Origin of the sequence: Bradyrhizobium forestalis (genome assembly GCF_002795245.1) — a bacterium.
In the GTDB taxonomy this organism is placed as follows: Bacteria; Pseudomonadota; Alphaproteobacteria; order Rhizobiales; family Xanthobacteraceae; genus Bradyrhizobium; species Bradyrhizobium forestalis.
Genome location: NZ_PGVG01000025.1, coordinates 56,035 through 104,775 on the forward strand (window position 1 = coordinate 56,035; position 48,741 = coordinate 104,775).

The window sequence follows — 48,741 nt, forward strand, 5'->3', positions numbered from 1 at the left end:
GAAAACAACAGCAGCACGATGGCTGCCTGGCAGATCACCTTGTCCGCACCTCTCATGGCATGCTCCTCGCGTGCGTGGCGCCGCCGGGAGAGCAGAGCCAACCGGACGCACGCGGGCATGGTTAGGGCCGGCGAGGATAGAGCTCTGTGAGAAAACTCACAGTGGGTGATCAGGCGGTCGCCGATGGAAACGCCTTGTGCATGGCGATCACGGCCTCCTTGGTTTGCCCCTGAACGTAAGGCGCGAGCTCGTTCGGCAGCATGTCGATGATCCAGACCAGCCGGCACCGTGAATCGCCCTCGGCGATCACCTGCACCGAGGCGCTGTAATGCTTCAGCCGCTCGTTGCTGATCGCATAGACGAGGCGCTGCCGCGTATCGTCGCAATCGACCAGCACCTCGCGCGCGACCGAACCATTGGCGAAGGTGACGATGCGCGCATCGCCGTCGAGCGCGCAGGCGGTGACGAAGCCCGGCACCAGCCGCTGATGCAGCGCGCCGAAATCGCGCACCGCGTCCCAGACGTCGCGCGCGGAGGCGGGGAGGGAGATGCCGTTGTGGATGGAGGCCATGGGATTCCTATTCAGTTGGAGTCATTCCGGGGCGCGCGAAGCGCGAACTATGGTGCGCAATTGCGCACCTGAGAATCTCGAGAGTCCGGTCTGGTGCTGCGCACCATCCCGGAATGACGGTGCATGTGGCGTGTTTTGTCGCGCCTCACACGCAAACCGCCTCGACATTGTTGCCGTCGGGGTCGATCAGGAACGCCGCATAATAGGTCGGGCTGTAATCCCTGCGCGGGCCGGCGCCGCCATTGTCGCGACCGCCGCTCTTAAGGCCCTCGCTGTGAAACGCCTTGACCGCATCATGATCCTTAGCGCGGAAGGCGATGTGGACGCCATCGGCCTTCCGGCCCTTGTTGAGATGCAGCCACAGTGCCGGCTCGCCCTTCGGCCCGAAGCCGGCATAACCGTCGCCGCTCGAGCACAGGACATAGCCGAGCGGCGCCAGCACTGCGGCGTAGAAGCGCGTCGCTGCGTCGAGGTCGGCAACACGCAATCCGATGTGGTCGTACATATTCGTCTCCATTGCCGAAGCGTGCCGCGAATGGCACGCGCCGGAGACGACCCTAATCAGTTGAGGGCAAGCTGCTCTTGGAGAATCTTGCGCTCCCCCTTCGACGCCTGGCGGAACTTGGTGGGCGACACGCCGGCGGCGCGATGGAAGGTGCGGACGAAATTGGAGAGGTCGCCGAAGCCGACGTCATAGGCGATGTCGGTGACGGCGATGTCGTCCTCGGTAAGCCTGCGCGCGGCGTGCCGCAGCCGCGAGCGCACCAGATATTGATGCGGGGTGACGCCGAGGACGCTCGAGAACAGCCGCAGGAAATGGAACGGGCTGAGACCGGCCTGCCGTGCGGCCTGCTCGAGGTCGAGCTCGGTATGCGAGTTGTCGTCGATCCACAGCGCGGCTTCGACGGCACGGCGGCGGTCACGCGCGGTTGGCATCGCCGGCTTGCGCGCCTTGCCCGAAACCGTATCAATGAAACGGCCCGCAAGAATTTGGCCGATCTCGTCGAGACCTATGTCGCTGTTGCCATCTGCTGCCGTCTGGGCCAGCTCGCCCAGCACCATCAGCTCGGGCAGCGGCGGTGTCGCGCCGACCTGCCAGATCTCGCGCCGCCCACCAAGGGCGTCGACCAGGTTCTCGCTGAAGAAGAAGCCGAGGCAGACGTCGCCGCTGACATGCTCATGCGTGCACGTGTATTCCTCGCCGGGCGCGCCGATCAGCATCGAGCCTGCCACCAGCTCGAAGAAGCCGGCGCGGCAATGACAGCCGAAGCTGCCGGAGCGGACATAGGCGATGGAATGGCCGGTGCGGCATTCCGCAAACGGCGTGTCGTCCGGTCCCGCATCGCAGCGAAATTCGGAGACCGTGATCGATGGTGTCGTCAGCAGCGTGGTGGCGTCCATGCCGCCTTATCTAGGTGGACGGTCTCGGCGGGGCAACCGGCAGCAGCACCTCGAACAGCGTCTTGCTGGTAATTGGATGGGCGCCTTCGAGCGCCAGCAGCCGCCGCTTGGAGATCACGCCGCCGTAAGGCGAGAGCCGATCGGTGTAATTGCCGGCCTCTAGCACCCGGTGGCAGGGCACGATCAGCATATAGGGATTCTTCGCGACCGCCTGCGCCACCGAATACGCCGCGCCCGAGGCACCCAGCGCCTTGGCGACCTCGCGATAGGTGCGCGTCTCTCCGCGCGGAATGGTGCAGGCGAACTCGTAGACGCGCCGGTTGAAGCCGGGCACCCCGCCGGCATCCAGGCTGACGTCGGAGAAATCGGGATCACTGCCTTGCAGTAGGCCTCTGATGCCCTCGATCGCAAGCGCGGCGTTCTCGGACGGGCGCTGCTCCCGCGCCTCGGGGTGGACCTGGAAAATCCGGCGGCGGGTATCGATCTCCCGCGCCTCCGGCAATTGCACCGCGACCACGCCGGTGCTGCTCCAAATGATGCCGCAGCGCCCCAGCGCCGTGTCGAATATCGCGTAGCCACGCCCCACCATGCACACGCCCCACTCAGTGCACGTTTCTCCCCGGAAATATGATCATAACACCGCCACAATCCGGCGCACGTGGAATCTTATCAGGACGTTAACAACCGTCCGGCCGGGCGCGCCAAACCGCTTGGCGGGAGGCGTCGTCTCGGCTAATCAGGAGGGGCGCGAAGCGCGCATCTCGCGGGCGTAGTTCAATGGTAGAACGGCAGCTTCCCAAGCTGCATACGAGGGTTCGATTCCCTTCGCCCGCTCCAGCTTTCCCCAGGCTGGCACTGTCAAAGGCCTCTAGAAGGCTGCCACTTAATGGATTTTCGGGCCTCCACGTACTATATTAGAGTGAAGGAGATTCCATGTCCGCCCAGCGTTCCGCGACCAGGTCCCACTATACTGCTGGTGTAATCCAACGGTTGGCGACCGCCAACAACGTAGCGGTGGTCGTGACATCGAACGATGTCTTTGCACATCACGTGACGCGGCTCTCCGGCGATGACGTGAATTTCGATCCGATCGAGAATACCATCGTCGCGCTTCAGCGCGCCGGGATTTTGGATCGTGTTCAGGCGGTGCGCCTTCAGGCGCGCTATCTTCGCGAAAGCCGTCCGTGACGTTTGATCCATTCGGGGATTTTGCGACGCGCGGCTATTTGCGCAACGTCGTAAAGGCAAAGATCCCGAAATCGTTCAGCGTCTCCTGCACAATTCTTTCCTGACCGGCATCGACGCAGCCTTGGATCATCTCAAGGCGCGGCCTTCCCTAAGCTACGCCGATGTCCTGCAAACGCACAAGACGCTCTTTGAAGCGGTGTTCCCGTGGGCTGGAGAGGATCGCCATACGAACGCATCGCATATCTTTGTGGGAAAGGGCTCCGTGATCTTCGCCCACCCCAATGACATCCGCAAAGCTATCGACTACGCGCTGGAGAAGGGACAAGACAAGGCGTTCATGGCGGAAAAGCCCGGCGAAGTGATGGGCTATCTCGCCTATGGCCACCCCTTCCTCGACGGCAATGGCCGCGCCATCATGCTGATCCATGCGGAACTTGCGCGCCGGGCACACATCGGCATCGACTGGGTCGCCACGGACAAGGACCAATATCTCGCCGCCCTGACGCAGGAACTCGAAGAGCCGGGCAAGGGCAAACTTGATGCTTACCTCAAGCCATTCATTCGCAAGGGCTCGGAGATGAAAGACATTGCGGACGCCATCAAGGCCGCGCCGGGGTTGGACGGCGGCAACGCGGATACGGTCGCAGGCGAGACGAGCAATCCAACGATCAAGGCGCAATACGAAGCGCAAGAAGTCAAACGCAAGGGCGGGCAAGGTGCTGCGCAGAAAGACGAGTAAGGTCAACCGCAGCTGCGGCTTTGATTTAACCATGTAGAGGGGCGGCACCCCCTCGGCCCTCAAGGCCCTTCGAAGTCTACGGAGAAGTCTGTCTACGGTGCTCCGACTGCTGGGGGCTTCGCCCGCTCCAAGCTTCTCAATTGAGCTTCCATTTTAGTTGACCTGGATGATGCCAGCGCGCATTCGCGTGGTGCGTAGGATTCCAATATATTAGTCCCTGTCTCTCGGCACTCACCGTTTCCTCGGCTAAGCTGCTCTCGCACCGGCGGCTTGCGATCTCTGGCCAGGCAGCGTTCGAATGAAAGCCATGGACCAACAGAAACTCGATCGCGCGATCGGTCGTCGCCTGAAGACGCTGCGGACGCAGGCGGGCATGACGTTGAACGAGCTTGCGGCACGCTCGGGCGTCAGCCGGGCCATGATCGGGCGGGTGGAACGGGCGCAGAGCAGTGCGACGGCTGCGCTGCTCGGAAAACTCTGCGCCGCGCTCGACGTGTCGCTGAGCGATGTCGTGGCGCTGGCCGAGAAGCCGCCCGAGCGGCTGGTGCGGCTTGCCGACCAGCCGCATTGGCGCGATCCCGACAGCGGCTATCGCCGGCGTCATGCCTCGCCGACCGATGCGGCGAGCGGCATCGAGATCATCGTCGTCGACCTGCCGGCTGGCGCGCGGGTGCCGTACAGCCCCTGGGGACGCAACGCCTTCACCCAGCAGCTGTTGATGCTGGAGGGCGCGATCGCCGTGCATATCGATGCCAAGGCGCTGCGGCTGCGCGAGGGCGATTGTCTGGATTTCGACGTGATGCGCGCAGTGATCTTCGAGAACGAAACCAAGCAGGACGCACGCTACGTCATCATCACGCGGCGCGGCGCCTCCTATGGGAAGGTGTGAGATCATGGAGTGGAGATCCTGACGATGCAGATCCGCACCGGCGACACCTTCGATCCCCGCGTCATCGCGCTGCTCGATCATCACGTCACGGCCGCGCGGGCGCAGACCGCGCCGGGCAGCGCCCATGCGCTTGATCTCGTCGGCCTGCGTGCACCCGACGTTGCGTTCTGGACCGGCTGGGACAGTGAGACGCTGGTCGCTACCGGTGCGTTGAAGACGATCTCGGCGCTGCACGGTGAGGTGAAGTCGATGCACACGCTGCAGACCACGCGCCGGCGCGGCTTCGGTGGAGAGATGCTTCGTCACATCATCACGCAAGCCCGCGCGCGCGGGGTGACGCGCCTCAGCCTCGAGACCGGCTCGTGGGATTACTTCAAGCCGGCGCACGCGCTCTACCGCGCGCATGGCTTTGTCGCCTGCGGCCCGTTTGAGGGCTATGTCGAGGATCCCAACAGCCTGTTCCTGACGCTCGACCTGACTTGCGGCTGAGGCCGGACGATGCAACGCGGGTTCGAAAACATCGTCGCATCCCTCAAAATGAGTTGCGTACCTCAAAAGACCTCTGCTAGCCTTCAGCCATGGCCGAGACGCTCACCCCGACTGCGCTGACGCTGAAGGACATCGCCCGCGAGGCTGGCGTCAGTCTCGCGACGGTCGACCGCGTCCTGCACAACAGGCCGGGGGTGCGGCCGGACACAGTCAGGCGCGTCAAGGAAGCCATCGCGCGCAATTCGTTCCAGCCCCATGTGGCCGCCGCCGAGCTCGCCCGCGGCCGCGCCCGCCGCTTCGCCTTCGTGATGCCGTCCGGGCCGAACCCGTTCATGCAGCAGATCGAGGACTATCTCGGCGAGATGTCGGGCTGGCTTTCGGCCCGCCGCCTCAGCGTCGAGACGGTCGCGACCGACGTGTTCGATCCGTTGGTGCTCGCGGCCTCGCTGGAGGGACTGTCGGGCGATTACGACGGCGTCGCCGTCGTGGCGCTGGATCATCCGGGGGTCCGTGCTGCCATCAATGATCTCGTCGACGCCGGCACCAAGGTCGTGACGCTGGTCTCGGACGTGCCGTCCTCGCGCAGGCACCACTATGTCGGCATCGACAACATCGCCGCAGGGCGGACCGCCGGCGCGCTGGTCGGGCGGCTGGTCGGCCAGAGGTCCGGCAAGGTCGCGATCGTCGCGGGCTCGCAGGGCCTGCGCGATCACGCCGAGCGCATCTTCGGCTTCAACCAGGTCATCGCAACGGAATTCCCCGATCTCAGCGTCCTGCCGGTGCTGGAAGGGCGCGACGAGGACGATCGTTCCGAGCAGCTGCTGGCACGGCTGCTCGGCAGGCATGCCGACATTGTCGGCCTTTATAACGTCGGCGCCGGCACGCAGGGCGTTGCCAAAGCGTTGAGCGAGGCCGGGCGCGACAAGCAGGTGGTGTTCGTCGGCCACGACGTCACCGCGCTGACGCGTCGATTGCTGCTGCAGGGCGTGATGGATGCCGCGATCTCGCAGAACCCCGGACATGAAGCGCGCGCAGCCGTGCGCGTGCTGCTGGCGCTGGCCCGCGGCGAGCCGATTTTGCGCGAACAGGAGAAGATCAGGATCGACATCGTGATGCGGGACAATCTGCCTTAGCGGCAGGTGGATTTTCGAATCGGCCCGTTGTGGGGGAAAGCGACGCAAGATCGCGCACCGCAGCAGGGCGAAAGGGAGGATGACGTGTATCTCGGGATCGACATCGGCACGTCCGGTGTGAAAGCGGTGCTCGTGAGCGAAGCCGGCGCGGTGGTCGCGACGGCGGCGCGCGAGCTTGCGCTGTCGCACCCCGCGCCGCTGTGGTCCGAGCAGGACCCCGATGGCTGGGTCGATGCGGCCATCGGCGCAGTCGACGATCTCGCCGCGCGTCATCCGCGGGAGGTTGCGCAGGTTCGTGGCATCGGGCTGTCAGGTCAGATGCATGGCGCGACGCTGCTCGGCGAGGACGGCCGGCCGCTGCGTCCGGCCATCCTCTGGAACGACGGCCGCTCGCAGGCCGAATGCGCAGCGTTGGAGCGGCGCTGTCCCTCGTTGCACGCGATCGCCGGCAACCTCGCGATGCCTGGCTTCACCGCGCCAAAACTGCTCTGGGTGGCACGGCACGAGCCAAAGATCTTCGACCGCGTGGCAAAGGTGCTGCTGCCGAAAGCCTATGTCCGCTATCGCCTCACCGGCGAAATGGTCGAAGACATGTCGGATGCGGCTGGCACGCTGTGGCTGGATGTCGGCCTGCGTCGGTGGTCGGCGCTGCTGCTGCATGCCACCGGGCTCGATCTGCACCACATGCCGCGCCTCGTCGAGGGCAGTGCGGTGAGCGCGGTGCTCACGCCTGATTACGCGCAGCGCTGGGGTATGGCGAAAGATGTCGTGGTCGCCGGCGGCGCCGGCGACAATGCGGCCAGCGCGATCGGGCTCGGCGCCATCGCGCCGGGCGATGCCTTCCTGTCGCTGGGAACGTCGGGTGTCCTGTTCCGCGTCACCGATCGCTTTGCCCCCGCGCCGGCTTCGGCCGTGCATGCGTTCTGCCACGCGCTGCCCGGCCTCTGGCATCAGATGGGTGTGATGCTGTCGGCGGCGGCCTCGCTCGCCTGGCTGTCTGGCGTGATGGAGACGCCGGCCGCAGCGCTCTTGGCGCCGCTCGGTGAGCGCGTCGATGGACCGAGCCCGATCAAATTCCTGCCCTATCTCGACGGCGAGCGCACGCCGCACAACGATGCCGCCGCCAGCGGCGCCTTCGTCGGCTTGCGCGGCGCGACCGGGCGCTCTCAGATCGTGCAGGCCGTGCTCGAAGGCGTCGCCTTTGCCGCGCGCGACAATCTGGCGGCGCTGAGTGCAGCGAGTGGGCCGATTGCCGAGCTCGATCTCGTCGGCGGCGGCTCGCGCTCATCGCTCTGGGCGCAGATCTGCGCCGACGTGCTCGGCATTCCGGTCCATCGTGTCGAGGAAGGCGAGGTGGGCGCTGCGCTCGGCGCCGCGCGGCTCGGTCGGCTCGCCGCGACCGGCGATAATCCCGCGGATGTCTGCACGCGCCCGCGGCGGCTCGCGAGCTTCACACCCCGCCCGTCCGTCGCTGCGGCCTATGACGAGGCCTATCGGCGATGGCGCGCGCTTTATCCAGCATTGAAGGAGTCTGTTTAAGTGAACGTGTCAGCCAAATTCTTCGATGCAAGCGCACCCGTCGCCTTCGCCGGCAAGGATGCGGCGAACACGCCCGCATTCCGCTGGTACGACAAGGATCGCCTCGTGCATGGCCGCCGGCTCGAGGATCATTTGCGCTTTGCGGTCTGCTATTGGCATTCGTTCTGCTGGCCGGGCGGCGATCCCTTCGGCGGCGAGACCTTTTTGCGACCCTGGCACCACGGCACCGATCCGATGGCGATGGCGCGGGCCAAGGCCGACATCGCCTTCGAGCTGTTCCGCCTGCTGGACGTACCCTTCTTCACCTTTCACGACGTCGACGTGGCGCCGGAAGGCAGCTCGCTTGCGGAATCCGTCGCTAATCTCAACGCGATCGCCGATCTGTTCGAAGCGAAGATGGCCGCGGCAAAAGTCCGCCTGCTCTGGGGCACCGCAAACCTGTTCACGCACCGCCGCTACATGGCGGGCGCGGCGACCAATCCGGACCCTGATATCTTCACCTATGCTGCCGGCCAGGTCCGCGCCGCGCTGGAGGTGACGCACCGACTCGGCGGCCAGAACTACGTGCTGTGGGGCGGCCGCGAGGGCTACGAGACGCTGCTCAACACCGATCTCAAGCGCGAGCTCGACCAGCTTGGCCGCTTCGTCTCGCTCGTCGTCGAGCACAAGCACAAGATCGGATTCAAGGGCCCGATCCTGATCGAGCCCAAGCCGAAGGAGCCGACCAAGCATCAATATGATTTCGACGTCGCCACCTGCTACGGCTTCCTCGAACGCTACGATCTCCTCAAGGACGTCAAGCTCAACATCGAGCAGAACCACGCCATCCTCGCCGGCCACTCCTTCCATCACGAGGTCGCGCTGGCCGAGGCGCTCGGCGTGTTCGGCTCCCTCGACATCAACCGCGGCGATGATCTGCTCGGCTGGGACACCGACCAGTTCGCGATGAACGTGCCGGAGCTGGCGCTGGTCTTTCACGAGATCCTGAACCGCGGCGGCTTCACCTCGGGCGGGCTCAATTTCGACGCCAAGATCCGTCGTCAGTCGATCGATCCTGATGACCTGATCCATGCCCATGTCGGCTCGATGGATGCCTGCGCGCGTGCCTTCCTCGCCGCCGCCGACATGCTCGATGCCGCCGCGCTCACCACGCCGCTTGCCAAGCGCTACGACGGATGGGCCGGTCCCGAAGGACGCGCCATTCTCGGCGGCCAGCGCTCGCTCGCCGATCTCGCCGACCGTGCCATGAGTCCCGGCTTCGACCCGCAGCCGCGCTCGGGCCGGCAGGAATATCTGGAATCCCTGGTCAACCGCTATGTCTGAGGAACGCCGCTGATGACAAAGGCTGACGCGACACCGGTGCTCGAGCTCACCGGCATCGGCAAGGAATTCGGCGCGATCCGCGCGCTGCACGACGTCGACATGCAGGTCTTCCCCGGAGAGGTGGTCGGCCTGATGGGCGACAACGGTGCGGGCAAGTCGACGCTGGTCAAGATCATCGCCGGCAATTTCCGCCCCAGCCATGGCGAGATCCGCTTTGCCGGCAGCGCGGTCCATTTCAACCGCCCGGTCGATGCCCGCGCCGTCGGCATCGAGGTCGTCTACCAGGACCTCGCGCTCGCCGACAACCTGACCGCCGCCGCCAATGTCTTCCTCGGCCGCGAGCTGAAGCGCAGGTTCGGACCCATTGCGCTGCTCGACCACAAGGCGATGGCGGCGCGGGCGTTGGAATTGTTCGGCGAATTGCGCTCGGAGACGCGGCCCGACGATCTGGTCAAGCAGATGTCGGGCGGCCAGCGTCAGGCCGTCGCGATCGCGCGGACCCGGCTCTCCAACGCGCGGCTGGTGATGATGGACGAGCCGACCGCGGCGATCTCGGTGCGCCAGGTCGAGCAGGTGCTCGGCCTGATCCATCGGCTGAAGGAGCAGGGCGTCGCGGTCATGCTGATCTCGCACCGCATGCCGGACGTGTTCGCGGTGTGCGACCGCGTCGTTGTCATGCGCCGCGGCGAGAAGCGGGCCGACAAGCCGATCCACCAGACCTCGCCTGAGGAGGTCACCGCTCTCATCACCGGCGCGAAGGAGGCGGCGTGATGGCCATGCCCTTGGAATCCCCGATCACCTTCTCCAACGTCGGCAAGATCAGATGGTGGCAGCGCGGCATCTTCGCCTCGCAGACCGGCTACGTCCTGCTGGCGCTGGCGGTGCTGCTGGTGATCATGCATTTCGCCAGCCCCTACTTCTTCACCCAAGGCAACATGCAGAACGTGGCGAAGAATTTTTCCTTCATCGCCATTGCCACGCTTGGCGTCACCTTCGTGATCATCACCGGCGGCATCGACCTCTCGGTCGGCTCGATGATGTGCTTCTCGGCCATGATCGCCTCGATGGTGATGACCGAGCTGTCGGCGCCCGGCTCGCCGCTCGTGCACATGGCGGCCGACGGCAAGACCGTGCTGGCCAATGTGCCGGGGCTGATCCTGCTGGTGTCGATCCTTGCAGGTCTGGGCGTCGCGTTGATTGCCGGCCTCGTCAACGGCTTCTGCATCGCCGTGCTCGGCCTGTCGCCCTTCGTCACCACGCTCGGCATGCTCTCGATCGTGCGCGGGCTGGGCTATGTCGTCTCCAACGGCCGCGGCAGTTTTCCGGGCGGGCCGGATGCCGATTATTTCTATGCGCTCACCTCGGGCGACGTGCTCGGCGTGCCCGTGCCTTTCATCTATCTCGTGGTCCTCGCACTGACGATGGCCGTGGTGCTGCACCACACCTCGTTCGGCCGCCACGTCTTTGCGCTTGGCGGCAACGAGAAGGCGGCGGAGCTCACCGGCATCCCGGTGGTACGGGTGAAGATCGAGGTTTACGTGATCTGCGCGCTCGCAGCGGGCCTGCAGGGCATCATCATCTCCGGCTGGCTCGGATCGGCGCCGGCCAACATGGCGACGTCCTACGAGCTCAACGTGATCGCTGCGGCCGTGATCGGCGGCGCCAATCTCGCCGGCGGTATCGGCGGTCCGCTCGGGGCCATCGTCGGCTGCGTGCTGCTCGAGGTGATCCGCAACGGTCTCGTGCTGGCGCAGGTCTCCTCCTACTGGCAGCAGACGCTGGTGGGCGTGATCATCATCCTGGCCGTGCTGGTCGATCGCATCCGCTCGCGGATGATCTGACGTGGCGTTGTCTCGGGAAGGTAACGAAAATGCCGCCTGTCCGCTTCCCGGGCGCTTTCGAAAGGATGGGCACCAAACAAGGGTGGAGGAGACAATGAGGAAACTGCTTCTTGCCGGCATCGCCGTTGCGATGATGGCGACGCCGACATTCGCTGCGAACTACCGCTTCGTGATCGTGCCCAAGGCGATGAACAATCCGTTCTTCGACTTCGCTCGCGACGGCTGCCTGAAGCGCGCCAAGGAGCTCGGCAACATCGAGTGCATCTACAAGGGACCGGTGGAGCATGAGCCGGCGACGCAGGCCCAGATCATCCAGGACTTCATCACCCAGAAGGTCGACGGGCTTGCCATCTCGGTTGCGGACGTCGCGGCCATGACCAAGTCGATCGAGGCGGCGACCGCCGCCGGCATCCCCGTCATCACCTTCGACGCCGATGCCCCGGGCTCCAAGCGCATCGCCTATATCGGCACCAACAACAAGGAGTTCGGCCTGGCTCTCGGCAAGCAATTGCTGAAAATGCGGCCCGACGGCGGCAAATACGCGATGGTTTCGGGCGGCCCCGGTGCCAAGAACCTCGCCGAGCGCGTCGACGGCGTGCGCGAGGCGCTGAAGGGCTCGAAATGGGTCGAGGTCGCGGGCTCCCCGACATTCTGCAACGACGATCCTGCGCTCGCGGTCCAGCAGATGACGGACATGCGCACCGCAACGCCCGACCTCGCCGCTATCGTTCCCATCGGCGGCTGGCCAATGTTCGCCCCCGAAGGCTTCAAGGCCTTTGCCTCCCGCAACAAGAAGGACATCGATTCCGGCAAGTTCACGCTGGTCGTCGCCGATACGCTGAAGATGCAGCTCGAGCTGCTGCGTGACGGCTATGCCAATGCGCTGGTCGGCCAGCGTCCGTTCGAGATGGGCGAGAAGGCGATGGATACGCTGCTTGCCATCAAGAAGGGCGAGAAGGTGCCGGAGATCGTCTACACCGGCCTCGATCTCGTCACCAAGGATAACGTCGCGCAGATGTTGAAGTAGGAGCGCCGCCAGCCCCGTGCTCCTGCATGTCTCTCCCGCTTGCGGTTTGCGCAAGCGGGAGAGATGATTTGGATTGTTTGGAAGAAGACCGCTGGAAGGCAATGGGAATGAAAAGGTCACGGCTCGGCGCTCTCGACGTCACCTCACTCGGCCTCGGTTCCGCCCCGCTCGGCGGATTGTTCACCCCCGTCAGCGATGCCGATGCAGAAGCGACGCTCGCACGTGCCTGGTCTGCCGGAATCCGCTTCTTCGATACCGCGCCGCTCTACGGCTTTGGCCTGGCGGAGCGGCGGGTTGGTGCATTCCTGCGGCAACAAAAGCGGGACTCCTACGCCATCTCGACCAAGGTTGGCCGTCTGCTGCGCGCACCGGATGGCGCTGCCGCCGAGGACGAGCACTACAAGGGCACACCGCGCGAGCGGCCGGTGTTCGATTTCAGTTATGACGGCGTGATGCGATCGGTCGAGGAGAGCCTGACGCGCCTTGGGCTCGACCGCGTCGACGTCCTGCTCGTGCATGATCCCGACGACCATTATGACGAGGCCGTCACCGGCGCCTTCCGCGCGCTCCAGCGGTTGCGTGAGGGCGGCACGGTCAAGGCGATCGGCGCCGGCATGAACCAATCGGAGATGATGGTTCGCTTTGCCGAGGCCGTGCCGGTCGACTGCTTCCTGCTCGCCGGGCGCTACACGCTGCTCGACCAGGGCGCGCTGGAGACGCTGTTTCCGCTCTGCCAGGCCAGGAACATCGGCATCCTGCTCGGCGGCATCTACAACAGCGGCATCTTGGCCAATCCGCGGACCGGCGCGAAGTTCAACTATCAGGATGCCGATGCGGCGCTCGTCGCGCGTGCGCTCGAGCTCGATGAACTCTGCCGCAGGCACGACACGGAGCTGAAAGCCGCCGCGCTGCAGTTCTGCATGGCGCATCCGGCAGTGACGGTCGCCGTGTTAGGTGCGCGCAATGCCGCGGAAGTCGCCGACAACATCGCGATGTCGGAGAAGGCGGTGCCCGCCGCGTTCTGGCAGGAGTTGCGTGCACGAAAGCTCGTCGATGCGCGGGCGCCACTTCCCGGCGGAGCGTAAGGCATGATCATCGACAGCCACCAGCATTTCTGGGATCCGGCGCGCGCCGACTATCCCTGGATGGCGGCGGACGAGCTCGCGCCAATCCGTCGCGCTTTCGGTCCTGCCGATCTCGCGCCTTTGCTGAAAGCAAACGGCATCGACGCCAGCATCGTGGTGCAGTGCCGCTCCGCCCTGGAAGAGACCGAGCAGTTCTTGCGCATCGCGCAGGCAAATCCCTTCGTCGTCGGTGTGGTCGGCTGGGCCGACCTGACCGATGGTGCGCTTGACGAAACGCTTCATCGGCTGCGCGCTCTGCCCGGCGGCGGCAAGCTGGTCGGCATCCGCCACCAGGTCCACGACGAGGCCGATCCCGATTGGCTGCTTCGCGAGGATGTTCAGCGCGGCCTCACCGCATTGTTCGCCCGCGATCTCGCTTACGATTTCCTCGTCCGTGCCCGCGAGCTGCCGGCGGCGATCGCAACAGCGCAGGCCTTTCCGCAAGCGCGCTTCGTGCTCGATCACGCCGCCAAGCCGCCGATCGCGGATGGCGGCAGCGACGAATGGGCCGACCGCATCGCCGCGTTAGCCGCTTGCGGCAATGTCTGGTGCAAGATCTCGGGGCTCGCGACCGAGGCGGCTTGGGGCGACTGGGATGCGGAACGACTGTTTCCGTTCGTCGAGCACGCCGCAAAATGTTTTGGCGAGGACAGGCTGATCTTCGGCTCGGACTGGCCAGTGTGCCTGCTTGCGGGAAGCTACGGCGAGATCAAGAGCGCGCTGGAGGCCTGCCTGGCGAGGCTTGGCCCGCAGCTGCGGGAGAAGGCTTTTGGTATGAACGCGGCGCGGGCGTATCGGCTGGCGATCGCAGGTTAGCGCGAAGCGCCGGCGTCCTCCTGCCTCTCCTGGCAGAGCAGGAGAGGGGAAGCCACGGCGGGACCCGCGCCAAGCCTATTCCGACATCGGCTTGTCGGAGATGTCCCAGTCCTTGCCGGTGAAGGTGGAGATGAACAGCGTCTTCATCGGCGTGTAGTTCTCGGGCGTGTAGCTGTAGGTGACGCCATCGAGGAAATAGGGCGAGTGGAAACCCGCGAGCGTCGAGGCCTGCTTCAGCACGTTGGCGCGGGTGAGGTCGTCGCCGCAGCGGCGCAGGATCTCGCCCATGGTCACGGCCTGCCCGTAGCCGGCGAAGGCGATGGTGTTGTCGGGGTCGATGGCCGGTGTGTACTTCTTGCGCAGTTCCTCGAACGCGATCACGTCGGGGTCCTTCTCCCATTTCGGCAGGCCGACCTCCTTGTTATAGCGGATCGCGACGATGCCGGTGGCGTTCTCGAGGCCCGCGGCATTGAGGATTGAGCGGCCGGTCGAACCCGCCGACAAGAGTTGCAGCGGCTTCCAGCCGAGCTCGGCCACCTTCCGGATCGATTGCGACGACGCCTTGCCGGTCGAGATGTTGTAGAAGACGTCGGCCCCCGACTTCGAGAGATTGATGAGCTGGGAGTCGACGGTCGGATCGGTGAGATCGTAGGTCTGCTCCATGATCACCTGCGCGGTGCCGCCGGCATCGGCCAACACCTTCTTGAACGGTCCCAAGAAGTCGCGGCCGAAATCGTCGTTCTGGTAGAGGATGCCGACCTTCGCATTCGGCTTCACGGCGACGACGTGCCGGGCCAGGATGCGCGCCTCGGTCGGATACAGCGGCAGGCCCGCCATCGTCCATTTGAACTCTTTCGGGTTGTTCCACTTCGACGCGCCGGTGTTGAGCAGCAGCTGCGGCACGCCCTTGGAGTTCAGGTATTTGTGCACGGCGGTCTGCGGCGCGGTGCCGAGCGAGCCATAGAGCGCCAGCACTTCTTCCTGCTCGACCAGCCGCCGCGTCGCCTCGACGCATTTCGGCGCGCTGTAGGCGTCGTCCATGGTGAGGAATTTGACCTTACGTCCGTTGATGCCGCCCTTCTCGTTCAGCATCTGGAAATAGGCTTCGCCGATGCGCCCGAGCACGCCGTAGAGCGAGCCGGGGCCGGAATGCGGCACGGTCTGACCGATCTTGATCTCGGTGTCGCTGGCGCCGGCATCGTATTTCTTCTCCGCAGCCCAGACATAAGGCGCGGGCAAGGTCGATGCGGCGATGGTGGCGAGCGCGGCGGCGCTGAAATCGCGCCGCGATGGATTCTTCGTCATTATTTGTTTCTCCCTAGCGAGCGCATTGTGCTGGCATCGCGGTTCGGCTCGCAAGTGGGAAGTCGCGGCTTTGCGACGCAATGACGCTCAAATCGCAAGGCGCTAGCGCCTAGACTCAAGTTTTCTCGGCGACGATGACGAGGCCGCGCACCGGCTCGTTGTTCTCGTTGCGCGGCGAGGCTGGCTCCAGTGTCAGCAGCTTCAACCCGGCCTTGGCGATCGCACGGCGCACATATTCCGCGGGATGGGCATAGCGCAGGCCTTCGCCGAGCACGACGCCATTGCCGTCATGCGTCTCCAGCGTGAAGGCGAGCACGCCGCCTGATACGAGCACGCGCCTCGATTCGCTCAGAACCGGTGCGAGATCGGAGAGATAGACGAACGCATCCGCGGCCACGACGAGGTTCGCGCTGGCGTCGGCCTTGCCGCGCAGGCCCTCGATCATGTCGGCGACTTCGAGCTCGGCATAGAGGTTCGTCGCGCGCGCCTCCTTGATCATGCCGGACGACAGATCGATGCCGATGAAATGGTCGACCTGCTTGGCGAAGGCGGCGGCCGCAAGGCCGGTGCCGCAGCCGAGATCGATGGTGCGCTTGAAGTAGGCCGGCTTCTTCGCGGCGACCCGCGCGGCCAGCACCGCCTTGAAGATCAGCGCGGGCGCGCGATAGCCGAGATCGTTGATCAGCGCATGCTCGAACCGAGGCGCGTATTGATCGAACAGCGCCTGCACATAGGCCTTGGGCATCTCGGCCATCTCCGCGTCCCCGAGACGCATCAGGTGCAGGCCGGCGCCGTGCTGGTCTTCGGGATCGGATCGGCGCGCTTCACGGAACGCCGCGATGGCCTTATCGCGCTCGCCGAGCTGCTGGCGGATTTCGCCGAGCGTGAACCAGGCCGAAGTGAAATTCGGCGCAAGCTCGATCGCCTGCTCCAGCAGGTCGGCGGCGGCGGGCAGGTCGCCCTTGAGCTGGAGGTCGCGCGCGAACTCGAAGCGGCGGTCGGCCATGAGATCGCCGGAGGTCAGGAATAGGCGCAAGGGCATCTTGGAACCGGGATCGTCATTGCCGGGCTCGACCCGGCAATCCATCAAAAAAGCAACTCTTTAAGAGGATGGATGCGCGGGTCAAGCCCGCGCATGACGGCTTAATTCGGAGCGGCCCCTTCCTATATGATGCACATGCGTCCGCAAGACATCCTGCTGCCAGTTGCCGCCGGCCTGTGCTGCAAGCCCGGCGGCTTCCATATCGACCCTGTCCGCTCCGTGGAGCGGGCCGTGATCACCCACGGGCATTCCGACCATGCCCGCGCCGGCCATGGCGCGGTGCTGGCGACGCAGGAAACGCTCGATATGATGCGGCTGCGCTACGGCGAGAACTTTGCCGGATCGACCCAAGCGATCCGCTATGGCGAGGAGATCCGGCTCGGCGACGTCACCGTCAAGTTTCACCCGGCCGGCCACGTGCTGGGCTCCGCACAGATCGCCGTGACCTGCAAGGACACCTGCATCGTCGCCTCCGGTGACTACAAGGACGCGCCCGATCCGACCTGCACGCCCTTCGAGCTGGTGCCCTGCGACGTCTTCATCACCGAGGCAACGTTCGGGCTGCCGGTGTTCCGGCATGGCGACGCCGCCGACGAGGTGAGGAAGCTGCTGGCCTCCGTCGCGCTGTTTCCGGAACGCGCGCATCTGGTCGGTGCCTATTCGCTCGGCAAGGCACAGCGTGTGATCGCGTTGCTCCGTGCGGTCGGCTATGACGCGCCGATCTACCTTCATGGCGCCATGGAGACGATCACGCATTACTATCAGAGTCGCGGCATCGACCTCGGCGAGCTCAGGCCCGCGAAAGGAGCGAAGAAGGCGGCGCTCGCCGGCACCATCACGCTGGCGCCGCCGTCGGCGACATCCGATCTCTGGACACGCCGCTTTCCCGATCCCGTTACGGCCTTTGCCTCGGGATGGATGCGTGTGCGTGCCCGCGCGCGGCAGCGCGGCGTGGAATTGCCGCTGGTGATCTCCGATCACGCCGATTGGGACGGCCTCACCGCCACCATCGCGGCGACCGGCGCCGGCGAGATCTGGGTCACGCATGGCCAGGAAGATGCGCTGGTGCATTGGTGCCGGAGCAAGGGCCTGAAAGCGCAGCCGCTCGATCTCGTCGGCTATGGCGACGAGGAGGAGAGCGAGACGCCCATTCAAGGCGAGGCCGAGGCATGAACCGCTTCGCCGAGCTGCTAGACCGCCTCGCCTACGAGCCCGGCCGCAACAACAAGCTGCGGCTGATCACCGGCTATTTTCGCGAGGTCGGCGATCCCGATCGCGGCTACGCGCTGGCGGCGCTGACCGGCGCGCTCAGTTTCAAGCACGCCAAGCCGGCGCTGATCCGCGATCTCATCGCGGCGCGCACGGATGAGGTGCTGTTCGGGTTGAGCTACGATTACGTCGGCGATCTCTCGGAGACGGTGGCGCTGATGTGGCCGAAGGCGTCGTTGGCCGCTCACAACAATCCTCCGCCCCCAACCCTCACCGAAGTCGTCACCACGCTGCGCACGCTCGGCAAGACCGAGTTGCCGAAGCAGCTCGAACGCTGGCTCGACGAGCTCGACGAGACGGGCCGCTGGGCCCTCTTGAAGCTTGTCACCGGCGCGTTGCGGATCGGCATTTCCGCGCGCCTCGCCAAGACCGCAGCCGCGGCGCTCGGCGACAAGGACCCGCATGAGATCGAGCTGATCTGGCCGGGACTCGCACCGCCCTATCTCGACCTGTTCGCCTGGCTGGAAGGCCGCGGCGACAAGCCGGTCAATCGCGATCCCGCACCGTTCCGCCCAGTGATGCTCGCACATGCGATCGAGGACGGCGATTTCGCCGCGCTCGACCCCGCCGACTACATCGCCGAATGGAAATGGGACGGCATCCGCGTGCAGGCGGTCGCCGGCCGCGACGACCGCGGCCACATCACGGCGCGGCTCTACTCGCGCACCGGCGAGGACATCACCGGCAGCTTTCCGGATCTCGTGCCGTCGCTGCGCCTGCCCGGCGCCATCGACGGCGAGCTGCTGATCCTGCGCGAAGGCCGCGTGCAGAGCTTCAACGTTCTGCAGCAGCGGCTCAACCGCAAGGTCGTCTCGCCGAAGCTGATCAAGGAGTTTCCGATTCACCTACGCGCCTATGATCTGCTCGGCGACGACGAGAACGATCTGCGCGAGCTGCCATTCGCCGAGCGGCGCGAACATCTGGAGAGGTTCATCGGCAAACTTGGCGATCCCCGCATCGACCTGTCGCCCACCGTGCCCTTCGCAAGCTGGGAAGCGCTGACCGCCGCCCGCGCCGATCCCGCAAGCGCCGGCGCCGGAGAAGACGCGGACGCCGTCGAAGGCGTGATGCTGAAGCGGCGCGATGCGCCCTATCTGCCGGGGCGGCCGAAGGGGCAATGGTGGAAGTGGAAGCGCGATCCGCACATCATCGATGCCGTGTTGATGTATGCGCAGCGCGGCCATGGCAAGCGCTCGTCCTATTACTCCGACTACACGTTTGGCGTCTGGACCGCAGGTGATGCCGGCGACGAGCTGGTGCCGGTCGGAAAGGCCTATTTCGGCTTCACCGACGAGGAGCTGCTGCAGATCGATCGTTTCGTCCGCCGCAACACCACGGAGAAATTCGGTCCCGTGCGTCATGTCGTGCACGAGAGCGACAAGGGGCTGGTGCTGGAAGTGGCGTTCGAAGGCTTGCAGCGCTCGCCGCGGCATAAATCCGGCGTCGCCATGCGTTTTCCCCGCATCAGCCGCCTGCGCTGGGACAAGCCGCCGCGGGAAGCCGACCGGCTGGAGACGCTGGAAAAGATGCTGAAAGCGGAGCCAGCGGAGATTGAGGTGTGAGGCTCGATGCCGCCACGACGTCGATGCGCTCCCTCTCCCGCTTGCGGGAGAGGGGTGGGGAGAGGGTGTCCGCATTGGGATTCGTCATTGAGGTTCCCCAAGAGGAGAGAGCCCTCACCCGGCGCTCGGGACGATGCTTCGCATCGCCCGGGGAGCGCCGACCTCTCCCGCAAGCGGGAGAGGTTAGGCCCGCGGCTAGCGTCATGCCATCAGGAAGCTCTGGCGGCGCTTACCCGAATTAAACTCCCGTAACCCGATTGACGCCTCGTTGCGGGTTCCCCATGTGCCTCGCCGTGCCCTATAATGGGTCGAATCCCCCTGAGGAGTTTGCGATGGTCCAAGACGTCAGAGATTTGCCGGCCGGCCGCAGCGACGGCCTGCACCGCTTTCTCGGCGGCTCTCCGCTGGCGGTCGCGTTCCGGCTGGTCCTGCTCTCGATCCTGGTCGGCGTCGTGCTCGCCGCGATCGGCTTCGATCCCTGGAACATCATCCACAGCATTCGCCTCTTGTTCCAGCGTCTGTGGGATCTCGGCTTCGACGCCGTGAACTGGCTGTGGCGCTACTTCCTGCTCGGCGCGGTCATCGTGATTCCGATCTGGCTGCTCTCGCGTGTCTTCGGCGCGCCGCGCGGCCGGTGAGGATTTGATTGAGGGAGTGCGCAGCCGATGCAACTGCGTTTCGCTGGCTGCGGTGACGCCTTCGGCTCCGGTGGCAGGCTCAACACCTGCTTCCACGTCTCGGGGCGTGAAGCCAACTTCCTGATCGATTGCGGCGCGTCGGCTCTGCCGGCGCTGAAGCGGCTCGCGATCGACCGCAACGAGATCGACCTGATCCTGATCACGCATTTCCACGGCGATCATTTTGCCGGGCTGCCGTTTGTCTTGCTCGACGCGCAATTCTCACGACGGACGCGGCCGCTGACGATCGCGGGTCCACAGGGCATCGAGAGGCGGCTGCGAGAGGTGATGGAGGCTCTGTTCGAGCACTCCTCGAAGACCAAACAGCGCTTCGAGCTGAACGTGGTCGACCTCGTACCCGAGCAAAGCCAAAGCTTCGGCGCGGTAACGGTGACACCCTACCCGGTCGTGCACGGCGAATCCGGCGGGCCTTTCCTGGCCTATCGGGTCGAGGCCGAGGGCCGCACGCTCGCCTACAGCGCCGACACCGAATGGACGGAGACGCTCATTCCGCTGGCGCATGGCGCGGACCTTTTCATCGCGGAAGCTTATATGTACGAGAAGGTGGTCAAGAACCATCTCAGCCTGAAGACCTTGGAACAGCATTTGCCCGCGATCGGCGCCAAGCGGCTTATCCTCACTCATATGAGCGACGACGTGCTGTCGCGCCTGGACGCCATCGAGCATCTCGCTGCAGAGGACGGCATGGTGCTCGTGTTCTGAGATGCACGCACCGGTTCATCCCAGGATCGGCTCCCGCCAGGTGTTCGCCATCGCGGGACCGGCGATGGTCGCGAACCTGACCACGCCGCTGATCGGCGTGGTCTCGACCACCGCGATCGGACGGCTCGACGATGCCGCGCTGCTCGGCGGCGTCGCGATGGCCTCCGTCATCTTCGACTGCCTGTTCTGGCTGTTCGGCTTCCTGCGCATGAGCACGCTCGCGTTCACCGCACAGGCGCTGGGCGCCGGCGAGACGCGCGAGCAGACCGCGATCCTGGTGCGCGGCTTCATCATTGCCGGCCTGATCGGCACCGCGCTCATCACGTTGCAACTGCCGCTGACGTCGGTGCTGTTCGACCTGATGGGCGGCAGCGAAGGCGTGACCCGCGCCGCGAAGACTTACTTCATGATCCGAATCTGGTCGTCGCCATTCGCCTTCGCCAACTACGTCGTGCTCGGCTGGCTGGTCGGGCAGGCCCGCGCCAATCCGGCGCTCGCGCTCCAGGTCGCCATCAACCTCATCAACATGGTCGCGACGATCCTGCTGGTGCTGGTCTACGATACCGGCATCGCCGGCGCGGCCATCGCCGCGCTGCTGTCGGAGGTGACAGGCTTCGTGCTGGGCGTGATCGTCTGCCGCCGCTATGCTGCCGGCGGCTTCAAAGTGCCCCGCGCGACGCTGTTCGATCGGGCCAAGCTGATGCGGCTCTTGGCGGTGAATACCGACATCCTGATCCGCACCGCGGCGCTGATCGCCGTGTTCCTGTTCTTCACCGCAAAGGGCGCGCGCGCCGGCGACGTCACGCTGGCGGCGAACTCCGTCCTCAACAATTTCCTCCTGGTCAGCGCCTTTTTCCTCGACGGCCTCGCCAACGCAGCCCAGCAGCTCTGTGGCCGCACCCTCGGCGCGCGCGATGCCAAGGGATTTGCGGATTCGACCAGACTGGTGCTGCTCTGGGGCCTCGGCTTCGCGCTGGTCGTCGCCGTGCTGTTCGCGCTGTTCGGCCCCAACCTGATCAATGTCATGACGGCCAGTGAGGACGTCCGCGGCGCCGCGCGCGACTTCCTGCCGTTCATCGTGCTTGCGCCGATCCCCGGTGTGTTCGCCTTCGGCTTCGACGGCATCTATGTCGGCGCGACCTGGGCGCGCGAGATGCGCAACCTGATGCTGGCCTCGCTGGCAATCTTTTTCGGCATTTGGTTCGGACTGCAATCGTTCGGCAATGCCGGACTGTGGTGCGCGCTGATCGCGTTCTATGTCGCGCGGGGTGGCCTGCAGGGCGCGCGCTATCCGGCGCTGTATCGGATGACGTTCGCTAAACCATAACTCTCGTGTCCCGGACGCGCTGCAGCGAGAAACGCTGCTGCGCAGAGCCGGGACCCAGAGCGCCGCCGCATGGGCCCCGGCTCTGCAGCGCATCGCTGAAGAAGCGCTGCGCTGCGTCCGGGGCACGAGACCACCCTACATCCCGGGCCAGTCTTCCGCCGTGAGGGTCGCAGCATCGGCGCCGACGATATCGGACAGCGAATCCCGTCCCGTTCGCAACAGCGTCGAGGTCAGGTCGCGCTTGATCTCGTCGACGAGGCCGAGACCCTTGTAGACCAGCGACGAATAGAGCTGGATCAGGCTGGCGCCGGCGCGGATCTTCGTCAGCGCGGCGCCGCCCGAGTCCACGCCGCCGACGCCGATCAGCGGGAACGCACCCTCGACGCGCACATAGGTTTCGGCAACCATGCGCGTCGACAGACGGAATAGCGGCCGGCCGGACAGGCCGCCTTGCTCCTTCGCCCGCATCTGATCACGCAATGTGCTCGGCCGCGCGATCGTGGTGTTCGACACGATCATGCCGTCGACCCGGCGCGCGCGCGCGACCTGCACGATGTCGTCGAGCTGGGCGAGGCTCAAATCCGGCGCGATCTTGAGCAGCACCGGCGTGTCGCCGGCCTTCTGACGCACCCGCTCGCGGGCGTCGATCACGTGTGCGAGGAGATCGTCGAGCAGCGCGCCTTCCTGCAAATTGCGCAGGCCCGGCGTGTTCGGCGAGGAGACGTTGACGGTGAAATAGCTCGCCACCGGCGCAAAGGTCTCGATCAGCTTGACGTAGTCGGCGACGCGGTCCGGCGAATCCTTGTTGGCGCCGACATTGACGCCGACGATGCCGCCGTGCTGCGCGCGGGCGGCGAGCCGGCGCAGAGCTGCCTCCGCGCCGTCATTGTTGAAACCCATGCGGTTGATGATCGCCTCGTCGCGCTCGAGCCGGAACAGCCGCGGCCGCGGATTGCCTTCTTGCGGCTTCGGCGTCACCGAGCCGATCTCGACGAAGCCGAAGCCGAGCCGCAGCAGCGCGTCCGGGACCTCGGCGCTCTTGTCGAAGCCCGCGGCCATGCCGATCGGATTGGGAAAGTTCAGCCCGAAGGCGCGCACCGCGAGCTTGGGGTCATCGGCGCGCGGCTTGACCGGTGGCAGGAAGCGCAGGCCCTGGATCGCGAGGCGATGCGCGTCTTCGGGATCGAGCCAGCGCAGCACCGGCAGCGAAAAGGCGTCGAACGCGCGGATCACGGGGCGAGCTCCGGAACATCGTGACCTCCGTCGGAGCGCATGTTGAGGTTCATCACCGCGATCACTGCGCCGAGATCGAGCTCGCCATAGAGATGCGGGAAGAGCTCGTCATTGCGCGAGCGTTCCCAGCGCAATTCGCTACCCAGCGTATCGCCGTCGACCTCGACCAGGAACAGCGCACGCTGCCCGAAATAGTGCTTGCGCAGGGTTTCGGGAACCTGGGCGGCGGTCGAGAAATGGATGAACCCGTCGCGCGCGTCGTCCGCGCTGCCGCGGTAGACACCCTGCCGTTCCGCCTCGCGCCAGGCCGAGGCCGGACAGATTTTGTAGATCTTGACCACCGCTTACGCAGCCTTGTTTGTTCTTTGAGTCTTTTGGGTTTTTTCGTCTCTCGCGGGTCTTCAAAACCCGGGCGCGACCGTAAAGGCCGTCCCTTCCGAACTCAAGACCTAGAGCCTTTTCCGGTCCGATGAAATCGGAACGGGGCTCCAGATTGCTGTTTTGACGTGTTTTCTTGACGCGAACCGATGCCCCGCCTCGCTTGAAAACGCTTTCCTCGTCGCCTCTTGCGCAAAAAACGGAAAACCGGTTGATTTGAGGACAGTTTTCCTGAGTTGCGACGGGCTGGACCTTCCATGGTCAAACAGGCCAAAGCGCAGAGGATGCTGACTCACGACCAGATCTGGGCCGCGCTGGATCGGCTGGCGGCGCGCGCCGGATTGTCGCCGTCCGGCCTTGCCAAGCGTGCCGGGCTCGACCCCACCACTTTCAACAGGTCCAAGCGCGTTACCGCCGACGGCCGCGAGCGCTGGCCCTCGACCGAATCGATCGCAAAGGCGCTGGCCGCGGCCGACGCCTCGATCGACAGCTTTGCGAAGTTGATTGACGACGACGGCGTGCGCGACGGCCGTTCGGTGCCGCTGCTCGGCTTCGCGCAGGCGGGGACGAGCGGCGCTTTCGACGAGGCCGGCCTTCCATCCGGCAGGGGCTGGACCGAGATCGCGCTTCCCACCACCGAGGACCGCCACACGTTTGCGCTGGAGATTTCCGGCGATGCGCTTGCGCCTGTGTATCGCGACGGCGACATCGTCCTCGTCTCACCCGGCGCGCCGATCCGCAAAGGCGATCGCGTCGTGGTGAGGAGCAAGGCGGGCGAGATGACGGTCGCGACGCTGAAGCGCCGCACCGCAAGGGCGCTGGAGCTCGAGCCGCTCGATGGGACACAGGCCGAATGCGCCATGGCCGCGGGCGATGTGGCGTGGATTGCGCGGATCCTGTGGGCAAGCCAGTGATTGTCGTGACCAGGCGCCCGACATCAGCCGGGCCGCGTTTTGTCCGCCGCGACCTTGCGACTCACCGCCCCTCTCGCATAGGTTGCGCACCTGTTGCCGACCAAATTCATCGCAGGGGGAATATGATGAATCGCCGTCACGCATTGAAGGCCTTGGCAGGTCTCGCGCTTTGTCCGTTGTGCAAGCCGGGCTTCGCAGCCGAGGGCACGCATTGGAGCTATGAGGGCGCCGGCGGCCCAGCCAAATGGGGCGATCTCGACGCGGCCAACAAGGCCTGCACGGTCGGCCTGCAACAATCGCCGATCGACATCGAGGCGACGATCAAGTCGCAATTGCCGGTCCTGAAGCTGAACTGGGGCAAGAGCGCCGACACCATCGTCAACAACGGGCACACGATCCAGCTCAACTTTGCCGAAGGCAGCACGCTTCTTCTCGGTAACGTCAAGTACAAGCTGCTTCAGGTGCACTTTCACCGGCCGAGCGAGCACATGATCGGCGGCAAGAATTTTCCGATGGAGGCGCATTTCGTCCATCGCAACGAGGCCGGCGGGCTCGCCGTGGTCGGTGTGCTGATGACCGAGGGCAGGCCGAACGCGGCCTTCGGCAAGATCGTCAAGACCATGCCGGCGGCGGAAGGACCCGCGGTGAAGGCGGATGCGACCATCGATCCCCACGCCATGCTGCCACCGAAGCTCAGCTATTTCCGCTATCCCGGCTCGCTGACGACGCCGCCCTGCTCGGAGACCGTCGAATGGCTGCTGCTGACCGACCCGATCCAGGTCGCCAGTGCCGACGTCGCCGCGTTCGCAAAGCTCTATCCGATGAACGCGCGCCCGGTGCAGAAGGACAACCGGCGCTACGTGCTGCGGTCGATTTGAGTCACTCTGCGACGTCGCTGTCTGGCTCGATGTCATTCCCCGCGAAGGCGGGGAATCCAGTACGCCGCGACCTCTCTACTCTATAACGACTGCTCTGGAATACTGGATCGCCCGCCCCAGTGCGCAATTGCGCACAAGGCGGGCGATGACAGTGAGAATGATCTACGCACTCCGCGCCAGCGCGCCGTCGATCATGTTCACCGCGTTCTGCACGCCATACACCGCGACGAAGGAGCCGAAGCGCGGGCCCTTCTCCTGGCCGAGCAGGACCTGGTAGAGCATGTTGAACCAGTCCAGCGTCACGCCGGGGCGGCCGTCCTTGCCCTTCTTGACCTGGTCGAGGAACGGCTCGCGGCGGCCGATCTCGTAGACGACGTTCTGGATGTCTTCCGCCGATGCCTCCTGCGGAAGCTGCGACAGCGCATCGCGCAGATCCTGGAGCGCGGCGCGCTCGCTGTCCGTCGGCACGCGGAACTGCTTCGTCGGCGCGACGAAGTCGCGATAGTAGTTGATGGCATAGCCGACCATCGCGTCCAGCTTGGGATGCGTCTGCGGGCTCACGCCGGGACGATAGCGGCCAATGAAACCCCACAGCGTCTCGGCGTTCTCCGCGTTCGACGATGACACCAGCGTGAGCAGCAGCTGGAAGGTGACGGGCATGTCGCCCGTCGGCGGCTTGCCGTTGTGGATGTGCCAGACCGGATTGCCAAGCTGCTGCTTGCCGTCCTGCTTCGGAAAGCCGTCGATGAATTGCTGGTAGTCGTCGACGTTGCGCGGGATGACGTCGAAATACAGCCGCTTGGCCGCCTTCGGCTCGCGGTACATGAACAGCGACAGCGATTCCGGCGAGGCGTAGCGCAGCCATTCGTCGATGGTGAGGCCGTTGCCCTTCGACTTCGAGATCTTCTGACCCTTCTCGTCGAGGAAGAGCTCGTAGTTGAAGCCTTCCGGCGGCGTGGCGCCGAGCGCCTTCGCGATCGCGCCGGAGAGCTTCACGGAATCGATCAGGTCCTTGCCGGCCATCTCGTAGTCGACGCCGAGCGCGACCCAGCGCATCGCCCAATCGGCCTTCCACTGACACTTGACGTTGCCGCCGGTGACTGATGTCTCGACTTCCTGGTTGGTATCGGGATCGACATAGGTCACCGTGCCCGCAGCGACATCGCGGCGGATCATCGGCACCTGCAGCACGACACCCGTGGTCTTGCTGATGGGGAGGAACGGCGAATAGGTGGCGCGGCGATCGGGGCCGAGCGTCGGCAGGATGATTTCCATCACCTTGTCGTAGGCGGCGAGCATCTTCAGCAGCGTCGCATCGAAGCGGCCGGACGTGTAGTAGTCGGTCGAGCTCGCGAACTCGTAGTCGAAGCCGAAATGATCGAGGAAGGCGCGCAGCCGCGCATTGTTGTGGTGGCCGAACGACGGGTGCTCGTTGGAGAACGGATCCGGCACCCGCGTCAGCGGCTTGCCGAGATGTGCAGCCAGCATCTCCTTGTTGGGGACGTTGTCCGGCACTTTCCGAAAACCGTCCATGTCGTCGGAGAAGGCGAGCAGGCGCGTCTTGATCTTGTCCTCGGTCAGCACGCGGAAGGCATGGCGCACCATCGAGGTGCGCGCGACCTCGCCGAACGTGCCGATATGCGGCAGGCCTGACGGCCCGTAGCCGGTCTCGAACAGCACCTCGTCCTTCGGGCTTTTCTTCAGCCGCGCGACAATGGCCTTCGCCTGCTCGAACGGCCAGGCGTTGGATTGTTCGGCGAGCGCACGCAGGTCGCTCGGGTTCGCGGCAAGATCGATAACGGACATCAGGGGCCTCCGGGCCGCGGAAAATAGCGATTTCCGGGCAGAATGCAAAAGAACGGTTGTTGTCATTCCGGGTCGATGCGCTAGCATCGAACCCGGAATCTCGAGATTCCAGGTCTGGTCCTTCGGTCCATCCCGGAATGACAATTCAACAATCTCGAGATTCCGGGTTCGCGCTTCGCGCGCCCCGGAATGACGATCGACGCTAGAACGGGCTCACCGAGAAATAGCGCAGCCACAGATCGGTATAGCGGCCTTTTTCCCAGACGCGGAACATGGCCCAGTTCAGGGCCTGGCGCAGCACGTCGTTGCCCTTGCGCACGGCGATGCCGATGCCTTCACCGAAGAAGCGGCTCTCGACGAAGGGACCGCCGGAGAAGGCGCAGCAATCGCCGGAATCGGTGCCGTTGATCCAGAACGCCAGCGAGATGGCGTCGCCGAAGATGAAATCGACCTCGCCCCTGCGTAACGCTGCGCGCATCGCATCGTCACTGGGATAGGCATGCAGCTCGGCGTCGGTGAACATCGCCTTGAGATACGCCTCATGCGCGGAGCCGGCGATGACGCCGACCTTCTTGCCCTCGAGATATTCGGGGCGGATTTCCGGCATCACCGCATCCTTGCGCGAGACGAAGCGCGCCGGCACCCGGTAATAGGGATCGGTGAAATCGACGCGGGCGCGAAGCTGCGCGCTCACCGCCATCGAGGCGATGATGGCATCGCCCCGGTTGGAGGTGAGCGCGTCGACCAGCGTCTCGAAGCGGCGCATCTGCACCGTGCAGGTCACCTTGATCTCCTCGCAAAGCGCGCGGGCGAGGTCGACGTTGAAGCCTGCCGGATTGCCGTCGGCGCCGGTGAAGTTGAACGGCGGATAGTCGGTCTCGGTCAGAAAGCGGATCACGGTCAGGCGCGACAGGTCCGGCCGCTCCGGCCGCCGGCGCGGGTCCCAGAACCCGGGCACGGCCTGCGGAGCGGCCTGAGGTACAGTTTGCGGCGTCGCCTGGGGCGCCGCGGGTGGCCGCTTGGCGGGGGCCTGCGCGTTTGCGCCGGACAGGCCCGCGAGCAGGCAGACGGCAACAGCCAGCCCAAGCAGCAAGCCCCGGGCAGATTTAGACGATTTCGCCTGTTGCGATGGAGCCATTGGCCGGAAATGAACGAATTTCGTTGAGATCGGAGGGCCTTATAGACCATCCCGGCGGGAACGCGAGTGCGGAATGTGGGGTGGTAAAGGCCTCTAAGCCGTCATGCCCGGGCTTGTCCCGGGCATCCACGAACGTTCTCACCTCGCCCAAGAACGTGGATGGCCGGGACATAGGCGAGCGGAAGCGACGCCGTCCTTAGGACGGCTATGCCCGGCCATGACGATGTGGAAGCACTGCCTAAGCCAGGCCCTCAGAGATACCGCTTCAGCTCGGCCGCGGCCTCTTCCGGCGTCCGCTTCAAATTGAACGGCGAGACGAACCTCCCGTCGCGGTCCATCAGGTAGACCAGCGCGGTATGGTCCATGGTGTAGTCGCCGTCCTTGGTCGGGACCTTCTTGGCATAGACCCGGTAGGAGGTGACGACCTTGGCGGTCTCGGCGGGATCGCCGGACAGGCCTTCGAGATGCGGATCGAAGCTCGACAGATAGTCTTTCATCGCCGCCGGTGTGTCGCGCTCGGGATCGACCGAGATGAAGACGGCATTGATCTTGTCGGCATCCTTGCCCATTGCGCGCAGCACTTCCGAGATCTCGAACAGAGAGGTTGGGCAGACGTCGGGGCAATGGGTGTAGCCGAAGAAGATCAGGGTCGGCTTGCCCTTGAGGCTCTTGTCCGTGACGGCTTTGCCGTTCTGGTCGGTCAGCTGAAACGGGCCGCCGATCGCGGCCGGCTGCGCCACCTTGTTGACCCCGCCCATGGCCCAGAACATGATCAGGAGCCCGACAATGAGGCTTGCGGCAAAGGCGGTCGCGATCACCAGCGGACGGGCGGCGGGGCTCATGGGCGGAAACTTCCTGTCGCAGGTCAGAAGCAGGCGGCAAAGCCGGTCCTGATCATTTCGAAGAACACCTGGCTGCCATAGTGGAACCAGAGCGCCAGCGCGCCGATCACGACGAGACCGCCAATTGCCGCGCCAGCCCACAGCAGCACGGATGACATCCGGCCGGCAGTGGGCGAATTGTCCGATAGCCGATGCGCCGGATGCAGTGGTTGAGCCATGACAACGATCGGGACGAAGGTCCCGGTTCCCTGGCTTTCAGATAGGCCTTGCGCCGCCTGCGGGCAAGACGCCGCCGGAGGCGCAAAAGACGCCGTCAGGCTGAGAATATCAGTGGAGAAGCTGGCCCCGAGCGGATTCGAGCTGCTCCGCTTGTGGGAGTGATCGGCGCGACGGCCTTGTGGTCGAGGCCTGCGCGTCCAGGTAGCAGGGCTTGTACATGGCCTCGAGCTGCTTGCCCCTCAGGAAGAGCATGCGTGGGGTAAGCCCGCCCCGCTGGCCGATCCAGCGCCTCACCTGCGAGGGATACATCGCATAGAGCATCTGGGTCGCTTCGGGATTGGTAATGGCGCGGCCGTTGGAACCGAAGTCCCAGGCGGCGTGGAAGCCGAGCGTCGCATGCGAGGTGACGCAGATCCGATCGTGCGGGATGGCGCCGAGGACGATGGTGCAGGCCGAGGCGCAGAGGCCGTCGATGATGACGGTTTCGCCTGATTGCCTGAGGTCCTGGTATTTGTCGACGTAGGTTCCAATCCGGCCGCCGCGGTCATCCGCGATACGAACCACCGCGTGAGAAGCCCCCATGCCCGCGATCAAGAGAACCGCCGCAAGCAACCCCGTCAGAAACTTCATTGTCCCCCGCCCCAGTCGAATTCGAATCTGCGTGTCAGGTGGTGATGCACGACTAGCGTCTGTCGTAACCAAGGTTTTGTCTAGGCAGGCCGGCTGGCGCAAAACAAATTCAAGTCCAGTGTTGCGTCCGCGCTGCACCTGGCCTGTCTTTTGGCCGGTCTCTATCCCAAGGTGGAACAAGTTAATGGGGTCTTACCCGCCACGCCCTTGATCTCAGTTACAACCGCTGGCTTCAATCCGGGCAATTACCGGGGGAACTCATGGAGGGGGAACGCATGGCTGAAGAGACGGACGTCATCGTGGTCGGCGCGGGACTGTCGGGCCTCGTTGCTGCCACCGAGATCGCCGACGCGGGCAAGCGCGTGATCGTCGTGGACCAGGAAGGCGAGCAGTCGCTCGGCGGCCAGGCGTTCTGGTCGTTCGGCGGATTGTTCCTGGTCGATTCGCCGGAGCAGCGCCGGCTCGGCATCAAGGATTCCTACGAGCTCGCGATGCAGGACTGGCTCGGCACCGCCGGCTTCGACCGCGACGAGGATTTCTGGCCGCGCCAATGGGCCGAGGCCTATGTGGCGTTCGCGGCCGGCGAGAAGCGCGGCTGGCTGCGCGCGATGGGCCACCGCATCTTCCCGGTGGTCGGCTGGGCCGAGCGCGGCGGCTATGACGCGATGGGCCACGGCAATTCGGTACCGCGCTTTCACGTCACCTGGGGAACCGGGCCGGGCATCGTCGAGCCGTTCGAGCGCCGCGCGCGCGAGGCGATGAAGACTGGCCGATTGATCTTCAAATTCCGCCATCGCGTCGATGCGCTCTCCGTCACCAATGGCACCGTGGACGGCGTCAGCGGCACGATCCTCGCCCCTGACACCATCGAGCGCGGCAAGAGCTCCTCGCGCGACGTGGTCGGCGAGTTTGCGTTGAAGGCGCAGGCCGTGATCGTCGCCTCGGGCGGCATCGGCGGCAACCACGAGCTGGTGCGGCAGAACTGGCCGCAGCGGCTCGGCGATCCCCCGAAATTCATGATCTCCGGCGTGCCCGAGCATGTCGACGGCCGCATGATCGGCATCACCGAGAAGACCGGCGCGCGGCTGATCAACCGCGACCGCATGTGGCATTATGTCGAAGGCATTCAGAACTGGTCGCCGATCTGGCCGCGCCACGGCATCCGCATCCTGCCCGGCCCCTCCTCGATGTGGTTCGACGCAACAGGCACGCGATTGCCGGCGCCGCTGTTCCCCGGCTCCGACACGCTCGGCCAGCTCAAATACATCATGTCGACCGGCTATGATTATTCCTGGTTCATCCTGACCCAGAGCATCATCAAGAAGGAGTTTGCGCTGTCGGGTTCGGAGCAGAACCCCGATCTGACCGGCAAGAGCTGGCGCATGACCTTGCGCCGCGCGACCAACAAAGGCGCGCCTGCGCCGGTGGAGGCGTTCAAAAGCCATGGTGTCGACTTCATCGTCCGCGACAAGCTCGATGAGCTCGTGGCGGCCATGAACAAGCTCGCCGGCAGCGATCTCCTCAAGCTCGAGCACATCAAGATGCAGATCGAGGCGCGCGACCGCGAGATCGCCAATCCTTACGTCAAGGATGCGCAGGTCATGAACATCCACAATGCGCGCCGCTACATCGGCGACAGACTGATCCGCACCGCCTCTCCGCACCGCATCCTGGATCCCGCGCATGGGCCGCTGATCGCGGTGAAGCTCAACATCCTCACCCGCAAGACGCTGGGCGGCTTCGAGACCGATCTCGAGTCCCGCGTATTCGGGGAAGAGGGCAGCGTCATTCCCGGTCTCTACGCCGTCGGCGAAGCCGCCGGCTTCGGTGGCGGCGGTGTGCACGGCTATCGCTCGCTGGAGGGGACTTTCCTGGGCGGCTGCCTGTTCTCGGGCCGCAATGCGGGACGGGCCGCCGCCAAGGCGGTGGGGTGAACGACGGGGCTGGCCGGTGCACGGCGGCGCACCGGCCTCAGCCGCGGCGAAGCATCTCCTGCAACAGGCGTTCGGTCAGCAAGAGCTGATCGAGTCGCAGAGACAACAGCTCGTTCAGCTCGGTCATGTGGACTCGAAGTCGGTCGGCCTCCCCCGGTCTGTCATCGAGATTTCGGACAAGGTCGCCGAGCGCCCCGAGACATTGCTGCATCGTCAAGATGCCTTGCCGCAGCGATTTGCAGTCCCTCCAGATGTTGGCGACCAGGCTGGTTTGGCCGAGCGGCAACGAGATGACGTTATCGAGCGTGTCCGTCAACGCTTCTTGCGTGATTCGATCGACCATCGCGTTCCCTCCGGGTCAGGCGGCGCGCACCGTGGTCAGGAACTGCTCGACCTCTGAGTGCAATCGCGCGCTGTCCTTCGAAAGCATTTGCGCCGAGGCAAGCACCTGGGTTGAAGCCGAACCAGTCTCCGCTGCCCCCTGCTTCACATCGCTGATGTTGGCTGCGACCTGGTCGGTGCCTTGCGCCGCCTGCTGAATGTTGCGGGCAATCTCCTGCGTTGCCGCTCCCTGCTCCTCGACTGCCGATGCGATCGCCGAGGAAATCTCCGAGATCCTGCCGATTGTTCCGCTGATCTCCTTGATCACAACCACCGATTCCTGGGTGGCGGCTTGAATGTCGGCAATCTGATGACCGATCTCTCCAGTCGCCTTCGCCGTCTGTTCGGCCAGCGCCTTGACCTCGGACGCAACCACGGCAAAGCCGCGCCCCGCTTCGCCGGCTCGCGCCGCTTCGATCGTGGCGTTCAGAGCCAGCAGATTGGTCTGCCCCGCGATCGTGTTGATGAGCTCGACGACGTCGCCGATGCGGGTGGCCGCCTGCGACAGCTTGTTGACCTGATCATTGGTCCTGTGCGCCTGCTCCACCGCTGCGCCGGCAATTCTGGCAGCGTCCTGCACCTGGCGGCTGATTTCGGTCACCGACGAACTCATCTCCTCGGTGGCGGAGGCAACCGATTGGACATTGGTCGACGCTTCCTCGGAGGCGGCAGAGACGACGCTGGAGAGCTCCTGGGTATTCTCCGCGGTCTTGCTCAGCGTCCGGGCCGCCGCTTCAAGCTCGGTCGACGAGGACGACAACGTCTTCACGATGTCGCCGACCGCGTCCTCGAATTGACCCGCCAGCCTGTGCATGTCGGCCTTGCGTTGAGCGGCCGCGCGAGCCTCCATTTGCGACTGCTCGGCGCGCAGACGATCAGCCTCAATCATGTTGTCTTTGAACACCTGAACCGCATTGGCCATCTCGCCGACCTCGTCGGTGCGGCCCACGCAGGGAACGTTCATAGAGGTGTCGCCGCCGGCGAGCTTGCCCATGGCAAAGGTCATTCCCCGGATCGGGGCGGCTATCGAGCGGGACGTGAACAATGCGATTGTCCCGCCAAGGCCAACTCCCGCGGCCAACAGACTCCACAGGACCAGCTTCAGCAGCGAGATACTATCCTGCACGCCCCGCGTCTCCTCGGCAAGCATCCGTTTTTGATTGGACTTGATGCCTCCCGAGCGGGTGCCGTCGATACCCTTGGGCCCGTCGAGCAGGTCGAGAATCCTTGCAGCGCGCGGCGCCGCTTCGGTCACCAGCAGATGAACCGGTGCATTCCAGTCCGGAGACTCGCGAAGCGCGAAGATCCTTTCAGGGAGGGGCGCCAACTCGCCTTTCGCCCTTGCGATCTTATCGAAGGACGCCTGTTGCGAGGCAGTAAGCAGGTCCTTTCGCGCATTGACTCCGGTATAGCCTTTCTCAAACGCCTCCCACGGCCTCACGAATTTTTCGTTGTCGGTCTTTTCGCCCGAGAGCAGATACATCCGGAGCTGGGCCATGGCCGCGGCAAAATTGCCACGCGTGTCCGCCATCGCCTTGAGCAATTTCTTCCGTTCTGGCGCGGCTTCCTGTGCCTCCTCCTGATCGATCATCTTCGTGATCTCGGAGAAAATCACCTCTGCGCGCGGGCCGGCCTCGCTGATCAAGAGCTTGGTCGCGGGAAAGGCGTCGGGAGTGAAAGCGATCGCTTCGGCCTTGTCCTGCGCCGCGCGAAACTCGGCGAGCAACAGCTTGGCTTGCTCCCACTTCTGCTTGTTCTCTGGATTGGTGAACTGCGCCGCCTGCTCGTCGAACGCGGCCATTGTCCTATCCATCTCCTTCCACATCGAAATGCGATCGAGCTTGCCTTGCGGATTCCCGCTGAGCAAATAGCCGCGCAGGGTCGCGAGCGTGGAATAGAGATTGCCGACCAGCTCGGTGCTCGCCAGCGCAACTGGCGTGCGCAGGTTCGTCATGCGATTGACCGTCGTTGAAATGCGCCCGACCTCGAACATGGTGTAGCCGACGGAAAGCGCGATGATGGCGCAGACGGCAGCAAATCCTGCGATCAACCGGCCACCGATACGAAATCTGAAATAAGAGGACATTTGCAAATACTCCGCAGCTATGGCCGCTATGGCCTAAGACGTTGCATGAAAATTCGCGTGGACGATGCCCCAGATCGATACGATCGCCTGACATGACCAGATCGCGGTACCCCACCACTCCAGTCGCGGCAGCATTGGCGCGCCCGGCTGGCAACGAGCCCGAATAGATCGAAGCGCGCACCGCTCGATCAATCCGGCCGACGATGCGGGCCCCGTTACCCCGCGACTACCGTCAGTTTTACGTCTTCCCGGCTCTGACTTTGACGTGTGCGAACAAGGTGACCAAAATTGCTTATTTCGACATTAAGAAAAATTTGCTCGCGACGTCCTCTCAAACGCGCAAAAATTGAGCGCTGTCTGTAGGCTGGAATCAAAGTGCAACGCCTGTCACGATTTTCTTGTCGCTCAATCGACAAAGCGCTGCGCCAACATCAAGACTGGTGAGGAGCGGACTCGATCTCGGCTCGATCTCCGCAAAGATCGATGGCGGCTGCGATTGGCCAGTTGACGATTATCGTGGCCTCACGCCGGGTTTCCCGGCTCCAAAGATGAACTCGATGCCCGCCGATGAGAGCGTGGCGCAAAGATTGGTCAATGTCTCGTCGGGCAGGCGCAGGAAACCGTTCTGCTCCTCAAGCCGGCGAATCACGGCAGCAGAAATCCCGGTTCGCGCGGCGAGCTGTTTCACCGACCAGTTCAGCATCCCGCGAGCCGCGCGCAATTGCGCACCCGTCAGCCTCGACGTCGCCACGTGTTGGGTCGAGCGTCGCTCCTCGTGCACGTCCGTGGAGATTCCCAACCACTCCCGAATACCGCCACCCGCATCCGCGACCGGCACAGCTCTGCAATGGTACCAGCGGTAGGAGCCGTCGGACTGGCGCAGCCGATGCTCGACGTCGTAGGGCTGTCCCGTTTCAGCGGCAGTCGCCCAGCTCCGCAAGGCCGTTTCGCGCTCCTCTTCGGGAAGCAGATCGAGCCAGCCTTTGCCGAAGAATCGGTGCGCGTCCGGCTTGTTCTCGGCGTTCAAGAGCGCGGTAATCCGACCGTCCTGACTGCCGACCCAAAGCAATCCGCCTGCGACCTGCGTCAGCGCCGCGTAGCGACCCGCATCTGTCTTGAGAGGCTGCGATCTGCGTTGCTCAGTGATGTCGATGGCGGCGCCGAGCACGCATTCCGGCTCGCCGGCGGAGTTCAAGAACGTCTCGGTCTGGACACGGAGCCAGCGCAGTGCGTGGTTCGGCCGAATGATGCGAAACTCGCCTTCGAGCAAAGATCGATCGAAGGCCAATTCGCGTGGATCGCACTGCGGGCGGCGATCCTCCGGATGAATTCGTCTCTCGATTTCCGCATAGCTGGGGGCGACGGCGTTGGGATCGAGGCCCAGCAGGTCGTAGAAGCCACGCGACCACTGCATCCGACCTTCTGCATCGCAGCGCCAGATACCAGTCCCAAATTTTTCTTCAAAAAAACGAAGTATCTCCGAAGGGTCGAGGTAGTTTTCCAGGTGGCGCAATTCAGCCCCCGTCGTGAAAATTAATCTCAACTCCCAATTGCAGCCTATCTCACTTCCGCTCGTTGACGAAGCTCAATTCGCGATGACTGCAAAATATTTGTGCAATCGGGCGTTATGTACATGCGGTTGAAGGTCGCGCCGAGATCTTGAACTTGGTCACCTGCGTCGAAGCGGCTAAATGCCATCGATGGTATCGATCATGGTCTGGATGATACGACCCGCCTTGCACGTTGCCCTGCTCTGGTTGGCGGTGATCTGCTGCTTCTCTTCTGCAAGGGCCGATACGATCGACGTCAACGGGGTGAAGCGCTCCTACACCGCGCAACTGCCGGCCAAGCGGCCCGCGCCGCTCGTGATCGTACTGCATGGCAAGACCCAGCGCGGCGCCGACATGATCACGCGGACGGCCTGGCCGCAGGTGGCAAAGCGCGAGGACCTGGCCGTGGTCTTTCCGGACGGGCTCAACAATGCATGGGCGGACGCGCGAACCAAGGCGGGGCCTGCCCTGCGTGGTCCCCCGGCGGGTACCGATGACATCGCCTTCATCGCAAAGCTCGTCGAGAAGCTGGTGGCCGACGGCACGGCCGATGCGAAGCGCGTCTTCGTCGCGGGTGTCTCCAATGGCGGCGCCATGGCGATGACCATGGCCTGCGCGCGCGCCGATTTGTTCGTGGCAGCTGCGAGTCTGATCATGAACCTCACCGATGAAGCCGCCGTCACCTGTCATCCGTCGCGGCCGCTGCCGATGCTGCTCATGAACGGGACCGCCGACCCGCTGGTCCCCTATGAGGGCGGGCGCGGATCGAGCTATTTCGCCGCAGACGGATTCTGGTCGACGGACGAGACGCTGGCGTTCTGGCGCAGGCTCAACGGCTGTGAGACCGATGACGCCGGGGTGACCGATATGCCCGACAGGGCGTCCGCAGACCAGTCCACAGTGACACGGATCGGCTCGCGCTGTCCGACTGGGCACGACGTCGTGCTCTATCGCATCAACCACGGCGGCCACCGCATGCCCGGCTTCGCTCCGGATGCCCGCTTCCCGAAGGTTGCCAGGAGCCTGCTTGGATCGCAAAACGGCGACATCGACGGCGCCGAAACGATCTGGACGTTCTTCAGTCAGTTTCCGTGAACGACGCATGCGTGCCAGGCAATGCATGCGTGGCAGGGGTGGCACACCGCAAACCGCTGGGCTAGACAGGGCCGCCATTCCACCAGGAGATCCCAGATGAGCATTCAGCGTTTTGAAACCGGCCCGCGCATGAGCCAGGTCGTCGTGCACGGCAACACCGTCTATCTCGCCGGCGTCGTCGCCAACAAGGCGGCCGGCGAAAGCGTGACGAAGCAGACCCAGGACATCCTGGCGACCATCGACGGCCACCTCGCCAAGGCCGGCACCGACAAGTCGAAGCTGCTGTCGGCCACGATCTACATCACCGATATGAAGACCTTCGGCGAGATGAATGCGGTGTGGGACGCCTGGGTGTCGCCTGGCAACACCCCGGCGCGCGCCACCGTCGAAGCCAAGCTGGCGGCCCCGCAATACACCGTCGAGATCATGGTGACGGCGGCGAAGTGATTTCGCGAGAACTTCACGCGCGTTGATGACCTCCGAGGTAATCGATCAACGCGCGTGAACCTTCGATAGTCAGGTCAGCCGGACAACACGGCGCCATCGAAGGAGAGCATCATGACCGATCCCGTCACAATCGCCCGCCGCTACATCGAGCTCTGGAACGAGCGCACAGCCGAGCGCCGCCGCGAGCTGCTCAGCGAAAGCTGGACGACGGATGCGAGCTATGTCGATCCCGTGATGAAGGGCGACGGCCGGGACGGCATCGAGGCGCTGATCGCCGGCGTGCAGCAGCGCTTTCCCGATTTCACATTCAAGCTGATCGGCGAGCCCAACGGCTACGGCGATCACATCCGCTTTTCGTGGGGACTTGGTCCTGACGGCGCCGACAGCCCGATCAAGGGTACCGATTTCGCCGTGCTGAAGGACGGCCGGATCAGAAGCGTGACCGGGTTTCTGGACCAAGTGCCGGCTGGAGTGTGAGACCTCTTGCCCTTCTCGCCGCAGGCGGGGAGGGCCACCCCTCGACGAATCCACTCCTGCGGCTTACCTGTCATGCCGTGCCGCCCCGTATCCTCCAAACATCGGCCGAGCCGGCCGCGCTGCTGCCGGATCGCTTCCAGGCCTGGTTCGCAGCCCGCGGCTGGTCGCCGCGCGCGCATCAATTGGCGCTGCTGGAGAAGGCGCGCGAGGACGCTAGCGCGCTGCTGATCGCGCCGACCGGCGCCGGCAAGACGCTGGCGGGATTTCTGCCGACCCTGGTGGAGCTTTCGACCGACGCGGCCGACCGGAAGGCGGGCGGGAGGCAAAGCCTCGTCTGCACCGGCCGCAGCGTGCAACGCAGCGGCGGTCTCCACACCCTCTACATCTCGCCGCTCAAGGCACTCGCCGTCGACATCGCGCGCAATCTGGAACGGCCGATCGCCGAGATGGCGCTGCCGATCAAGGTCGAGACCCGCACCGGCGACACGCCGGTGTCGCGGCGGCAGCGGCAGCGGCGCTATCCGCCGGACGTGTTGCTGACGACGCCCGAGCAGCTTGCGCTGCTGCTGTCCTCCGACGACGCACCGTTCCTGTTTTCCTCCCTGAAGCGCATCGTGCTCGACGAGCTGCATGCGTTGGTGACGTCCAAGCGCGGCGATCTGCTCTCGCTCGGGCTGGCGCGGCTCTGGCGCCTCGCGCCGCAGATGCGCGCGATCGGCCTGTCGGCGACCGTGGCCGAGCCGGATCAGCTCGCGCGCTTCCTGGTGCCGCAGCCCGACGGCAGGGAAGCCGCTGCCGACATCGTCATTGCCGGCGGTGCCGCGCCGCCGGTGGTCGAGATGCTCGATACGCGCGAGCGGCTGCCCTGGGCCGGCCACAGCGCACGCCACGCGCTCCCCGAGATCTACGAGCTGATCAAGGCCAACAAGACCACGCTGGTCTTCGTCAATACCCGCAGCCAGGCCGAGATGCTGTTCCAGAATCTCTGGAGCATGAATGACGATGGCTTGGCAATAGCACTGCATCACGGTTCGCTCGACGTCGCCCAGCGCCGCAAGGTCGAGGACGCGATGTCGGCGGGTCGCCTGCGCGGCGTGGTCTGCACCTCCTCGCTCGACCTCGGCGTCGACTGGGGCGACGTCGATCTCGTGGTCAATATCGGCGCGCCCAAGGGCTCCTCGCGCCTGATGCAGCGTATCGGCCGCGCCAATCACCGTCTCGAAGAAGCCTCCCGCGCCGTGCTGGTGCCGGCCAACCGCTTCGAGGTGCTGGAATGCCGCGTCGCCATCGATGCCATTGCCGAGAACGCGCAGGACACGCCGCCGTTGCGCCTAGGTGCGCTCGACGTGCTGTCCCAGCACGTGCTCGGCTGCGCCTGCGGCGAGCCCTTCTTCTCGGACGAGCTCTATGGCGAAGTCCGCACCGCCGCGCCCTATGCAAACCTGTCGCGGCAGGATTTCGACGACGTTGTCGATTTCGTCGCCTCCGGCGGCTATGCGTTGAAGACCTATGAGCGCTTCGCCCGCATCAAGCAGGACAAGGAAGGCCGCTGGCGCGTCGCCAATCCCAAGGTGCGGCAGAGCTACCGGCTGAATGTCGGCACCATCGTCGAGGACGACATGCTGAAGGTACGGCTGGTGCGCGGTCGCTCCACCGGCAGCGGATCGACCGGCGCGATCGCGCGCGGCGGCCGCGTGCTCGGTGAGATCGAGGAATACTTCATCGAGGGCCTGACCGCCGGCGACACGTTTGTGTTCGGTGGCGAGGTCGTGCGCTACGAGGCGCTGGCCGAGGATCAGGTCTACGTCTCCCGTGCCAACGACAAGGACCCCAAGGTGCCGTCCTACATGGGCGGCAAGTTTCCGCTCTCGACGTATCTTGCCGAGCGCGTCCGCCGGCTGCTCGATGACGGGCGCGCCTGGGGCGGCTTGCCGGAGCAGGTGCGCGACTGGCTGTCGCTGCAAAAGGACGTCTCGCGCGTGCCCGGTGTCCGCGAGCTGCTGGTCGAGACCTTTCCGCGCGGCAACAAGCAATACCTGATCTGCTATCCCTTCGAGGGCCGGCTCGCGCACCAGACGCTCGGCATGCTGCTGACGCGGCGGCTGGAGCGGATGCGCGCCCGGCCGCTCGGCTTCGTCGCCAATGAATATGCGGTGGCGATCTGGGGCCTCGGCGATGCCTCCTTCATGATCCGCGACGGCCGGCTTGATCTCAACGAGCTGTTCGCCCCTGACATGCTCGGCGATGATCTCGAAGCCTGGCTCGCCGAATCCGCGCTGATGAAGCGCACCTTCCGCAATTGCGCGCTGATCTCCGGCCTGATCGAGCGCCGCTTCACCGACGAGGATAAGAGCCGCCGTCAGGTGCTGTTCTCGACTGACCTCGTCTATGACGTCCTGCGCAAGCACCAAGCCGATCACGTCCTGCTGCGCGCCGCGCGTGCCGATGCCGCCACCGGCCTGCTCGACCTGCGCCGTCTCAGCGACATGCTGATGCGCATCCAGGGCCGCATCACCCACCGGGAACTCGACCACGTCTCTCCGCTCGCGGTGCCCGTGATGCTGGAAATCGGCCGCGAGTCAGTTTATGGCGAAGCCGCAGACGAGCTGTTGGCGGAAGCCGCCGACGAGCTCGTTAAAGAGGCGATGGGATAAGAGCAGGTTTTGACGTGACGGCAGGCGCGCTGGTTTCAGGGGATGTCGAGCACATGCGCGTTTCAAGAGTCACCATCAGCGATGTGACCTTCGCCGCCGATCTCTCCGGCGCCCTGTTCTGGGAAGAGCAGCGCCTGCTCGTCGTCTCCGACCTGCATCTGGAGAAGGGGTCGAGCTTCGCGACGCGCGGCGTGCTGCTGCCGCCTTACGATACCATCGCGACGCTCGACCGGCTCGCTGCTGTCATCTCCCGCCACAATCCGCGCATCGTCATCGCGCTCGGCGACAGTTTTCACGACCGCACTGCGCATGAGCGCCTGTCGGCCGAGGACCGCGATGCGGTGGCCGCACTCCAGACCGGCCGCGACTGGATCTGGATCTCGGGCAATCACGATCCCATGCTGCCGCGCGATCTCGGCGGCACCATTGCCGACGAAGTCGCGATCGGCCCGATCACCTTCCGCCACGAGCCGACCGGCGCACCCGGCGAGGTCGCCGGCCATCTCCATCCCAAGGCGCGCGTCTCCGCGCGCGGTCGCTCGATGGAGCGCCGCTGCTTCGTCAGTGACGGGATGCGTGCCGTGATGCCCGCCTTCGGCGCCTATGCCGGCGGCCTCAGCATCCGCGACGCTGCCTTCGCCAGGATCTTTCCGAAGAACGGCTTTGTCGCCCATCTCCTCGGCGACCGCCGCGTCCACGCCATTGCGGCCTCGCGCTGCTATTGAGGCGTCGGTCGCGCCTTGGAACAAATTAAGAACAATTTAGCAAGTCTTTGATATATCATTGTGATTCGGTGCGTCGCCGACACAATATCTAGCGTCTGTCCGACTATGCGAGGACTACATGTCCACCATTGCCTTCGACCAGTTTGCCCTCACCCGGATCGCCGATTTCGCGCGCTCGCTGTCGCGGCTGCATCAGGCGGCCCGGCGCTATGCCGTCGATGACGACCAGTTCGATCGCGAGTTCAACGCGGTGTGCCAGTCGATCTGGGGCTACACCATCGATGACATCAGCGACGATCTGTTCTCGACTGAGGACCATCTGTTTCTCGACACCCTGGATGAGGCGCATGCGCGCATCTTCGCGGCCGAGCAGGGTTACGACCTCGTCGACGAAGCGGGCATGCTGACCGATTGGTGGGGCTTTTGCTGGATGATCCTGGCCGAGAAGCGCGGCCTCCTGACGCCGGAAAACCGCGCCGCTGCGCGCGCGGCGATCGAGGAGAAATATCTGGCAGCCCCGAACGTGATCGGGGTGATCATCGGCAGGTGAGCTCTCGTGCCCCGGACGCAGCGCAGCGCTTCTTCAGCGGTGCGCTGCAGAGCAGGGGCCCAGAAGAGCTGGGTCCCGGCTCGGCGTCGCGGCACTCCGTGCCGCGCCGCGTCCGGGACACGAAACTGAGCTAATCCAATCCCGCCCGCTTCGCCGGCTTCGCCGTCGTCTTCGGCACCGTCACATCCGGCAGCGCCTCACGCACGATCTCGGTCGAAGCCGGGGCATCTGCCGACACCGTCTCGGCCCGCACCGGCGCCACCTTCATCTCGCCAAGGCGGGCGCGGACCTGGGCGGTGAGGCCGGGATAGGAGGCGACCGGGGTGAATTCCGCAGCCTGGTCGTTGCCGACGCGGATGCCGGTATAGGCGACGAGGCCGTCGGTGGTGGCGATCACGTCACCGGCCTTCAGCGAGGAATCCAGCGCAAGATCGACCGGGGCGAGGCCGACCGGCTCACGGCCGTTGCAGGTGCAGTCGGCGCGCAGTGCCTTGCGATAGGCGAACGCGTTCTCGCTGTCGGCGTAGCGCTCACCGGTCTGCGAATAGGCGCCGTCGATCGACGAGCCGAAATAGATCTTGGTCGGGCTGGCGGGACAGAACGCCTGACACATCTGTGCGGGCGAGGCGAGGCCGCGCATCAGCGGAAAGTATTTCCCGTCGCAACTGCGCACGCAGAAGGCCGGGCCCGAACCGCCGGCCGCCGCCGAGCGGGTCGGCGGCACATATTGCGGGTTTGCCGCATTCTGCTGGCCGGTGAAGGGATCGGCGTAGGGGCTCGCCTGCTGCGGTACCTCGCGCTGCGGCCGCTGCTGCTGCATGCCGCCGAAGAGGAAATCGAACAAGCCTTCGGCCGAAACCGGCGCCGGGGTCGCCAGCAGCGGCGCTGTCAGGATGGCGGCCACAATCATCGCGCGACGCCGCCGGCGCGCATGGGACATGACTGTACGCAATGCTTACTCCACCCGACGCAACTGAACCGGCTGGGACCGAGAGGCCTCAGCACACGATTCACCATAAAGCGGGATGGTAAATGAGCAGTTGCGCGGAGGCGGTTTCAAGACGAGGCGGTGGCCTCTTTGAGGCCGGGCGCAGCTTTGGACGGATGGTTGCTTCCGGGGCACACTGAGGCATGACAGCGGAGGATGTTCCGCCGCCTCAAGCCTTCAAGAATTCCGACGCCTTGTACAGCGAGCGGAACGGCAGGCCGGCCGCACCGAACGTGTCGGTGGCGCCTTCCTCGCGATCGACCATGGTCAGCACCAGCACGACATCGGCGCCGGTCTCGCGCACCGATTCCACCGCCTTCATCGCCGAGCCGCCCGTGGTGGTGACGTCCTCGACGATCACGACACGCTTGCCCGCCAGCGTCTCGCCCTTGGGCAGGCCTTCGATCGCGAGCTTGGCGCCATGCTCCTTCGGCTTCTTGCGCACGAAGAAGGCCGCGATCGGATGGCCCTTGATCCAGGAGATCTGCGCCAGAGCGCCGGCGAGCGGCACCGCGCCCATCTCGAGCCCGCCAATGAAATCGAGCTGGTCGTCCTTGAGCGCTTCGTAAGTCAGCTCGGCGAGCAGCGTCGCTCCCTCGGGGTCGAGCATGGTCGGCTTGAGGTTGAAGTAGAAATCGCTCTTGCGGCCCGACGCGAGCGTCACCTCGCCGCGGCCGAATGAGCGCCGGCGGATGATTTCGAACAGTCGGGCGCGGGAGGCGGATTTCGACACGGCGGTCCCTCGAACAGCGTCTTTGGTGGAGGCGGAATTTATCCGGCACAGCCGCGACATTCCAGAGGGGTTGTTTCCCGTCAACAGGGATCGGCCATCCCGGTCCGCCGGTTGTGAGGGCGCAACCTTCTGGAGTAGTTGAGGGGGCAAGCCTCTTGGGAAGGAAATGGGAATGACGATCGAGCTCTACACCTGGAACACGCCGAACGGACGCAAGATCTCGGTCGCGCTGGAGGAGATGGGGCTGCCCTACAAGGTGATTCCGGTGAACATCACCAAGGGCGAGCAGATGGCGCCCGAGTTCCTCAAGCTCTCTCCCAACAACAAGATTCCCGCGATCGTCGATCCCGAAGGGCCCGAGGGCAAGCCCGTCAGCATCTTCGAATCCGGCGCCATCCTGCTCTATCTCGGCGAAAAGACCGGCAAATTCCTGCCGAAGTCGCTTGGCCAGCGGATCCCCGTCTACGAATGGCTGATGTGGCAGATGGGCGGGTTCGGCCCGATGCCGGGCCAGGTGCACCATTTCATCGCTTTGGAGAACGAGCAGGACCGCGCCTACGGCTTGAAGCGCTTCATGGCGGAGACGCGCCGGCTTTACGGCGTGCTGGATCGCCGCCTGGAGGGGCGCGACTTCGTCGCCGGCGAGCTTTCGATTGCCGATTTTGCCATCCTGGGCTGGGCCTGGCGCCACCCTCGCCACAAGGTTGATCTGGCCGACTTCCCCAACGTCAAGCGCTGGTACGAGGCCCTGATGGCGCGGCCGGCGGTGAAGCGGGGCATGGAGGCGAAGCTGGATTAGCCGGCCAGCGCCCCGGACGCGACGCAGCGCGTAGCGATGCGGCGCAGAGCCGGGGCCCATGCCCCTGCGATCTCGTTCTTAGCCTTCTGTTGGGTCCCGGCTCTGCGCAGCAGCGCAAGAGCGCTGCAGCGCGTCCGGGACACGGAGGGGGTGGTTCGCGGCGTCCGCTAAACCTTCTTCGCTTCGACTGCCATCCGCACCGCGAGGCCGGCCAGCACCGTGCCCATCAGCCAGCGCTGCACCAGCATCCAGCTCGGCCGGTTCGCCAGGAACAGCGCGATCGATCCGGCCGCGAGCGCGATCATCGCATTGACGCTGACGCTGATGGCGATCTGGATCGCCCCCAGCACCACCGACTGCGCCAGCACGCTGCCGGCGGCGGGATCGATGAACTGCGGCAGCAGCGCCAGATACAGCATCGCGATCTTCGGATTGAGCAAATTGGTGACGAAGCCCATCGCGAACAATTTGCGCGGGCTGTCGATCGCGAGCTTTCTCACCTGGAACGGCGAACGCCCGCCCGGCTTCACCGCCTGCCAGGCGAGCCACAGCAAGTATCCAGCGCCGGCAAAGCGCAGCGCGTCATAGGCGAAGGGAATGGCGAGCAGCAGCGCCGTGATGCCGAACGCCGCGCACAGCATGTAGAACACGAAGCCGAGCGCGACGCCGCCGAGCGAGACGATGCCGGCCGCGGCGCCTTGCGTGATCGAGCGCGAGATCAGATAGATCATGTTCGGCCCCGGCGTGAGCACGAGGCCGAGGCAGACGAGGGCGAAGCCGAGCAGGGCGGAGGTGTGGGGCATGGTGAACCAGGGCGGGAGATGCGCCGGTTCTAATATGCGCGGGATCGCGTCGCCATCGCGCAATTGCTCGGAGGACAATTCAACTCTCGTCTTGAGCCGCTGGGCTCCCTCGCCCCGTTCTTACGGGGAGAGGTGAAGAGGCAGCCTTAGTGCGCCTCGTCCCAGTTGGTCGCGGCGCGCGCGTCCACATGTAGCGGCACTGACAGCAGCACGGCCGGGAACGGCGCGTCCTGCATCACGTGCTGCACGACGGGGAGCGTCGCCTCGACTTCGTCGTCCGGCACCTCGAAGATCAATTCGTCATGCACCTGCAGCAGCATCTGCGCCGACAGCTTCTTCGCGACCAGCGCATCCTCCACGCGCGTCATGGCGCGGCGGATGATGTCGGCCGCGGTGCCCTGGAGCCGGGCGTTGATCGCGGCGCGCTCGTTGAAGGCGCGCACCGAGGCGTTGGAGGCCTTGATGTCGGGGTAGTGGCACTTGCGGCCGAACAGCGTGGTGACGTAGCCGTGGTTCCGGCAGAAGTCGCGCGTCTCGTCCATATAGGCGCGGATGCCGGGGAAGCGCTCGAAATATTTCTTGATGTAGGCGGAGGCCTCCTCGCGCGCGATGCCGAGCTGGTTGGCGAGGCCGAACGCCGAGATGCCGTAGATGATGCCGAAATTGATCGCCTTGGCGCGGCGGCGGATCTCGCTCGGCATGCCCTTGATCGGCACGCCGAACATTTCCGACGCGGTCATGGCGTGAATGTCGAGCCCGTCGCGGAAGGCCTGCTTCAGCACGGGGATGTCGGCGATCTCGGCGAGCAATCGCAGCTCGATCTGTGAATAGTCGGCGGAGACCAGCTTGTGCCCGGGTGTCGCGACGAAGGCGCGGCGGATCTTGCGGCCATCCTCGGTGCGCACCGGAATGTTCTGAAGGTTCGGCTCGTTCGATGACAGCCGGCCCGTGGTGGTCGCGGCCAGCGCATAGGTGGTGTGCACGCGGTGGGTCTGCGGATTGACATAGGTCGGCAGCGCGTCGGTGTAGGTCGATTTCAGCTTGGAGACCTGGCGCCACTCCAAAATCTTCTTCGGGAAGTCGTGGCCCTGCTCGGCGAGCTCGTCCAGAACCTGGGCGGTGGTCGACCACGCGCCGGTCTTGGTCTTGGTGCCGCCTGATAGTCCCATCTTGCCGAACAGGATGTCGCCGATCTGCTTGGGGCTGCCGACATTGACCGGCTCGCCCGCGATCTCCTGGATCTCTGCCTCGACCCGCGCTGCGGTCTGGGCGAAGTCGCCGGAGAGGCGCGATAGCACCTGGCGGTCGATCGAGATGCCGCGCCGCTCCATGCGTGCGAGCACCGAGACCAGCGGCCGCTCCAGGGTCTCGTAGACAGCGCTCATGTGCTCGGCGATCAGACGCGGCTTCAGCACGCGCCAGACGCGCAAGGCGATGTCGACGCCCTCCGCCGATAGTGGCGCGGCCTTGTCGATCGGCACCTGGTCGAAGGTGATCTTGCCCTTGCCGCTGCCGAGCAGCTCGCTTTCCTTCAGCATGGCATGGCCGAACCAGCGCTCGGACAGCGATTCCAGCGCATGCGAGCCGCGGCCGGCATCGAGCACGTAGGAGATTAGAAGCGCATCGTCGATGTTGCGCAGGGTGATGCCGTGCTGCGCCAGCATCACGGCGGTGAACTTGACGTCGAAGCCGATCTTGAGGATGCCTGACGATTCCAGCACCGGCCGCAGCGCTTGCAGCGCGTCGTCATGCTTGACCTGGTCCGGCGCGAGGCCGGCATCGAACAGGCCGGCGCCGCCGCCGGACTGCTTGTGCGCCAGCGGCACGTAGCAGGCCTCGTTCGGCGCCAGCGCCAGCGCGATGCCGCAAAGATCGGCCTGCATCGGATCGATCGAGTTGGCTCTCATCTCGATCGCGACGTGGCCGGCATCGTGGATGCGCGCGATGAAGGCGTTGAGCTCGTTGAGCGTCTTGATGGTCTGGTATTTGCCGCGGTCGACCGGAAGCTTGCGCAGCGCCTCTTCGCGTGCGGCGGCGAGCGAGATCGGCGCACCCTTCGGGCTCGCAGCCTTGTCCTCCTTGCCCGCCGACTTGTTGCGCGCGGTCCGCGCCGGTGTGCCGGCCCCTGGTGCGGGCACGACGTCCGAGGGCGGCAGCGGCGAGAATACGCTCGCGCCCTTCGCGTAGCCGGGATCGGCATCGACGTTGGCAGGATCGATCTGCGCATATTCGGCGACGCGCCGCGTCAGCGTCGTGAATTCCATTGCCTTCAGGAAGGCAATCAGCTTGCGCGCGTCGGGCTCGTGGACCGCGAGGTCGTCCAGCGGCACCTCGAGGTCGACCTTGTCGTCGAGCAGCACGAGCTGCCGCGAGATCCGCGCCTTCTCGGCGTTCTCGAGCAGCGCCTCTCGCCGCTTGGGCTGCTTGATCTCGCCGGCGCGGAACAGCAACTGGTCGAGATCGCCATATTCGGTGATCAATTGCGCCGCGGTCTTGACGCCGATGCCGGGCACGCCGGGCACGTTGTCGGTGGAATCGCCGGCGAGCGCCTGCACCTCGACCACCTTGTTCGGCGGCACGCCGAACTTCTCGATCACCTCTGATATGCCGATGCGGCGATCCTTCATGGTGTCGTACATGGTGACGCAGTCGGTGACGAGCTGCATCAAATCCTTGTCGGAGGACACGATGGTGGCGATCGCGCCGCGCTCGCAGGCCTGTCGCACGTAGGTCGCGATGAGATCGTCGGCCTCGAAGCCGGTCTGTTCCAGGCAGGGCAGGTCGAAGGCGCGCACCGCCTCGCGGATCAGTGCGAATTGCGGGATCAGATCATCCGGGGCCGGCGGCCGGTGCGCCTTGTACTCGGGATAGATCTTGTTGCGGAAGGTGATCTCCGACTTGTCGAAGATGATCGCCAGATGCGTCGGCCGGTTGTCCTCGGGCATGTCGCGCAGCAGCTTCCACAGCATGTTGCAGAAGCCGAGCACGGCATTGACCTGAAGCCCGTCGGACTTGCGGTTCAGCGGCGGCAGCGCGTGATAGGCGCGGAAGATGTAGGAGGAACCGTCGACCAGGAACACATGATCGCCCTTCCCAGCCGCCTTCGCCGCAACCGGTTTGGCAGCAGATTTGGCAGCAGCGGGCTTGGTCTCGGCAGCTTTCGGCGCGGCCTTGGTGTCAGCTTTGGCGGTGGTCTTCGATGAGGTTTTGGGCATGGCCGCAATGTATGGATTTTTGCGGGCTTTGACAGCCTTGGGAGAGGGATTTTTGGCTTGCTGGCGCCGCTATCCCCACTGTCATTCCCCGGCTTGACCGGGGAATCCAGTACGCCGCGGCCCATCGGTCGACAACGACTGTCTCTGGAATACTGGGCGACTTCAACCGGTCGTCGCAACACCTTGTGTATCGCTCACCCGCAGCAATTCGTCGAGAGTTTCTGCCGGTGTTTTCCAGCCCAGGGTCTTCCGAGGCCTGGTGTTGAGTGCAAGAGCGACGG

49 protein-coding genes and 1 tRNA gene (1 of these 50 only partly in view) are annotated in these 48,741 nt (G+C 64.9%); 29 read left to right on the forward strand and 21 right to left on the reverse strand.

The window, feature by feature from the left end; all coding sequences use genetic code 11:
- From CVM73_RS25910 to CVM73_RS25930, 5 genes are all read right to left on the reverse strand, one after another.
- Window positions 1-56 carry the 5' end (the start) of a hypothetical protein gene (locus tag CVM73_RS25910; RefSeq protein WP_167407056.1) on the reverse strand. The gene continues 409 nt to the left of window position 1, outside the view, so 56 of the gene's 465 nt are visible here — the first part of the coding sequence; it begins with the start codon at window positions 54-56; its stop codon lies beyond the left edge, outside the window.
- Window positions 57-169: 113 nt separating this feature from the next.
- On the reverse strand, window positions 170-571 hold the full coding sequence (locus CVM73_RS25915) for an SRPBCC family protein (protein WP_100234669.1): 402 nt from the start codon (window positions 569-571) through the stop codon (window positions 170-172).
- 145 nt (window positions 572-716) lie between these two features.
- The gene (locus CVM73_RS25920) at window positions 717-1,076 is read right to left on the reverse strand and encodes a VOC family protein (RefSeq protein ID WP_167407057.1); all 360 of its coding nucleotides are present in this window, start codon (window positions 1,074-1,076) and stop codon (window positions 717-719) included.
- Window positions 1,077-1,132: 56 nt separating this feature from the next.
- Complete coding sequence (locus tag CVM73_RS25925; protein ID WP_100234671.1) at window positions 1,133-1,972, reverse strand: helix-turn-helix transcriptional regulator; 840 nt, start codon at window positions 1,970-1,972, stop codon at window positions 1,133-1,135.
- 10 nt (window positions 1,973-1,982) lie between these two features.
- On the reverse strand, window positions 1,983-2,561 hold the full coding sequence (locus tag CVM73_RS25930) for a methylated-DNA--[protein]-cysteine S-methyltransferase (protein WP_100234672.1): 579 nt from the start codon (window positions 2,559-2,561) through the stop codon (window positions 1,983-1,985).
- A 174-nt stretch (window positions 2,562-2,735) separates the two neighbouring features.
- On the opposite strand from CVM73_RS25930, the gene CVM73_RS25935 reads away from it, so the two are divergent.
- From CVM73_RS25935 to CVM73_RS25995, 13 genes are all read left to right on the forward strand, one after another.
- Window positions 2,736-2,809, forward strand: a tRNA-Gly gene (locus CVM73_RS25935).
- Window positions 2,810-2,905: 96 nt separating this feature from the next.
- Complete coding sequence (locus CVM73_RS25940) at window positions 2,906-3,160, forward strand: hypothetical protein (RefSeq protein ID WP_100234673.1); 255 nt, start codon at window positions 2,906-2,908, stop codon at window positions 3,158-3,160.
- A 121-nt stretch (window positions 3,161-3,281) separates the two neighbouring features.
- Entirely contained in the window at window positions 3,282-3,899 is a 618-nt protein-coding gene (locus CVM73_RS25945; protein WP_245452427.1) for a Fic family protein, read from the forward strand.
- 307 nt (window positions 3,900-4,206) lie between these two features.
- Entirely contained in the window at window positions 4,207-4,788 is a 582-nt protein-coding gene (locus tag CVM73_RS25950; RefSeq protein ID WP_167407058.1) for a helix-turn-helix domain-containing protein, read from the forward strand.
- Window positions 4,789-4,812: 24 nt separating this feature from the next.
- Window positions 4,813-5,277, forward strand: coding sequence for a GNAT family N-acetyltransferase (locus CVM73_RS25955; protein ID WP_167407059.1), 465 nt, complete (start codon window positions 4,813-4,815; stop codon window positions 5,275-5,277).
- An 89-nt stretch (window positions 5,278-5,366) separates the two neighbouring features.
- Window positions 5,367-6,410, forward strand: a complete 1,044-nt coding sequence (locus CVM73_RS25960) for a LacI family DNA-binding transcriptional regulator (protein ID WP_100234675.1) — start codon at window positions 5,367-5,369, stop codon at window positions 6,408-6,410.
- Between the two features lie 84 nt (window positions 6,411-6,494).
- Window positions 6,495-7,949 (forward strand): xylulokinase, encoded by a 1,455-nt coding sequence (gene xylB, locus CVM73_RS25965; RefSeq protein ID WP_100234676.1) that lies wholly within the window; start codon window positions 6,495-6,497, stop codon window positions 7,947-7,949.
- The gene (gene xylA, locus CVM73_RS25970) at window positions 7,950-9,272 is read left to right on the forward strand and encodes a xylose isomerase (protein WP_100234677.1); all 1,323 of its coding nucleotides are present in this window, start codon (window positions 7,950-7,952) and stop codon (window positions 9,270-9,272) included.
- 12 nt (window positions 9,273-9,284) lie between these two features.
- Window positions 9,285-10,043, forward strand: a complete 759-nt coding sequence (locus CVM73_RS25975; RefSeq protein ID WP_100234678.1) for an ATP-binding cassette domain-containing protein — start codon at window positions 9,285-9,287, stop codon at window positions 10,041-10,043.
- Window positions 10,043-11,113, forward strand: a complete 1,071-nt coding sequence (locus CVM73_RS25980) for an ABC transporter permease (RefSeq protein ID WP_167407060.1) — start codon at window positions 10,043-10,045, stop codon at window positions 11,111-11,113. The genes CVM73_RS25975 and CVM73_RS25980 overlap by 1 nt, the downstream gene beginning before the upstream one ends.
- Window positions 11,114-11,207: 94 nt before the next feature.
- Window positions 11,208-12,140, forward strand: a complete 933-nt coding sequence (locus CVM73_RS25985; RefSeq protein WP_167407061.1) for a sugar-binding protein — start codon at window positions 11,208-11,210, stop codon at window positions 12,138-12,140.
- Between the two features lie 107 nt (window positions 12,141-12,247).
- Window positions 12,248-13,225, forward strand: coding sequence for an aldo/keto reductase (locus tag CVM73_RS25990; protein WP_100234681.1), 978 nt, complete (start codon window positions 12,248-12,250; stop codon window positions 13,223-13,225).
- Window positions 13,226-13,228: 3 nt separating this feature from the next.
- Complete coding sequence (locus tag CVM73_RS25995; RefSeq protein ID WP_100234682.1) at window positions 13,229-14,080, forward strand: amidohydrolase family protein; 852 nt, start codon at window positions 13,229-13,231, stop codon at window positions 14,078-14,080.
- Between the two features lie 75 nt (window positions 14,081-14,155).
- On the opposite strand, the gene CVM73_RS26000 is transcribed toward CVM73_RS25995, so the two are convergent.
- Together CVM73_RS26000 and CVM73_RS26005 are read right to left on the reverse strand one after the other, a co-directional pair.
- Window positions 14,156-15,385, reverse strand: coding sequence for an ABC transporter substrate-binding protein (locus tag CVM73_RS26000; RefSeq protein ID WP_100234683.1), 1,230 nt, complete (start codon window positions 15,383-15,385; stop codon window positions 14,156-14,158).
- A 115-nt stretch (window positions 15,386-15,500) separates the two neighbouring features.
- Window positions 15,501-16,427, reverse strand: a complete 927-nt coding sequence (locus tag CVM73_RS26005; protein ID WP_100234711.1) for a class I SAM-dependent DNA methyltransferase — start codon at window positions 16,425-16,427, stop codon at window positions 15,501-15,503.
- A gap of 135 nt (window positions 16,428-16,562) precedes the next feature.
- Between CVM73_RS26005 and CVM73_RS26010 the strand changes: the two genes are divergently transcribed.
- From CVM73_RS26010 to CVM73_RS26035, 5 genes are all read left to right on the forward strand, one after another.
- On the forward strand, window positions 16,563-17,600 hold the full coding sequence (locus tag CVM73_RS26010; RefSeq protein WP_100234712.1) for a ligase-associated DNA damage response exonuclease: 1,038 nt from the start codon (window positions 16,563-16,565) through the stop codon (window positions 17,598-17,600).
- A complete protein-coding gene (locus CVM73_RS26015; RefSeq protein ID WP_100234684.1) occupies window positions 17,597-19,258 on the forward strand; it encodes an ATP-dependent DNA ligase in 1,662 nt (553 codons plus the stop codon). Before CVM73_RS26010 ends, CVM73_RS26015 begins: the two co-directional genes overlap by 4 nt.
- Before the next feature lie 332 nt (window positions 19,259-19,590).
- Complete coding sequence (locus tag CVM73_RS26025) at window positions 19,591-19,896, forward strand: DUF6460 domain-containing protein (RefSeq protein ID WP_027575165.1); 306 nt, start codon at window positions 19,591-19,593, stop codon at window positions 19,894-19,896.
- Window positions 19,897-19,923: 27 nt separating this feature from the next.
- Entirely contained in the window at window positions 19,924-20,658 is a 735-nt protein-coding gene (locus CVM73_RS26030; protein WP_100234685.1) for an MBL fold metallo-hydrolase, read from the forward strand.
- Between the two features lies 1 nt (window position 20,659).
- Window positions 20,660-21,985: an MATE family efflux transporter gene (locus CVM73_RS26035; RefSeq protein WP_100234686.1), complete on the forward strand. Its 1,326-nt coding sequence runs from the start codon at window positions 20,660-20,662 to the stop codon at window positions 21,983-21,985.
- Window positions 21,986-22,120: 135 nt separating this feature from the next.
- Here the strand turns inward: CVM73_RS26035 and CVM73_RS26040 are convergent, their stop codons facing one another.
- The gene (locus tag CVM73_RS26040; RefSeq protein ID WP_100234687.1) at window positions 22,121-23,218 is read right to left on the reverse strand and encodes a quinone-dependent dihydroorotate dehydrogenase; all 1,098 of its coding nucleotides are present in this window, start codon (window positions 23,216-23,218) and stop codon (window positions 22,121-22,123) included.
- On the reverse strand, window positions 23,215-23,559 hold the full coding sequence (locus tag CVM73_RS26045; RefSeq protein WP_100234688.1) for a DUF952 domain-containing protein: 345 nt from the start codon (window positions 23,557-23,559) through the stop codon (window positions 23,215-23,217). The genes CVM73_RS26040 and CVM73_RS26045 overlap by 4 nt, the downstream gene beginning before the upstream one ends.
- Window positions 23,560-23,853: 294 nt before the next feature.
- On the opposite strand from CVM73_RS26045, the gene CVM73_RS26050 reads away from it, so the two are divergent.
- Window positions 23,854-24,510: a S24 family peptidase gene (locus CVM73_RS26050; RefSeq protein ID WP_100234689.1), complete on the forward strand. Its 657-nt coding sequence runs from the start codon at window positions 23,854-23,856 to the stop codon at window positions 24,508-24,510.
- A 125-nt stretch (window positions 24,511-24,635) separates the two neighbouring features.
- Complete coding sequence (locus CVM73_RS26055) at window positions 24,636-25,388, forward strand: carbonic anhydrase (RefSeq protein WP_100234713.1); 753 nt, start codon at window positions 24,636-24,638, stop codon at window positions 25,386-25,388.
- A gap of 162 nt (window positions 25,389-25,550) precedes the next feature.
- Here the strand turns inward: CVM73_RS26055 and CVM73_RS26060 are convergent, their stop codons facing one another.
- From CVM73_RS26060 to CVM73_RS26080, 5 genes are all read right to left on the reverse strand, one after another.
- The gene (locus tag CVM73_RS26060) at window positions 25,551-27,194 is read right to left on the reverse strand and encodes a lysine--tRNA ligase (RefSeq protein WP_100234690.1); all 1,644 of its coding nucleotides are present in this window, start codon (window positions 27,192-27,194) and stop codon (window positions 25,551-25,553) included.
- Window positions 27,195-27,396: 202 nt separating this feature from the next.
- Window positions 27,397-28,332 carry an ABC transporter substrate-binding protein gene (locus CVM73_RS26065; protein WP_100234691.1) on the reverse strand — a complete coding sequence of 312 codons (936 nt, stop codon included), beginning with the start codon at window positions 28,330-28,332 and terminating at the stop codon, window positions 27,397-27,399.
- A 251-nt stretch (window positions 28,333-28,583) separates the two neighbouring features.
- Window positions 28,584-29,174: an SCO family protein gene (locus tag CVM73_RS26070; protein ID WP_100234692.1), complete on the reverse strand. Its 591-nt coding sequence runs from the start codon at window positions 29,172-29,174 to the stop codon at window positions 28,584-28,586.
- A gap of 23 nt (window positions 29,175-29,197) precedes the next feature.
- On the reverse strand, window positions 29,198-29,392 hold the full coding sequence (locus CVM73_RS26075; RefSeq protein WP_100234693.1) for a hypothetical protein: 195 nt from the start codon (window positions 29,390-29,392) through the stop codon (window positions 29,198-29,200).
- 109 nt (window positions 29,393-29,501) lie between these two features.
- Window positions 29,502-30,023, reverse strand: a complete 522-nt coding sequence (locus CVM73_RS26080; protein WP_167407062.1) for a Clp protease/crotonase-like domain-containing protein — start codon at window positions 30,021-30,023, stop codon at window positions 29,502-29,504.
- Window positions 30,024-30,298: 275 nt separating this feature from the next.
- Between CVM73_RS26080 and CVM73_RS26085 the strand changes: the two genes are divergently transcribed.
- The gene (locus CVM73_RS26085; protein WP_100234694.1) at window positions 30,299-31,957 is read left to right on the forward strand and encodes an FAD-binding dehydrogenase; all 1,659 of its coding nucleotides are present in this window, start codon (window positions 30,299-30,301) and stop codon (window positions 31,955-31,957) included.
- A 37-nt stretch (window positions 31,958-31,994) separates the two neighbouring features.
- Here CVM73_RS26085 and CVM73_RS26090 read toward each other — a convergent pair whose 3' ends face one another.
- Both CVM73_RS26090 and CVM73_RS26095 read right to left on the reverse strand, forming a co-directional pair.
- Window positions 31,995-32,300 (reverse strand): hypothetical protein, encoded by a 306-nt coding sequence (locus tag CVM73_RS26090; protein WP_100234695.1) that lies wholly within the window; start codon window positions 32,298-32,300, stop codon window positions 31,995-31,997.
- A gap of 15 nt (window positions 32,301-32,315) precedes the next feature.
- Complete coding sequence (locus CVM73_RS26095; RefSeq protein WP_245452428.1) at window positions 32,316-33,983, reverse strand: methyl-accepting chemotaxis protein; 1,668 nt, start codon at window positions 33,981-33,983, stop codon at window positions 32,316-32,318.
- Between the two features lie 90 nt (window positions 33,984-34,073).
- Between CVM73_RS26095 and CVM73_RS41175 the strand changes: the two genes are divergently transcribed.
- Entirely contained in the window at window positions 34,074-34,310 is a 237-nt protein-coding gene (locus tag CVM73_RS41175; protein WP_245452429.1) for a hypothetical protein, read from the forward strand.
- A gap of 625 nt (window positions 34,311-34,935) precedes the next feature.
- Here the strand turns inward: CVM73_RS41175 and CVM73_RS26100 are convergent.
- Entirely contained in the window at window positions 34,936-35,937 is a 1,002-nt protein-coding gene (locus tag CVM73_RS26100; RefSeq protein WP_100234715.1) for a PAS domain-containing protein, read from the reverse strand.
- A 208-nt stretch (window positions 35,938-36,145) separates the two neighbouring features.
- Here CVM73_RS26100 and CVM73_RS26105 point away from each other — a divergent pair, with 208 nt between their 5' ends.
- The 6 genes from CVM73_RS26105 to CVM73_RS26130 all read left to right on the forward strand — a co-directional run bounded on the left by CVM73_RS26105 (window position 36,146) and on the right by CVM73_RS26130 (window position 41,922).
- Window positions 36,146-37,069, forward strand: a complete 924-nt coding sequence (locus CVM73_RS26105; RefSeq protein WP_100234716.1) for a CE1 family esterase — start codon at window positions 36,146-36,148, stop codon at window positions 37,067-37,069.
- A gap of 96 nt (window positions 37,070-37,165) precedes the next feature.
- Window positions 37,166-37,516 carry a RidA family protein gene (locus tag CVM73_RS26110; RefSeq protein WP_027575148.1) on the forward strand — a complete coding sequence of 117 codons (351 nt, stop codon included), beginning with the start codon at window positions 37,166-37,168 and terminating at the stop codon, window positions 37,514-37,516.
- A 111-nt stretch (window positions 37,517-37,627) separates the two neighbouring features.
- Entirely contained in the window at window positions 37,628-37,993 is a 366-nt protein-coding gene (locus tag CVM73_RS26115) for a nuclear transport factor 2 family protein (RefSeq protein WP_100234697.1), read from the forward strand.
- 77 nt (window positions 37,994-38,070) lie between these two features.
- Window positions 38,071-40,647 (forward strand): ligase-associated DNA damage response DEXH box helicase, encoded by a 2,577-nt coding sequence (locus CVM73_RS26120; RefSeq protein WP_100234698.1) that lies wholly within the window; start codon window positions 38,071-38,073, stop codon window positions 40,645-40,647.
- 53 nt (window positions 40,648-40,700) lie between these two features.
- Window positions 40,701-41,372, forward strand: coding sequence for a ligase-associated DNA damage response endonuclease PdeM (gene pdeM / locus CVM73_RS26125; RefSeq protein WP_167407063.1), 672 nt, complete (start codon window positions 40,701-40,703; stop codon window positions 41,370-41,372).
- 118 nt (window positions 41,373-41,490) lie between these two features.
- Complete coding sequence (locus CVM73_RS26130; RefSeq protein WP_100234700.1) at window positions 41,491-41,922, forward strand: hypothetical protein; 432 nt, start codon at window positions 41,491-41,493, stop codon at window positions 41,920-41,922.
- Between the two features lie 130 nt (window positions 41,923-42,052).
- Here the strand turns inward: CVM73_RS26130 and CVM73_RS26135 are convergent, their stop codons facing one another.
- Complete coding sequence (locus CVM73_RS26135) at window positions 42,053-42,832, reverse strand: DUF2865 domain-containing protein (protein WP_167407064.1); 780 nt, start codon at window positions 42,830-42,832, stop codon at window positions 42,053-42,055.
- A gap of 247 nt (window positions 42,833-43,079) precedes the next feature.
- On the reverse strand, window positions 43,080-43,643 hold the full coding sequence (gene pyrE, locus CVM73_RS26140; protein WP_100234702.1) for an orotate phosphoribosyltransferase: 564 nt from the start codon (window positions 43,641-43,643) through the stop codon (window positions 43,080-43,082).
- A gap of 172 nt (window positions 43,644-43,815) precedes the next feature.
- On the opposite strand from pyrE, the gene CVM73_RS26145 reads away from it, so the two are divergent.
- Window positions 43,816-44,442 (forward strand): glutathione S-transferase family protein, encoded by a 627-nt coding sequence (locus CVM73_RS26145; RefSeq protein ID WP_100234703.1) that lies wholly within the window; start codon window positions 43,816-43,818, stop codon window positions 44,440-44,442.
- Window positions 44,443-44,609: 167 nt separating this feature from the next.
- On the opposite strand, the gene CVM73_RS26150 is transcribed toward CVM73_RS26145, so the two are convergent.
- The gene (locus tag CVM73_RS26150) at window positions 44,610-45,245 is read right to left on the reverse strand and encodes a LysE family translocator (RefSeq protein WP_100234717.1); all 636 of its coding nucleotides are present in this window, start codon (window positions 45,243-45,245) and stop codon (window positions 44,610-44,612) included.
- A 146-nt stretch (window positions 45,246-45,391) separates the two neighbouring features.
- Window positions 45,392-48,460: a DNA polymerase I gene (gene polA, locus CVM73_RS26155; RefSeq protein WP_100234704.1), complete on the reverse strand. Its 3,069-nt coding sequence runs from the start codon at window positions 48,458-48,460 to the stop codon at window positions 45,392-45,394.
- Between the last annotated feature and the right edge of the window lie 281 nt (window positions 48,461-48,741).

Excerpts from the sequence above, each read along its gene's own strand:
- CVM73_RS25925 (WP_100234671.1), bottom strand. The coding sequence starts at position 1,972 with ATGGACGCCACCACGCTGCTGACGACACCATCGATCACGGTCTCCGAA.
- CVM73_RS26135 (WP_167407064.1), bottom strand. The coding sequence starts at position 42,832 with ATGATTGTGGCCGCCATCCTGACAGCGCCGCTGCTGGCGACCCCGGCG.
- CVM73_RS25920 (WP_167407057.1), bottom strand. The coding sequence starts at position 1,076 with ATGTACGACCACATCGGATTGCGTGTTGCCGACCTCGACGCAGCGACG.
- CVM73_RS26110 (WP_027575148.1), top strand. The coding sequence starts at position 37,166 with ATGAGCATTCAGCGTTTTGAAACCGGCCCGCGCATGAGCCAGGTCGTC.
- CVM73_RS26130 (WP_100234700.1), top strand. The coding sequence starts at position 41,491 with ATGTCCACCATTGCCTTCGACCAGTTTGCCCTCACCCGGATCGCCGAT.
- CVM73_RS25930 (WP_100234672.1), bottom strand. The coding sequence starts at position 2,561 with ATGGTGGGGCGTGGCTACGCGATATTCGACACGGCGCTGGGGCGCTGC.
- CVM73_RS25975 (WP_100234678.1), top strand. The coding sequence starts at position 9,285 with ATGACAAAGGCTGACGCGACACCGGTGCTCGAGCTCACCGGCATCGGC.
- CVM73_RS26070 (WP_100234692.1), bottom strand. The coding sequence starts at position 29,174 with ATGAGCCCCGCCGCCCGTCCGCTGGTGATCGCGACCGCCTTTGCCGCA.
- CVM73_RS26105 (WP_100234716.1), top strand. The coding sequence starts at position 36,146 with ATGATACGACCCGCCTTGCACGTTGCCCTGCTCTGGTTGGCGGTGATC.
- CVM73_RS26075 (WP_100234693.1), bottom strand. The coding sequence starts at position 29,392 with ATGGCTCAACCACTGCATCCGGCGCATCGGCTATCGGACAATTCGCCC.
- CVM73_RS25985 (WP_167407061.1), top strand. The coding sequence starts at position 11,208 with ATGAGGAAACTGCTTCTTGCCGGCATCGCCGTTGCGATGATGGCGACG.
- CVM73_RS26150 (WP_100234717.1), bottom strand. The coding sequence starts at position 45,245 with ATGCCCCACACCTCCGCCCTGCTCGGCTTCGCCCTCGTCTGCCTCGGC.
- CVM73_RS25915 (WP_100234669.1), bottom strand. The coding sequence starts at position 571 with ATGGCCTCCATCCACAACGGCATCTCCCTCCCCGCCTCCGCGCGCGAC.
- CVM73_RS26000 (WP_100234683.1), bottom strand. The coding sequence starts at position 15,385 with ATGACGAAGAATCCATCGCGGCGCGATTTCAGCGCCGCCGCGCTCGCC.
- CVM73_RS25950 (WP_167407058.1), top strand. The coding sequence starts at position 4,207 with ATGGACCAACAGAAACTCGATCGCGCGATCGGTCGTCGCCTGAAGACG.
- CVM73_RS25990 (WP_100234681.1), top strand. The coding sequence starts at position 12,248 with ATGAAAAGGTCACGGCTCGGCGCTCTCGACGTCACCTCACTCGGCCTC.
- CVM73_RS25940 (WP_100234673.1), top strand. The coding sequence starts at position 2,906 with ATGTCCGCCCAGCGTTCCGCGACCAGGTCCCACTATACTGCTGGTGTA.
- CVM73_RS26115 (WP_100234697.1), top strand. The coding sequence starts at position 37,628 with ATGACCGATCCCGTCACAATCGCCCGCCGCTACATCGAGCTCTGGAAC.
- CVM73_RS26010 (WP_100234712.1), top strand. The coding sequence starts at position 16,563 with ATGCGTCCGCAAGACATCCTGCTGCCAGTTGCCGCCGGCCTGTGCTGC.
- polA (WP_100234704.1), bottom strand. The coding sequence starts at position 48,460 with ATGCCCAAAACCTCATCGAAGACCACCGCCAAAGCTGACACCAAGGCC.
- CVM73_RS26015 (WP_100234684.1), top strand. The coding sequence starts at position 17,597 with ATGAACCGCTTCGCCGAGCTGCTAGACCGCCTCGCCTACGAGCCCGGC.
- CVM73_RS26055 (WP_100234713.1), top strand. The coding sequence starts at position 24,636 with ATGAATCGCCGTCACGCATTGAAGGCCTTGGCAGGTCTCGCGCTTTGT.
- pdeM (WP_167407063.1), top strand. The coding sequence starts at position 40,701 with ATGCGCGTTTCAAGAGTCACCATCAGCGATGTGACCTTCGCCGCCGAT.
- CVM73_RS25980 (WP_167407060.1), top strand. The coding sequence starts at position 10,043 with ATGGCCATGCCCTTGGAATCCCCGATCACCTTCTCCAACGTCGGCAAG.
- CVM73_RS26060 (WP_100234690.1), bottom strand. The coding sequence starts at position 27,194 with ATGTCCGTTATCGATCTTGCCGCGAACCCGAGCGACCTGCGTGCGCTC.
- CVM73_RS26005 (WP_100234711.1), bottom strand. The coding sequence starts at position 16,427 with ATGCCCTTGCGCCTATTCCTGACCTCCGGCGATCTCATGGCCGACCGC.
- CVM73_RS26025 (WP_027575165.1), top strand. The coding sequence starts at position 19,591 with ATGGTCCAAGACGTCAGAGATTTGCCGGCCGGCCGCAGCGACGGCCTG.
- CVM73_RS26145 (WP_100234703.1), top strand. The coding sequence starts at position 43,816 with ATGACGATCGAGCTCTACACCTGGAACACGCCGAACGGACGCAAGATC.
- CVM73_RS26085 (WP_100234694.1), top strand. The coding sequence starts at position 30,299 with ATGGCTGAAGAGACGGACGTCATCGTGGTCGGCGCGGGACTGTCGGGC.
- CVM73_RS25955 (WP_167407059.1), top strand. The coding sequence starts at position 4,813 with ATGCAGATCCGCACCGGCGACACCTTCGATCCCCGCGTCATCGCGCTG.
- CVM73_RS25960 (WP_100234675.1), top strand. The coding sequence starts at position 5,367 with ATGGCCGAGACGCTCACCCCGACTGCGCTGACGCTGAAGGACATCGCC.
- CVM73_RS26030 (WP_100234685.1), top strand. The coding sequence starts at position 19,924 with ATGCAACTGCGTTTCGCTGGCTGCGGTGACGCCTTCGGCTCCGGTGGC.
- CVM73_RS26065 (WP_100234691.1), bottom strand. The coding sequence starts at position 28,332 with ATGGCTCCATCGCAACAGGCGAAATCGTCTAAATCTGCCCGGGGCTTG.
- CVM73_RS26090 (WP_100234695.1), bottom strand. The coding sequence starts at position 32,300 with ATGGTCGATCGAATCACGCAAGAAGCGTTGACGGACACGCTCGATAAC.
- CVM73_RS26080 (WP_167407062.1), bottom strand. The coding sequence starts at position 30,023 with ATGAAGTTTCTGACGGGGTTGCTTGCGGCGGTTCTCTTGATCGCGGGC.
- CVM73_RS26035 (WP_100234686.1), top strand. The coding sequence starts at position 20,660 with ATGCACGCACCGGTTCATCCCAGGATCGGCTCCCGCCAGGTGTTCGCC.
- CVM73_RS25995 (WP_100234682.1), top strand. The coding sequence starts at position 13,229 with ATGATCATCGACAGCCACCAGCATTTCTGGGATCCGGCGCGCGCCGAC.
- CVM73_RS26050 (WP_100234689.1), top strand. The coding sequence starts at position 23,854 with ATGGTCAAACAGGCCAAAGCGCAGAGGATGCTGACTCACGACCAGATC.